The organism is Burkholderia sp. MSHR3999, from assembly GCF_000833595.1.
Lineage (GTDB): Bacteria > Pseudomonadota > Gammaproteobacteria > Burkholderiales > Burkholderiaceae > Burkholderia > Burkholderia ubonensis.
In genome coordinates this window covers 230,080-287,456 of sequence record NZ_JRFO01000006.1, presented here as the reverse complement: position 1 = coordinate 287,456, position 57,377 = coordinate 230,080, and the positions used below count along the sequence as shown (strand labels likewise).

At 68.7% G+C, this 57,377-nt stretch carries 47 protein-coding genes and 1 pseudogene (2 of these 48 only partly in view); 22 read left to right on the top strand and 26 right to left on the bottom strand.

Translation table 11 applies throughout. The features are described from left to right. The 4 genes from panD to KY49_RS18515 form a co-directional block, all read right to left on the bottom strand. On the bottom strand, nucleotides 1-332 hold the 5' portion of the coding sequence (gene panD / locus KY49_RS18530; protein ID WP_010091002.1) for an aspartate 1-decarboxylase. The gene continues 55 nt to the left of window position 1, outside the view; the window shows 332 of its 387 coding nt (coding positions 1-332); its start codon is at nucleotides 330-332; the stop codon falls past the left edge of the window. Nucleotides 333-376: 44 nt separating this feature from the next. Beyond that, on the bottom strand, nucleotides 377-1,216 hold the full coding sequence (gene panC, locus KY49_RS18525) for a pantoate--beta-alanine ligase (protein WP_042586076.1): 840 nt from the start codon (nucleotides 1,214-1,216) through the stop codon (nucleotides 377-379). Between the two features lie 235 nt (nucleotides 1,217-1,451). Then, nucleotides 1,452-2,369, bottom strand: coding sequence for a segregation and condensation protein A (locus KY49_RS18520; protein WP_042586075.1), 918 nt, complete (start codon nucleotides 2,367-2,369; stop codon nucleotides 1,452-1,454). Nucleotides 2,370-2,373: 4 nt separating this feature from the next. Further along, nucleotides 2,374-2,562 carry a DUF3460 family protein gene (locus KY49_RS18515; RefSeq protein ID WP_042586074.1) on the bottom strand — a complete coding sequence of 63 codons (189 nt, stop codon included), beginning with the start codon at nucleotides 2,560-2,562 and terminating at the stop codon, nucleotides 2,374-2,376. Nucleotides 2,563-2,784: 222 nt separating this feature from the next. Between KY49_RS18515 and KY49_RS18510 the strand changes: the two genes are divergently transcribed. Together KY49_RS18510 and KY49_RS18505 are read left to right on the top strand one after the other, a co-directional pair. After that, nucleotides 2,785-4,593 (top strand): autotransporter assembly complex protein TamA, encoded by a 1,809-nt coding sequence (locus tag KY49_RS18510; RefSeq protein WP_042586073.1) that lies wholly within the window; start codon nucleotides 2,785-2,787, stop codon nucleotides 4,591-4,593. 28 nt (nucleotides 4,594-4,621) lie between these two features. After that, entirely contained in the window at nucleotides 4,622-8,644 is a 4,023-nt protein-coding gene (locus KY49_RS18505) for a translocation/assembly module TamB domain-containing protein (RefSeq protein ID WP_042586072.1), read from the top strand. 22 nt (nucleotides 8,645-8,666) lie between these two features. Here KY49_RS18505 and KY49_RS18500 read toward each other — a convergent pair whose 3' ends face one another. From KY49_RS18500 to KY49_RS18485, 4 genes are all read right to left on the bottom strand, one after another. Next, nucleotides 8,667-9,815 (bottom strand): DNA methyltransferase, encoded by a 1,149-nt coding sequence (locus KY49_RS18500; protein WP_042586071.1) that lies wholly within the window; start codon nucleotides 9,813-9,815, stop codon nucleotides 8,667-8,669. Further along, the gene (locus tag KY49_RS18495; RefSeq protein ID WP_231636455.1) at nucleotides 9,799-10,953 is read right to left on the bottom strand and encodes a hypothetical protein; all 1,155 of its coding nucleotides are present in this window, start codon (nucleotides 10,951-10,953) and stop codon (nucleotides 9,799-9,801) included. Before KY49_RS18495 ends, KY49_RS18500 begins: the two co-directional genes overlap by 17 nt. A gap of 288 nt (nucleotides 10,954-11,241) precedes the next feature. After that, a complete protein-coding gene (gene metG / locus KY49_RS18490; RefSeq protein ID WP_042586069.1) occupies nucleotides 11,242-13,416 on the bottom strand; it encodes a methionine--tRNA ligase in 2,175 nt (724 codons plus the stop codon). Between the two features lie 374 nt (nucleotides 13,417-13,790). Next, a complete protein-coding gene (locus KY49_RS18485) occupies nucleotides 13,791-14,435 on the bottom strand; it encodes an OmpA family protein (protein ID WP_042586068.1) in 645 nt (214 codons plus the stop codon). A 351-nt stretch (nucleotides 14,436-14,786) separates the two neighbouring features. On the opposite strand from KY49_RS18485, the gene apbC reads away from it, so the two are divergent. From apbC to KY49_RS18460, 5 genes are all read left to right on the top strand, one after another. Then, a complete protein-coding gene (apbC, locus tag KY49_RS18480; RefSeq protein WP_010091016.1) occupies nucleotides 14,787-15,878 on the top strand; it encodes an iron-sulfur cluster carrier protein ApbC in 1,092 nt (363 codons plus the stop codon). 132 nt (nucleotides 15,879-16,010) lie between these two features. Beyond that, nucleotides 16,011-16,547 carry a superoxide dismutase family protein gene (locus KY49_RS18475; RefSeq protein ID WP_042586067.1) on the top strand — a complete coding sequence of 179 codons (537 nt, stop codon included), beginning with the start codon at nucleotides 16,011-16,013 and terminating at the stop codon, nucleotides 16,545-16,547. 198 nt (nucleotides 16,548-16,745) lie between these two features. Further along, nucleotides 16,746-17,315, top strand: a complete 570-nt coding sequence (gene dcd / locus KY49_RS18470) for a dCTP deaminase (protein ID WP_006398615.1) — start codon at nucleotides 16,746-16,748, stop codon at nucleotides 17,313-17,315. Nucleotides 17,316-17,403: 88 nt separating this feature from the next. Continuing rightward, the gene (locus KY49_RS18465; protein WP_042586066.1) at nucleotides 17,404-19,683 is read left to right on the top strand and encodes an arginine/lysine/ornithine decarboxylase; all 2,280 of its coding nucleotides are present in this window, start codon (nucleotides 17,404-17,406) and stop codon (nucleotides 19,681-19,683) included. A gap of 26 nt (nucleotides 19,684-19,709) precedes the next feature. Beyond that, on the top strand, nucleotides 19,710-20,486 hold the full coding sequence (locus KY49_RS18460; RefSeq protein ID WP_042586855.1) for a lysozyme inhibitor LprI family protein: 777 nt from the start codon (nucleotides 19,710-19,712) through the stop codon (nucleotides 20,484-20,486). A 75-nt stretch (nucleotides 20,487-20,561) separates the two neighbouring features. On the opposite strand, the gene KY49_RS18455 is transcribed toward KY49_RS18460, so the two are convergent. The 4 genes and pseudogenes from KY49_RS18455 to KY49_RS18440 form a co-directional block, all read right to left on the bottom strand. Continuing rightward, complete coding sequence (locus KY49_RS18455; RefSeq protein ID WP_367889621.1) at nucleotides 20,562-21,239, bottom strand: HAD family hydrolase; 678 nt, start codon at nucleotides 21,237-21,239, stop codon at nucleotides 20,562-20,564. A gap of 107 nt (nucleotides 21,240-21,346) precedes the next feature. After that, on the bottom strand, nucleotides 21,347-22,756 hold the full coding sequence (gene argH / locus KY49_RS18450; protein ID WP_042586064.1) for an argininosuccinate lyase: 1,410 nt from the start codon (nucleotides 22,754-22,756) through the stop codon (nucleotides 21,347-21,349). Between the two features lie 86 nt (nucleotides 22,757-22,842). Beyond that, nucleotides 22,843-22,938: pseudogene (locus tag KY49_RS18445) on the bottom strand (fimbrial assembly protein); the annotation flags it as partial. Nucleotides 22,939-23,032: 94 nt separating this feature from the next. Then, complete coding sequence (locus KY49_RS18440; RefSeq protein ID WP_042586063.1) at nucleotides 23,033-23,842, bottom strand: helix-turn-helix transcriptional regulator; 810 nt, start codon at nucleotides 23,840-23,842, stop codon at nucleotides 23,033-23,035. Nucleotides 23,843-23,977: 135 nt separating this feature from the next. Here KY49_RS18440 and KY49_RS18435 point away from each other — a divergent pair, with 135 nt between their 5' ends. Next, complete coding sequence (locus tag KY49_RS18435; RefSeq protein WP_042586062.1) at nucleotides 23,978-24,730, top strand: class I SAM-dependent methyltransferase; 753 nt, start codon at nucleotides 23,978-23,980, stop codon at nucleotides 24,728-24,730. 85 nt (nucleotides 24,731-24,815) lie between these two features. On the opposite strand, the gene ppc is transcribed toward KY49_RS18435, so the two are convergent. Then, complete coding sequence (ppc, locus tag KY49_RS18430; RefSeq protein ID WP_042586061.1) at nucleotides 24,816-27,839, bottom strand: phosphoenolpyruvate carboxylase; 3,024 nt, start codon at nucleotides 27,837-27,839, stop codon at nucleotides 24,816-24,818. Nucleotides 27,840-28,039: 200 nt separating this feature from the next. Here ppc and hemC point away from each other — a divergent pair, with 200 nt between their 5' ends. From hemC to KY49_RS18415, 3 genes are read left to right on the top strand one after another with little or no spacing between them, the layout of a single operon-like run. Continuing rightward, nucleotides 28,040-29,026 carry a hydroxymethylbilane synthase gene (hemC, locus tag KY49_RS18425; RefSeq protein WP_042586060.1) on the top strand — a complete coding sequence of 329 codons (987 nt, stop codon included), beginning with the start codon at nucleotides 28,040-28,042 and terminating at the stop codon, nucleotides 29,024-29,026. Then, nucleotides 29,026-31,002 carry a fused uroporphyrinogen-III synthase HemD/membrane protein HemX gene (gene hemDX, locus KY49_RS18420; RefSeq protein ID WP_042586059.1) on the top strand — a complete coding sequence of 659 codons (1,977 nt, stop codon included), beginning with the start codon at nucleotides 29,026-29,028 and terminating at the stop codon, nucleotides 31,000-31,002. Before hemC ends, hemDX begins: the two co-directional genes overlap by 1 nt. A 2-nt stretch (nucleotides 31,003-31,004) precedes the next feature. Next, nucleotides 31,005-32,192, top strand: coding sequence for a heme biosynthesis protein HemY (locus KY49_RS18415; protein ID WP_010091032.1), 1,188 nt, complete (start codon nucleotides 31,005-31,007; stop codon nucleotides 32,190-32,192). A gap of 72 nt (nucleotides 32,193-32,264) precedes the next feature. Here KY49_RS18415 and KY49_RS18410 read toward each other — a convergent pair whose 3' ends face one another. The 3 genes from KY49_RS18410 to KY49_RS18400 all read right to left on the bottom strand — a co-directional run bounded on the left by KY49_RS18410 (nucleotide 32,265) and on the right by KY49_RS18400 (nucleotide 35,905). Next, complete coding sequence (locus KY49_RS18410) at nucleotides 32,265-33,569, bottom strand: MFS transporter (protein WP_042586058.1); 1,305 nt, start codon at nucleotides 33,567-33,569, stop codon at nucleotides 32,265-32,267. A gap of 51 nt (nucleotides 33,570-33,620) precedes the next feature. After that, complete coding sequence (locus KY49_RS18405) at nucleotides 33,621-34,379, bottom strand: SDR family oxidoreductase (protein ID WP_042586057.1); 759 nt, start codon at nucleotides 34,377-34,379, stop codon at nucleotides 33,621-33,623. A gap of 86 nt (nucleotides 34,380-34,465) precedes the next feature. Further along, the gene (locus tag KY49_RS18400; RefSeq protein WP_042586056.1) at nucleotides 34,466-35,905 is read right to left on the bottom strand and encodes an aldehyde dehydrogenase family protein; all 1,440 of its coding nucleotides are present in this window, start codon (nucleotides 35,903-35,905) and stop codon (nucleotides 34,466-34,468) included. 194 nt (nucleotides 35,906-36,099) lie between these two features. On the opposite strand from KY49_RS18400, the gene ppa reads away from it, so the two are divergent. After that, nucleotides 36,100-36,627, top strand: a complete 528-nt coding sequence (gene ppa, locus KY49_RS18395; protein WP_010091037.1) for an inorganic diphosphatase — start codon at nucleotides 36,100-36,102, stop codon at nucleotides 36,625-36,627. A gap of 59 nt (nucleotides 36,628-36,686) precedes the next feature. On the opposite strand, the gene KY49_RS18390 is transcribed toward ppa, so the two are convergent. Beyond that, nucleotides 36,687-37,301: a GIY-YIG nuclease family protein gene (locus KY49_RS18390; protein WP_042586055.1), complete on the bottom strand. Its 615-nt coding sequence runs from the start codon at nucleotides 37,299-37,301 to the stop codon at nucleotides 36,687-36,689. A 60-nt stretch (nucleotides 37,302-37,361) separates the two neighbouring features. Continuing rightward, a complete protein-coding gene (locus tag KY49_RS18385; RefSeq protein ID WP_042586054.1) occupies nucleotides 37,362-38,540 on the bottom strand; it encodes a GNAT family N-acetyltransferase in 1,179 nt (392 codons plus the stop codon). Nucleotides 38,541-38,664: 124 nt separating this feature from the next. Between KY49_RS18385 and KY49_RS18380 the strand changes: the two genes are divergently transcribed. Next, complete coding sequence (locus KY49_RS18380) at nucleotides 38,665-40,350, top strand: NAD+ synthase (RefSeq protein WP_042586053.1); 1,686 nt, start codon at nucleotides 38,665-38,667, stop codon at nucleotides 40,348-40,350. A gap of 65 nt (nucleotides 40,351-40,415) precedes the next feature. Then, nucleotides 40,416-40,754, top strand: coding sequence for a P-II family nitrogen regulator (locus tag KY49_RS18375; protein WP_017333848.1), 339 nt, complete (start codon nucleotides 40,416-40,418; stop codon nucleotides 40,752-40,754). A gap of 128 nt (nucleotides 40,755-40,882) precedes the next feature. On the opposite strand, the gene KY49_RS18370 is transcribed toward KY49_RS18375, so the two are convergent. Next, nucleotides 40,883-41,974 carry a porin gene (locus KY49_RS18370; protein WP_042586052.1) on the bottom strand — a complete coding sequence of 364 codons (1,092 nt, stop codon included), beginning with the start codon at nucleotides 41,972-41,974 and terminating at the stop codon, nucleotides 40,883-40,885. A 492-nt stretch (nucleotides 41,975-42,466) separates the two neighbouring features. Continuing rightward, a complete protein-coding gene (locus KY49_RS18365) occupies nucleotides 42,467-43,408 on the bottom strand; it encodes a LysR family transcriptional regulator (protein ID WP_407060286.1) in 942 nt (313 codons plus the stop codon). Nucleotides 43,409-43,541: 133 nt separating this feature from the next. Here KY49_RS18365 and KY49_RS18360 point away from each other — a divergent pair, with 133 nt between their 5' ends. Further along, entirely contained in the window at nucleotides 43,542-44,054 is a 513-nt protein-coding gene (locus tag KY49_RS18360; RefSeq protein WP_042586051.1) for a GNAT family N-acetyltransferase, read from the top strand. A gap of 75 nt (nucleotides 44,055-44,129) precedes the next feature. Here the strand turns inward: KY49_RS18360 and KY49_RS18355 are convergent, their stop codons facing one another. The 4 genes from KY49_RS18355 to KY49_RS18340 all read right to left on the bottom strand — a co-directional run bounded on the left by KY49_RS18355 (nucleotide 44,130) and on the right by KY49_RS18340 (nucleotide 47,312). Then, nucleotides 44,130-44,909 (bottom strand): ABC transporter ATP-binding protein, encoded by a 780-nt coding sequence (locus KY49_RS18355; protein WP_042586050.1) that lies wholly within the window; start codon nucleotides 44,907-44,909, stop codon nucleotides 44,130-44,132. Between the two features lie 18 nt (nucleotides 44,910-44,927). Further along, the gene (locus KY49_RS18350) at nucleotides 44,928-45,641 is read right to left on the bottom strand and encodes an ABC transporter permease (protein WP_010091047.1); all 714 of its coding nucleotides are present in this window, start codon (nucleotides 45,639-45,641) and stop codon (nucleotides 44,928-44,930) included. Beyond that, a complete protein-coding gene (locus tag KY49_RS18345) occupies nucleotides 45,638-46,327 on the bottom strand; it encodes an ABC transporter permease (protein ID WP_042586049.1) in 690 nt (229 codons plus the stop codon). The genes KY49_RS18350 and KY49_RS18345 overlap by 4 nt, the downstream gene beginning before the upstream one ends. A 208-nt stretch (nucleotides 46,328-46,535) precedes the next feature. Continuing rightward, nucleotides 46,536-47,312 carry an ABC transporter substrate-binding protein gene (locus KY49_RS18340; protein WP_042586852.1) on the bottom strand — a complete coding sequence of 259 codons (777 nt, stop codon included), beginning with the start codon at nucleotides 47,310-47,312 and terminating at the stop codon, nucleotides 46,536-46,538. Nucleotides 47,313-47,694: 382 nt separating this feature from the next. Between KY49_RS18340 and KY49_RS18335 the strand changes: the two genes are divergently transcribed. Then, the gene (locus KY49_RS18335) at nucleotides 47,695-48,393 is read left to right on the top strand and encodes a pirin family protein (RefSeq protein ID WP_042586048.1); all 699 of its coding nucleotides are present in this window, start codon (nucleotides 47,695-47,697) and stop codon (nucleotides 48,391-48,393) included. 96 nt (nucleotides 48,394-48,489) lie between these two features. Here the strand turns inward: KY49_RS18335 and KY49_RS18330 are convergent, their stop codons facing one another. Then, nucleotides 48,490-49,041 (bottom strand): periplasmic heavy metal sensor, encoded by a 552-nt coding sequence (locus KY49_RS18330; protein WP_042586047.1) that lies wholly within the window; start codon nucleotides 49,039-49,041, stop codon nucleotides 48,490-48,492. Between the two features lie 223 nt (nucleotides 49,042-49,264). Between KY49_RS18330 and KY49_RS18325 the strand changes: the two genes are divergently transcribed. Further along, on the top strand, nucleotides 49,265-49,990 hold the full coding sequence (locus tag KY49_RS18325) for a response regulator (RefSeq protein WP_010091052.1): 726 nt from the start codon (nucleotides 49,265-49,267) through the stop codon (nucleotides 49,988-49,990). Further along, the gene (locus KY49_RS18320) at nucleotides 49,974-51,287 is read left to right on the top strand and encodes an ATP-binding protein (RefSeq protein WP_042586046.1); all 1,314 of its coding nucleotides are present in this window, start codon (nucleotides 49,974-49,976) and stop codon (nucleotides 51,285-51,287) included. Before KY49_RS18325 ends, KY49_RS18320 begins: the two co-directional genes overlap by 17 nt. Nucleotides 51,288-51,330: 43 nt before the next feature. Here KY49_RS18320 and KY49_RS18315 read toward each other — a convergent pair whose 3' ends face one another. Next, on the bottom strand, nucleotides 51,331-51,597 hold the full coding sequence (locus tag KY49_RS18315; protein WP_042586045.1) for a double-stranded DNA-specific endonuclease: 267 nt from the start codon (nucleotides 51,595-51,597) through the stop codon (nucleotides 51,331-51,333). A gap of 490 nt (nucleotides 51,598-52,087) precedes the next feature. Here KY49_RS18315 and KY49_RS18310 point away from each other — a divergent pair, with 490 nt between their 5' ends. From KY49_RS18310 to KY49_RS35855, 4 genes are all read left to right on the top strand, one after another. Then, nucleotides 52,088-53,842: an ABC transporter permease gene (locus KY49_RS18310; protein WP_042586044.1), complete on the top strand. Its 1,755-nt coding sequence runs from the start codon at nucleotides 52,088-52,090 to the stop codon at nucleotides 53,840-53,842. Between the two features lie 22 nt (nucleotides 53,843-53,864). Beyond that, complete coding sequence (locus KY49_RS18305) at nucleotides 53,865-55,205, top strand: ABC transporter ATP-binding protein (RefSeq protein ID WP_042586043.1); 1,341 nt, start codon at nucleotides 53,865-53,867, stop codon at nucleotides 55,203-55,205. A 153-nt stretch (nucleotides 55,206-55,358) separates the two neighbouring features. Continuing rightward, complete coding sequence (locus tag KY49_RS18300) at nucleotides 55,359-56,705, top strand: tyrosine-type recombinase/integrase (RefSeq protein WP_042586042.1); 1,347 nt, start codon at nucleotides 55,359-55,361, stop codon at nucleotides 56,703-56,705. 120 nt (nucleotides 56,706-56,825) lie between these two features. Next, nucleotides 56,826-57,377, top strand: partial view of a hypothetical protein gene (locus tag KY49_RS35855; RefSeq protein WP_059829634.1) — the 5' portion only. It continues 225 nt past the right edge of the window; only the first 552 of its 777 coding nucleotides appear in the window; the start codon lies at nucleotides 56,826-56,828; the stop codon falls past the right edge of the window.

The following is a 57,377-nucleotide window of genomic DNA, read 5'->3' as shown; positions in this document are numbered from 1 at the left end:
TCGTCGACGAACACGAGGTTCGGCTTCCAGCCGGCCTGCAGTTCGGCTTCGTCGACCATCGCGAACGCCGCGATGATCACGAGATCGCCGAGCTGCGCGCGCCGCGCGGCCGAGCCGTTCAGCGAGATCATCCCGCTGCCGCGTTCGCCCTTGATCGCGTAGGTCGAGAAGCGTTCGCCGTTGTTGATGTTCCAGATGTCGATCCGCTCGTTTTCCGCGATGTTCGCGGCCTCGAGCAGATCCTCGTCGATCGCGCACGAGCCTTCGTAGTGCAATTCGCAGTGCGTGACGGCCACGCGGTGGATCTTCGATTTGAGCATGTGGCGCTGCATGGGGCCTCCTTGATGCGTCGTGATGCGCTGGCGGACGAAAGCCGTCAGATTTCCAGGTTGTCGATGAGGCGCGTCGCGCCGAGCTTCGCGGCCGCGAGCACGACGAGCGGCTCGCCGGCCTCGAGCTCGGCGGCGCTCGGCGCGATCAGGTTCGCGCGCCGGCGGATCGAGATGTAGTCGGGCGCCCAGCCGCGGCCGGCGAGGTGCGCCTGCGCGTGCTGCTCGAGCTTGACGAGGTCGCGCTCGCCGCCGAGCACGCTTTCGCGCACGCGCTGCAGCGTCTTCGCGAGCTCCGGCGCCTCCTGGCGCTCGGCCGGCGCGAGATAGCGGTTGCGCGACGACAGCGCGAGGCCGTCGGTGTCGCGCACGGTCTCGGCCGCGATGATGTCGACCGGCAGCGCGAGCTGCTGGCACATGCGGCGCACGATCATCAGCTGCTGATAGTCCTTCTTGCCGAACACGGCGACGCGCGGCTGCACACAGGCCATCAGCTTCGCGACGACCGTGCACACGCCGGTGAAGAAGCCGGGCCGGAACTCGCCCTCGAGGATCCCGCCGAGGTCGTCCGGCGGCTGCACGCGGTATTCCTGCGGCTCCGGATACATGTCGCGCTCGGTCGGCGCGAACAGCACGTAGACGTTTTCCTTCTGCAGCTTCTCGATGTCGTCCTGCAGCGTGCGCGGATACTTGTCGAAATCCTCGTTCGGGCCGAACTGCAGGCGGTTGACGAAGATGCTCGCCACGACCGGGTCGCCGTGCTGGCGCGCGAGGCGCATCAGCGACAGGTGCCCTTCGTGCAGATTGCCCATCGTCGGCACGAAGGCGGTGCGGTTCTGGCCGCGCAACTGGTCGCGCAGTTCCTGGATCGAGCTGATGACTTTCATGATCGGGTAGCGGGTTCCTCGCGCTGGCGCGCGTTGACGCCTTGGTAGGCGGCGTCGGGGTCGAAGCGGCAAAAAGTAGTATCCGCGGCATCCGCGCGCGGGCGGCGCGTCGGGCGTCGGCGGATTGTAGAGGATTTGGTCGCCGGGCGCATCGATAAAAGGACGATCGTTCACTTTTATCGGGAATGCAGCCGCGCGGGCGGGCCGGGTCCGGCGCGCCGCCCGGCGGTGCGGTTCAGGCGGGCAGGTACGCGAGGCGCACGTAGATCGGCGCGAACGGTTCGGGCTGGGTGATCTCGACGAGCGATTCGCGCGCCAGCTCGAGCATCGCGATGAAGTTCACGACGACGACCGGCACGCCGCGCGACGTGTCGAACAGCTCGGCGAACTCCATGAAGCGCGCGTTCTGCAGCTTGCGCAGGATCAGGCTCATGTGCTCGCGCACCGACAGCTCCTCGCGGGAGATCTTGTGATGCTGGACGAGCTTCGCGCGCTTGAGCACGTCGGCCCACGCGGCGCGCAGGTCGTCGGAATTCACGTCGGGGAAGCGCGGCGTGATGCTCTGCTCGATGTACACCTCGGCGCGCAGGAAGTCGCGGCCGAGCTGCGGCAGCTGGTCGAGGCGCTGCGCGGCGAGCTTCATCTGCTCGTATTCGAGCAGGCGGCGCACCAGCTCGGCGCGCGGATCTTCCGCCTCCTCGCCGGTGTCGGCCTTCTTGACCGGCAGCAGCATCCGCGACTTGATCTCGATGAGCATCGCGGCCATCAGCAGGTACTCGGCCGCGAGCTCGAGGTTCGACGCGCGGATCTGGTCGACATAGCCCAGATACTGCGCGGTGACCTGCGCCATCGGGATGTCGAGCACGTTGAAGTTCTGCTTGCGGATCAGGTAGAGCAGCAGGTCGAGCGGGCCTTCGAACGTTTCGAGGAACACCTCGAGCGCGTCGGGCGGGATGTACAGGTCCTGCGGCAGCTTGAAGAGCGGCTCGCCGTACAGGCGAGCGAACGCCGCGACGCCGTCGACCGTGTCGGGCGTCGAATCGGCACCCGCGGGCGCGGCGACCGCGTCTTCAGGCCGGGCCACGTCAGGCTGGGCCGCATTAGGCCGGGCCGCGTCAGGCCGGGCGGCGCTGGCCTCGTCGGCGGCGCTCACGTCGTCAGAAGTTCTGGTAGTAGACGTAGGACGTCTGCTTCACGCGCGATTCCTGCTGCGCGGCGCGCTCGTCGAGGTCGATCGGCTGCTTGTCCCACAGCAGTGCGCGGCCCTTGCGCTGCTCTTCCTCGAGCGTCGGCTTCTGCTGCTTGAGCTGGTTCAGGAATTGCGTGACGTCGGACTGGTACGGCATGGCTTGGCTTTCCGTTTCAGGGCGGCGCGCAACGCGCCGGATTGTGCGATGGCGGGATTTTACCGCATCGCGGGGAACGGCCGGCGCGAAACGCGCGTCGAACGCGCGGGCGTCGCGCCGTTGCGCGCAAGCATCAAAGCGGCGCGCGGGCGGGGGCGGCGACGTCCGTGTGGTCAAATACGGGTTTTCGAACAATTCACATCATTGAGGGCGAGGTCATATTTGGCGGGGCAGGCACACCTTCAACGAAACACGGCGCATGACGCCGCGCGGGGCGCCCGACGCGGCGACGCCGGCGCGGCCCGGGCCGCGCGCATCCTCGCCGGCTGCCTGGCCGCGCTCGCCGCACTGCCCGCCTGGGCGAAATACGACGTCGAGATCGACGCGCCGCGCGCGGTCCGCAAGCTGCTCAAGTCGCACCTCGACATCGCGCGCTTCGGCAAGCGCGACGACGTCAGCGACGACCAGTTCGACTTCCTCGTCACCGCCACGCCGCAGCAGGTGCGCGACCTGACCGCGACCGAAGGCTATTTCTCGCCGGTCGTGCGCACCGACGTGCGCACGCGCGACGGCAAGCGCAGCGTGCAGATCGCGGTCGATCCGGGGCCGCAGACCGTCGTGTCGTCGGTGGACCTGACGTTCAACGGGCCGGTCGGCTCGGAAGACCCGAAGCAGGAGGCCGCGACGCGCTTCGCGTTCTCGCTGAAGACGGGCGAGCCGTTCACGCAGGCGGGCTGGGACGCCGCGAAGGGCGCCGCGCTCAGGCAGCTGCAGTCGCGCCGCTACCTCGGCGCGAAGATCACCGCGTCCGAGGCGCGCATCGATCCGCGCACGCAGCGCGCGACGCTCGCGGTCACGTTCGACAGCGGCCCGACGTTTACGATCGGCAAGGTCGACGTCGAAGGCGTGCGCCGCTATCCGGAGAAGATCGTCACCAACGTCAATCCGCTGTCCGAAGGCGAGATCTACGACGTGCAGCGGATCACCGAGCTGCAGCGGCAACTGCAGAACACGCCGTATTACGCGAGCGTCGCGATCGACGTCGGCAACGACACCGAGAAGCCGGACCAGACGCCCGTGCACGTGAAGGTCAGCGAGTACCCTTACAACAGCGTGCGCGGCGGAGTCGGCTACGCGACCGACACCGGCCCGCACATCCAGGGCGCGTACACGTACCTCGACACGTTCGGCGCGGCCTGGCCACTGACGGTGTCGGGCCGGCTCGACCAGATCCAGCAGTACGGCCAGGTGCAGCTGTCGATGCCGCCGGGGCCGCGCGCGTGGACCAACAGCGTGCTCGCGTCGTATACGAACACCGACGTGTCGGACACGCGCATCTACAGCGCACGGGTCGGCGTGCAGCGCACCCGCACCGGGCAGTACATCGACTACGCGTATTCGCTGATGTTCTATCAGGACCGGCTCAAGCAGAACGGCGCGGGACCGACCATGAGCCGCGCGCTCGTGCCGCAGTGGGCATGGACGCGCCGCAACGTCGACGATCCGCTGTTCCCGCGCTCGGGCAACCTGATTCATGCGGAGGCCGGCTTCGCGATCAAGAACGTGCTCACCGACCAGACCTTCATCCGCGGCTATGCGCGCGGCCAGCAGTATGTGCCGATCGGCAAGCGCGACCTGTTCGTGTTCCGCGCGGAGCTGGGCGGCGTGTTCACGAGCGGCAGCTCGACCGGCGTGCCGGCGTCGCTGCTGTTCCGCGCGGGCGGCTCGAACTCGGTGCGCGGCTACGGCTACCAGAGCATCGGCAACAGCGTCGCCGGCTCGGTGCTGCCGACCAAGTACCTGACGACCGGCACCGCCGAATACCAGCACTGGTTCAACCGCGACTGGGGCGCCGCGACGTTCTTCGACGTCGGCACCGCGACCGACGCGTGGGGCGAGAAGGTGTTCTACAAGGGCGTCGGCGTCGGCGCGCGCTGGCGCAGCCCGGTCGGCCCGATCAATGTCGACCTCGCCTACGGGCTGCGCAACCACAGCGTGCGCCCGTACCTGACGCTCGGCGTCGCATTCTGACCCAACCGATTCATCCATCACGCACCGCATGACGAAGGACGCCCACGACACGCCGCCGCCCCACGATCCGGACTCGCCCGAGCGCGCGCCCGAGGATGCGCCGCGCCGGTCGCGGCTCGTGCGCGGCGTCGCGTGGACGCTGGCCGGCGTCGTGCTGCTCGTCGTGCTGGTGGCGGGGCTCGCGCTCGCCGCGGTCACGACCGAGCGCGGCACCCGGCTCGCGTGGCAGACGGCGGTGCACGTGCTCGGCGGGCGGCTCGCGGGCACGCTCGAAGGCGGCGCGCTGGCCACCGGCGTGCGCCTGCGCGCGTTCGCGTGGACGAGCCCGGACGGCACGGGCACGGAGGTGCGGATCGACCGTCTCGACGGCCGTTGGGCGTTGACCCGCGCGCCGCTGCGCCTGACGATCGACGCGCTGCGCGCGGGCACGATCGACGTGCGGATCGTGCCGGGGCCGCCGACGCCGACCGTGATGCCGCAGGACCTGCGCCTGCCGCTGCAGCTGCGGATCGTCGACCTGCGCTTCGACCGTCTCGCGATCCACGAAGGCGGCTCGACGACGCAGCTCGACCATCTCGCGCTGAGCGGCCGCAGCGACGGCCGCCACCATGAGCTTGCGCTCGAGCGGCTCGATACGGAGTACGGCGCGCTGAGTGCGCGCGCGAAGCTCGACGGCGTGCGGCCGTTCGCGCTGACGGGCGACGCGACCTACGCGGGCAAGCTTGCGGACGAACCGGTCAACGCGAGCGCGAACGTATCGGGTTCGCTCGAAGCGCTCGTCGCCGACGTCACTGCGAGCGGGATGAAGCTCAACGGGCGCGCGCATGTCGAGGCCGCGCCGTTCGGCGCGGTGCCGCTCACGCGCGCGTCGCTCGCGTTCGATCACGTGAACCCGCAGGCGATCGCGCCGGGCGCGCCGGCCGCCGATCTCGCGGTGCGCGCGGAGCTGGCGCCCGTGACCGCGCCGGCGAAGGGGTTCGCGGTGACCGGCCCGGTGTCGATCGTCAACGCGAAGCCCGGCACGCTCGGCGAGTACCTGCTGCCCGTCGTCGACGCACATGCGACCGTCAATCTCGACGCGCACGCGCAGCGGATCGACGGCCTCGCGCTGAAGCTGGTCCGCGACGGCAGCGTGACGGGTGGTGGCGCGCTCGCGGGCGGCAAGGGCCGTTTCGACCTGAAGGTCGCGAATCTCGACCTCAATGCGTTCGTGGCTGAACTGCGCCCGATGCGGCTCGGCGGGCCGGTCGGCGTGACGCTCGCGCGCGGCGTGCAAACCGTCGAGTTCGACCTGAACGATCCGAAGCTCGCGCTCGGCGCGCGCGCGAAGGTCGCGCTGACGCCGCAGCAGACGGTGCTGACCGATGCGCGCGTGACGGCGGCCAAGGGGCGCATCGACCTGAGCGGCGTGTTCCGCCACGACGCGCATTCGAGCTACGACGCGAAGGCGACGCTCGCCGACTTCGATCCGCTGCTGCTCGCCGCGATGCGCGCGCCGCCGGCAGCCGCCGGCAAGGCGGCCGGGAATGTGCCCAAGGCTGCGCCCGCGAAGCGCGGCGAGACACGCGTGAACGGCACGCTGACCGCGTCGGGCGCGTTCGCGCCGCAAGTGTCGACGAAGGCGACCTTCAAGCTCGGCGACAGCCTGTACGACGGCTTGCCGCTGACCGGCGCGGGCATCGTGCAGCTCGCGGGCGCGCGGATCCTGCCGAGCAACGCGAACCTGTCGATCGCGGGCAACCGCGTCGACCTGCGCGGCAGCTTCGGCGCGCCCGGCGACCGGCTGCGCTTCGTCGTCGATGCGCCGCAGCTCGACCGGCTCGGCTTCGGCGTCGCGGGGCTCGTCGAGGCGCAGGGCGACCTGACCGGCAGCTTCGCGCACCCGAACGTGACCGCGACCTACAAGGCGCAGGGCGTCGTGTTCGGCGCGAACCGGATCGGCGCCGCGCAGGGCCGTGCCGACATTCGCGACGGCGCGCACGGCGCGCTGGTGTTCACGGCCGACGCGAGCAACGTGGCGCTCGGCTCGCTGCAGCTGAAGACGCTGCGCGCGAACCTCGACGGCACGCGCGCGAAGCACACGCTCGACGCGTCGGCGCTCGGGATGGCGGGCGGGCGCGTGATCGACCTGACGGTCGCGGCGAACGGCGGCGTCGTCGAAAGCCGCGACGGGATGCGCTGGGACGGCACCGTGACGCGCCTTGCGAACCGCGGCACGCCGGCCTTCGCGCTGCAGTCGCCGCTCGCCGTATCGGCGGGCGCCGGGCGCGTGACGCTCGGCGCGGCGAAGCTCACGCTCGAAGGCGCGGCGATCGACCTGAAGACCTTCGTGTTCGACCACGGCTTGCTGCGCTCGGTGGGCACGGTGAGCGGCGCGTCGGTCGCGCGCTTCCTCGAGGTCCGCCAGGAACTGACGGGCGAGCGAGCGCCGGTGCGGACCGACGTGGTGCTCGACGCCGACTGGGATTTCGCGCTCGGCGCGAGCGCGACCGGCCATCTGCAGGTCAGACGGCGCAGCGGCGACGTGACCGTCGAGACCGCGCGCGGGATCGCGTCGCTCGGGCTCACCGACCTGCAGGCGCGCGCCGTGTTCGGCGCGGGCAACCGGCTGAACGTGACCGTGCAGGGCAAGGCGAACCGGGTCGGCACGCTCGACGCGAGCGTCGCGGTGCCGTTCGCGCCGCGCGACGGCATGCTCGCGGTCGCCGACGACGGCCCGCTGTCGGGCCGCATCGAGGCCGACGTCCCGTCGCTGAGGGCGACCGGCAACCTGTTCGGGCCGAGCTACCTGCTCGGCGGGCGCGCGGCGCTGAAGCTGACGGTCGCCGGCACGCCGGCGAAGCCGAACGTGTCCGGGATGCTGACGGGCGACGACCTGTCCGCGACGCTCGTCGACCAGGGCGTGCAGCTGAAGGACGGCATCGTGCGCATCCGGCTGGCGGAGAACCTCGTCGAATTCCAGCAGGTCGAGTTCCACGGCGGCAACGGCACGCTGCGCGCGATCGGCCGCGTGCGGCTCGACAACGAGGCGCCCGACCTGACCGCGAGCATCGTCGCCGACAAGCTCGAGCTGTTCGCGGCGCCGGACCGCAAGCTGTCGCTGTCGGGCAAGGCGACGGTCGCGAACGAGGGGGCGCACGGCGGGCTCGCGATCGACGGCAAGTTCGTCGTCGACCATGCGCTGTTCGACCTGCCGGAACAGGCGGCGCCGCACCTGTCCGACGACGTGGTGATCGTGCGTCAGGACAGCACGGTGCGCGGCGAGACGCAGACCGGCACCGCGGTCGCGAAGCCGCAGCAGGCGACCGACAAGCCTGCGCCGTCGCTCGCGCCGCGCGCGAACATCGACATCGGCCTCGGCAACGACTTCCGCTTCAAGGGCCACGGCGCGGATCTCGGGCTGCGCGGCACGATCACCGTGATGAGCGCGCCCGGCGTGCCGCTGCGCGCGGTCGGCAACGTGCGCGTGACGGAAGGCTCGACGTACACGTCGTTCGGCCGCAAGCTCGCGGTCGAGAACGGCTTCTTCACGTTCAACGGCCCGGTGTCGAACCCGGGCATCAACATCCTCGCGATGCGGCGCAACCAGGAAGTCGAGGCGGGCGTGCAGGTGACGGGCACGATCCAGGCGCCGACGGTGAAGCTCGTGTCGGAGCCGAACGTGACCGACAACGAGAAGCTGTCGTGGCTGCTGTTCGGCCACGGCACCGACCAGGGCAACAACGTCGGCCAGCAGAACGCGATGACCGCCGCGCTCGCGCTGCTCGGCAGCGCGACCGGCAAGCGCGTCGCGCAGAGCATCGGCCTCGATGAATTCTCGATCGGCCGCAGCGACGTCGGCCTGACCGATCCGCAGGTCGTGCAGATCTCGAAGGCGATCAACGAGCGCTTCGTGCTCGGCTACGAGCAGGGGCTGCAATCGGCGGCCAACGCGTTCAAGGCGACGATCAACCTGACGCGCTTCTGGTCGGTGTCCGCGTACGGCGGCACGTTCCAGGGCGTCGACCTGAACTACACGCGGCGCTTCGACCGGTGGTTCGGCCAGCGGTGACGGCGGCGCGCGCGCAACCGGCTCAACGGTCGTTCGCGCCTGCCGCCGCGCACGCGGCGTATCCTTCCTGCGAGTCGGCGACCGTGACGTCGACCTGCAACAGCCGACCGCGCGCATCGATCCGCCGCGCGCGGAAGTAGTGACGGTAGCGCAGCGCGGCGGCCGCGACAGGCGGCGTGATCCGCGCATTCCACGATTCCAGCGAAAAGCCGTCGGCTTCCAGCCATTGCAGCAGCCGCGACACGCCCGCGTCGTCGGGCGGCACCACGAGGTCGACGTCGTTCAGCGGCGTATCGGTGTCGTCGTCGGCGTCGCCATCGCCATGGCCCGCTTCGGCCGCGAGCCGGCGCGCGAAGCCGCCGATCACGGCGAACGCGAAGCCGTCGCGCGTCAGCGCGGCGACGAGCGCACGGGCGGCGTCGGCGTCGCTCGCAAGCGGCGCCTTGCGGCACACGAGCGCGTACTCGTGCGTGCGATCGGTCGCGCCGTCGCCGTGCGGCGCGGGGCCGCCCGCGCGTTCGTAGATCAGCACGCGTTCCTCGTGCAGCACGAAGCGTTCGCCGAGCAGCCGCGCGACATCCCACGCGAGCGGCACGAACCGGCCGCCGAGGCGCAGGTTCTGCGCCATCGCGATGCACCAGCCACCCGGTTCGAGCAGCGCGTGCACGCCCGCGAATACGTTGCGCATCCGTTCCAGATACGGCGCGTAGTGCGCGACGCCGTACAGCTGCCCGTCGGCCGCCTTGCCGGGCAGCTCGTCGCAGCCGAAATACGGCACGCTCGTCAGGCACAGCGTGAACGGGCCGCCGGCGTCGCGCGCGGCGGCTTGCGTCGCGGCGGTCGACAGGTCGCCCGCGAGCACCGGATGGCGGCCGGCCGCGGCGCCCGCCCGCGCGAGCCGTTCGCGCGCGAACGCCGCGCGCTCCGGATCGACCTCGACGCCGAGCGCCGGCGCGCCGCATTGCGCGGCGGCGACGAGCGTCGTGCCGAAGCCGCAGAACGGATCGACGATCCAGCCGCCCGGCGTCGCGTGGCTGCCGATGAACGGCACCATCTGCTCGACCCAGCCGCAATCACGCGCGGCGAATGAATCCCGCGCGCGCAGGTCGGCGGGCAGGGTGGTGTCGGCGGCCTCTTCGGTCAGGCGCAGCCAGCTAGTCACGGTGGTCATCGTCGCTCCACAGGATGTCGCGCGTCGGTTGCCAGCCCGCGCACAGGTTGCCGTTCGGATGAAATACGAGCTTGTACACGGCGTCGCGCAGTTCATGCTCGCGCATCGCGCCGTAGTCGGACGCCTCGAACACGACCTCGAACCCGTCGCGGTGCGCCCAGCGCGCGTTCCAGAAGTAGTAGCCGCCCGTCAGCGCGATCGGCTCGCACCGGGACGCGAACGCGGGGTCGGCGACGCACGCGAGCAGCAGCGCGTCGATCGCGATCCGCGCGTGGTCGACGTAGCGCCGCGTCGCGTTGTGCCGGTACGTGTCGGGCAGCGCGGAGAACTCGCGGAAGATCACGGCGCTCGCGCCGAGCACGCGTGCGCGGTCCAGATAACGGAGCACGTCGGCCGGCGTCTCGACGCCGCCGCGCTGCACGATGCAGACGAGCTTGACCGGGAAGCGCTCGCGCGCGGCGGCGAACGCCGTCTCGAACGCGGCGTCGCGCATCACGGGCTGGCCGGGGCGAAAGCGCATGATCGACTGGTTCACGTCGTCGCGATCGTGATGGCGCGACCATTCGAGCCACGACAGCCCGAAGCTCGCGAGCGCGGGCAGCAGCGCGCCGCCGTGCTCGACGAGGCCCGCGCCGTTCGTGTACAGCACGCTGCCGCCGACGTCGGGGCCGTCGTCGCCGGCCGCGCCGAGGGTCGCGACGAGCGACAGCAGCCAGCCCGGATCGTCGGTGTTCTCTAGTCCGGACAGCGAATACGACAGCGGCACGCCGCGCAGCGCCCGCAGCGCGCGGCCGAGCCGGTCGAAATAGTTCGCGCCCGGGCGCAGGCTCGCGGCCATCGGGCCGGACGCAGTCTCGTCGACGAGCGTTTCCGAGCAGAACCGGCAGCGCGCGGAGCAGGGCTGCGCGGCGGCGTAGGGCGTGAACGTCAGCGGCTGCGCGAAGCGGATCGCGCGTTTGCCGAGCATGTGCGTGTGCCAGCGGGCATTGTCGTCGGCGGGCGGCTCGCGCAGCGCGAGCCACGCGAAGCGTTCGGCGAGCGCGCCGAACGCACGGCTGTGCGCGACGAGCGGCGCGACGCCGTTCGCGTCGGCGACCGGCACGAGCGGGATCGTCATCGGGGAACGGGTGCGGCTCATGCGGGACGACGCGCGCGTCCGGCCGGCCGGGAAGGTGTCGGGTGCGTTTTCATTTCGTTGTTCTGTGGGCGGAGCCCGCCGCCACGGCCCGTGGCCGACCGCTCGCGGCGGTCTTCGGAATCCGGCGGGTTCCGGTGCTGCATATTGCGTCAGCATGCGCGAGCGGCTGCCGCGCAAGCCGACATGGTAGCGGAATCCGTCCGCGGTACGCACCGCGCGGCTCAAACATAAAAAAAGCCCCGCACGCTTCGTGCGGGGCTGTCGCGCAAAAGCGGCGGCGCGCGCCGCTTACTTCACGCGCATGCCGGGCTTCGCGCCGCTGTGCGGCTCGAGGATGTAGAGGCCCGGCTCGGCCTTCTCGTCGGTTGCCGACGCCGCGAGCACCATCCCTTCGGACAGGCCGAACTTCATCTTGCGCGGCGCGAGGTTCGCGACCATCACGGTCAGCTTGCCGACGAGCTGCTCCGGCTGGTACGCGGACTTGATCCCGGAGAACACGTTGCGGGTCTTCTCCTCGCCGACGTCGAGCGTGAGCTGCAGCAGCTTGTCCGAGCCTTCGACCGCCTGGCACGCGACGATCTTCGCGATGCGCAGGTCGATCTTCGCGAAATCGTCGATCGAGATGGGCGCGTCGGTGCCGTCCGCGCCGTTCGCGGCCGCTGCGGGCTTCGCGTTCGCCTTCGCGGCCTTGGCGTCGGCCGTCGCGGCTTTCGCAGCCTTCGCACTGCCGGCCGCATCCGTCGAGGCGCCCGCGCCGGCCAGCGAATCGCGATTCGCGGCGAGCAGCGCGTCGATCTGCTTCGCGTCGACGCGGGTCATCAGGTGCTGGTACGCCTTGATCGGCTGTTCCGACGACAGCGGCTTCGCGGCGTCGGCCCATGCGAGCGGCGCGATGCCGAAGAACGCCTCGACCGCAACCGCCACGCGCGGCATCACCGGCTTCAGCGCGAGCGACAGCAGGCGGAACGCCTCGAGGCTGACGCTGCAGGTCTCGTGCAGCGCGACGGCGTTGGCCGGATCCTTCGCGAGCTCCCACGGCTTCGCGCCGTCGACGTAGGCGTTGACTTCGTCGGCGAGCTCCATCGTGTGGCGCAGCGCGCGGCCGTATTCGCGGGCCTCGTAGTGCGCGGCGATGCCGGGAATCGCGTCGCGCAGCTTCGCGACGAGCGGGTGGTTCATCGCGCTGTCCTGCACGCGGCCGTCGAAGCGCTTGAGCAGGAAGCCCGCCGCGCGGCTCGCGATGTTCACGTACTTGCCGACGAGGTCGCTGTTCACGCGCGCCTGGAAGTCGTCGAGGTTCAGGTCGAGGTCTTCCATCGTCGCGTTCAGCTTCGCGGCGAAGTAGTAGCGCAGCCACTCGGGGTTCAGGCCCGTGTCGATGTAGCTTTGCGCGGTGATGAACGTGCCGCGCGACTTCGACATCTTCGCGCCGTCGACCGTCAGGAAGCCGTGCGCGAACACGTTGGTCGGCGTGCGGTGGCCGGAGAACTCGAGCATCGCGGGCCAGAACAGCGTGTGGAAGTACAGAATGTCCTTGCCGATGAAGTGGTACTGCTCGGCGGTCGAGCCCTTGCGGATCCACGCGTCGAAATCGATCCCGCGCTGGTCGCACAGGTTCTTGAAGCTCGCGTAGTAGCCGACCGGCGCGTCGAGCCACACGTAGAAATACTTGCCGGGCGCGCCCGGGATCTCGAAGCCGAAGTAGGGCGCGTCGCGCGAGATGTCCCAGTCGGCGAGCTTCGCTTCGCCGGCGTCGCCGAGCCATTCGCGCATCTTGTTGGTTGCTTCCGGCTGCGCGAGGCCGCTCACCCAGTCGCGCAGGAACGCTTCGCAGCGCGGATCGGACAGGCGGAAGAAGTAGTGCTTCGACGTCTTGCGCACCGGCGTCGCGCCCGACACCACCGAATACGGGTTCAGCAGCTCGGTCGGCAGGTAGGTCGAGCCGCACACTTCGCAGCTGTCGCCGTACTGGTCCTTCGCATGGCACTTCGGGCACTCGCCCTTGATGAAGCGGTCCGGCAGGAACATTTCCTTGACGGGATCGTACGCCTGCTCGATCTCGCGCTCGGCGATCAGGCCGTTTTCCTTCAGCGCGACGTAGATCTGCTCGCTCAGCACGCGGTTCTCGTCCGAATCGGTCGAGTAGAAGTTGTCGAACGACACGCCGAAGCTGTCGAAGTCGCGCTTGTGCTCGGTCCACACGCGGTCGATCAGCTGCTTCGGCGTCAGCCCTTCCTTCTCGGCGCGCAGCATGACCGGCGTGCCGTGCGTATCGTCGGCGCCGATGTAGTAGACCTCATGGCCGTGCATTCGCAGCGTCCGCACCCAGATGTCGGTCTGGATGTACTCGACCAGGTGGCCGATGTGGATCTGGCCGTTGGCATACGGCAGAGCGGACGTGACGAGAATCTGGCGGCGGCCTTGCGGCGCGGCCTGCACGAAAGTGAGGTCGGATGCGGACATAGGGTCTGTAGAGGAACGGCGGGAAACCACTGGAAACAGCGATTCTAGCAGGGGCGCGGGCCGGACAGGCGGGTGGCCGGCGCAGGCCGCGCGGGCGGGACGCAGCGGGCCGCAAGCGGCGTGCCCGGGTGTCGGATGTTGCGATGCAGCACAAATTGTGCAGGCAAAAAAAACCGGGGCGGATACGGCCCCGGAGCAACAACGACAAGAGGAGAATGGTGACGCGCCGGCAACACCAGCCACGTACCGTAAAGAAAGACCACGGAACGCGACAGAAGTTCGAAATTTTTTTCGATTTGTTACATGCCCCGCCGGAAGCCTTGTCCGGCGGGGCAGTGCGGGCGACGCGAGCCGTGCATTCCCCGCCTGCGCGCTTAGTGCTGCGCAGCGCGCAGGTAGATCTCGACGCGGCGGTTCTGCGCGCGGCCGGCTTCGGTCGCGTTGTCGGCGATCGGGTTCGACGCGCCCATGCCTTGCGCCGACAGGCGGCCGCCGGCGACGCCGCGCTGCGTCAGCGCGTTGACGACGCTCTGCGCGCGGTTCTGCGACAGCGTCTGGTTCAACCCCGCCGAGCCGGTGCTGTCGGTGTAGCCGACGACCGACGCGGTGACCTGCGGGTTCTGGTTCAGCGTCGTCGCGAGGTCGTTCAGCAGCGGCGTGAACGCCGGCGTGATCGCGTACTGGTTCGTCGCGAACGTCACCGAGCTCGGCACGTTCAGCTTCAGCGAGCCGTCCGGCTGCTCGGTCACCTGCGTGCCGGTCTGGGCCGCCGACGGCGCGAGCTTGTTCTTGATCGCCTGCCAGTTGTAACCCGTCACGCCGCCGACCAGCGCGCCGACGCCTGCGCCGATCGCCGCGCCCTTGCCGCCGCCCGCCAGCGCGCCGATGCCGGCGCCCAGTGCGGCGCCCGCGCCGGTGCCGACGGCCGTGTTGGTGCCTTGCGGCGACGTCGCGCAGCCGGCGAGAACCGCACCGGCCAATACGAAGACCGACAGGCGAGTCGCGATTTTCATGTTCATGTTGGATTCCTCTCTTGGTTGAACGAGTCGACAACGACAACAACAGGTACGGCTTCCCGGGCAGGCCCGCCCGGAAAAAGAGGGGGCGATCCTGCACGCGCGGCGGCCGCCGCGGCGACCGCATGCCCTGCCCGGCAGCGTGGCTGTTCGGGCAGCGCGACGCGTCAGCCTCTACAATATAGGCAGTACGGGGTCGATTTGGCCCCATGGCGTGCCGCACGCGAAGATTGCGCCGGCCGGCGCGTTCGCGCAATGGCATGCAACAGATTCTTTCACTTTTCCCGATTTTCGCCGCGTTATTTGATAATTCTTGACGTTTGACGGCGGAAAGAACGTTTTCACGGAGTTTCGATGAGCATTGACCGGGCACTCGTCGACGCCGCGCTCGCGGCTGTCGTTGATCCCAACACCGGCCGCCCGTATGCGGCCAGCAAGGGCGTGCGCAACGTCGCGATCGACGGCGACGTCGTGAGCGTCGACGTCGTGCTCGGCTATCCGGCGAAGAGCCTTCACGACGACGTGCGCGCGCGCGTGAGCGCTGCGCTCGAGGCCGTGCCGGGCGTGCGCGACGCGCGCGTCGCCGTTTCGCAGGACATCGTCGCGCATACCGTGCAGCGCGGCGTCAAACTATTGCCGAACGTGAAGAACATCGTCGCGGTCGCGTCCGGCAAGGGCGGCGTCGGCAAGAGCACGACGGCCGTCAACCTCGCGCTCGCGCTGGCCGCGGAAGGCGCGTCGGTCGGCATCCTCGATGCCGACATCTACGGCCCGTCGCTGCCGACGATGCTCGGCATCCATGGCCAGCGGCCCGAGTCGCCGGACAACCAGTCGATGAACCCGCTCGTCGGCCACGGGCTGCAGGCCAACTCGATCGGCTTCCTGATCGAGGAGGACAACCCGATGGTGTGGCGCGGCCCGATGGCGACGTCGGCGCTGGAGCAGCTGCTGCGCCAGACCAACTGGCGCGAGCTCGACTACCTGATCGTCGACATGCCGCCGGGCACCGGCGACATCCAGCTGACGCTCGCGCAGCGCGTGCCGGTGACGGGCGCGGTGATCGTCACGACCCCGCAGGACATCGCGCTGCTCGACGCGAAGAAGGGCCTGAAGATGTTCGAGAAGGTCGGCATCCCGATCCTCGGCATCGTCGAGAACATGAGCATCCATGTGTGCTCGAACTGCGGCCACGAGGAGCACATTTTCGGCGCCGGCGGTGCGCAGCGGATGTCGCAGGACTACGGCGTGAACGTGCTCGGCAGCCTGCCGCTCGACATCGCGATCCGCGAGCAGGCCGACGGCGGCGCGCCGACGGTCGCGGCGGATCCGGACGGCAAGCTTGCGCAGCGTTACCGGGAAATTGCGCGCGGCGTGGCGCTCGCGATTGCCGAGCGCGCGCGCGACATGACGTCGAAGTTTCCGAGCATCGTTGTTCAAAATACGTAAAACCCTTGCGGGGCGGGGCCGGACGCTGTTTACGCCGCCGCGATGCGCGGTATCATGGCGACTTTTCCAGGGTCCCTTTACCCGTCCGGCGGGCGCCGCGTCACACGCGGCGCCCGCCGGCATGAGGAACGCATGAACGAACGACATCACGGCGTGCGCGCCGGCAGCGTGCGGCACGCGCTGCTGGCCGCCGCCGCGCTGGGCCTGTTGGCCGGCTGTACCTCTTTTTCATCGACGCACGAAAAGCGCGCCGATGCGCAACTGCAACCGACGGTCGGGTCGCAGGCGCGCGGCATGGTGACGCTCGTCGAGCGCCCCGACGGCGTGCAGGTCACCTACAACCTGGTGGGCCTGCCGCCGAACAGCGACCACGCGCTGCAGGTGCACGAACGCGGCGACTGCAATGCGGGCGACGGCTCGAGCGCCGGCCAGGTGTTCGCGCCGGCCGCCGACCGGCTGCGCGCGGGCGCGCGCGTCGCTGGCGACCTCGGCAATATCCACGCGGACGCGAACGGCGTCGCGGCGGGTTTCATCGTCGCGCCCGACCTGGCGCTCGACGGCGTGCGCTCGGCGTTCGGCCGCTCGGCGCTCGTGCATCGCGACCCGAGCGATCCGGCGTTCCCGCAGCACGGCGCGGGGCCCGCGCTCGCGTGCGGCGTGATCCGTTGATGACGAGGGCCGCATGCGCGCCGTCGCGATCGCGTAAAATGTGCGCCTTTCCCGGCCGCCGTCCCGTGCGGTCGGCCCTCCCTGACAGTCACGCAGCGTTTTCTGGCGCCCAGATATGAAACGACCCACACGCTCACTTCGTTCGCTGCCCCCCGAGGGGGCGGTCAGCCTCCTTGGGGCGGCCCGGCGGAGGCTGACATGAGCATCAAGTCCGACAAGTGGATCCGGCGCATGGCCGAAGAGCACAAGATGATCGAGCCGTTCGTGCCCGATCAGGTCCGTGCGTCCGAGGACGGCCGCAGGATCGTCAGCTACGGCACGTCGAGCTACGGCTACGACATCCGCTGCGCCGACGAATTCAAGATCTTCACGAACATCAACTCGACGATCGTCGATCCGAAGAACTTCGACGAAGGTTCGTTTGTCGATTTCAAGGGCGACGTGTGCATCATCCCGCCGAACTCGTTCGCGCTGGCCCGCACCGTCGAATATTTCCGCATTCCACGCACCGTGCTGACGGTCTGCCTCGGCAAGTCGACCTACGCGCGCTGCGGGATCATCGTCAACGTGACGCCGTTCGAGCCCGAATGGGAAGGCTACGTCACGCTGGAATTCTCGAACACCACGCCGTTGCCCGCGAAGATCTACGCGAACGAAGGCGTCGCCCAGGTGCTCTTCTTCGAGAGCGACGAGGTGTGCGACGTGTCGTACGCGGATCGCGGCGGCAAGTATCAAGGGCAACGGGGTGTCACGCTGCCGAAAACCTGATCTGGTTGCATATCAGCCATACACCGACCGGTTATCAGGTGACCGCTGCGCGTGAAGCGCCGCGGTCGTTCTTTTTGGAGATTCGCCCATGAAGTTTCGTTTCCCCGTCGTGATCATCGACGAAGATTTCCGCTCCGAGAACATCTCGGGCTCCGGCATCCGGGCACTGGCCGAAGCGATCGAGAAGGAGGGCGTCGAAGTCCTCGGTCTCACGAGCTACGGCGATCTGACGTCGTTCGCGCAGCAGTCGAGCCGCGCGTCGTGCTTCATCCTGTCGATCGACGACGACGAACTCATGCTCGGCGAAACCGGCCCGGACGGCGAGCTGCCCGAACTGGCCACCGCGATCATCGAGCTGCGCGCGTTCGTCAGCGAAGTGCGCCGCCGCAACGCGGACATCCCGATCTTCCTGTACGGCGAGACGCGCACGTCGCGCCACCTGCCGAACGACATCCTGCGCGAGCTGCACGGCTTCATCCACATGTTCGAGGACACGCCGGAGTTCGTCGCGCGCCACATCATCCGCGAGGCGAAGGTCTATCTCGACTCGCTCGCGCCGCCGTTCTTCAAGGAACTGGTCAAGTACGCGGACGAGGGCTCGTACTCGTGGCACTGCCCGGGCCACTCGGGCGGCGTCGCGTTCCTGAAGAACCCGCTCGGCCAGATGTTCCACCAGTTCTTCGGCGAGAACATGCTGCGCGCGGACGTCTGCAACGCGGTCGACGAGCTCGGCCAGCTGCTCGACCACACGGGCCCGGTGGCCGCGTCCGAGCGCAACGCGGCGCGCATCTTCAGCGCCGATCACCTGTTCTTCGTGACCAACGGCACGTCGACGTCGAACAAGATCGTCTGGCACGCGACGGTCGCGCCCGGCGACATCGTGCTCGTCGACCGCAACTGCCACAAGTCGATCCTGCACGCGATCACGATGACGGGCGCGATTCCGGTGTTCCTCACGCCGACGCGCAACCACTTCGGCATCATCGGCCCGATCCCGCGCGACGAGTTCAAGCCGGAGAACATCCGCAAGAAGATCGAGGCGAACCCGTTCGCGCGCGAGGCGATGCGCCAGAATCCGGACATGAAGCCGCGCATCCTGACGATCACGCAGAGCACGTACGACGGCGTCGTCTACAACGTCGAGATGATCAAGGACCTGCTCGGCGACCTGCTCGACACGCTGCACTTCGACGAAGCGTGGCTGCCGCACGCGACGTTCCACGAGTTCTACCGCGACATGCACGCGATCGGCGACGGCCGGCCGCGCACCGGCGCGCTCGTGTTCGCGACGCACTCGACCCACAAGCTGCTCGCCGGCATCTCGCAGGCGTCGCAGATCGTCGTGCAGGATTCGGAGAACCGCACGTTCGACAAGCACCGCTTCAACGAGGCGTACCTGATGCACACGTCGACGAGCCCGCAGTACGCGATCATCGCGTCGTGCGACGTCGCGGCCGCGATGATGGAGCCGCCGGGCGGCACCGCGCTCGTCGAGGAGTCGATCGCCGAGGCGATCGACTTCCGCCGCGCGATGCGCAAGGTCGACGCCGAGTACGGCGACGACTGGTTCTTCAGCGTGTGGGGCCCGGAAGACCTCGCGCAGGAAGGCATCGGCTCGCGCGAGGACTGGATGCTGAAGCCGAACGACCGCTGGCACGGCTTCGGCCCGCTCGCGGAAGGCTTCAACATGCTCGACCCGATCAAGGCGACGATCATCACGCCGGGGCTCGACGTGGACGGCGAATTCGGCGAGACCGGCATCCCGGCCGCGATCGTCACGAAGTACCTCGCCGAGCACGGGATCATCGTCGAGAAGACGGGCCTGTACTCGTTCTTCATCATGTTCACGATCGGCATCACGAAGGGCCGCTGGAACTCGATGGTGACCGAGCTGCAGCAGTTCAAGGACGACTACGACAACAACCAGCCGCTGTGGCGCGTGCTGCCGGAATTCGTCGCGCAGCATCCGCGCTACGAGCGCGTCGGCCTGCGTGACCTGTGCACGCAGATCCACGACGTGTACCGCGCGAACGACATCGCGCGCCTGACGACCGAGATGTACCTGTCGGACATGGAGCCCGCGATGAAGCCGTCGGACGCGTTCGCGAAGCTCGCGCACCGCAAGATCGACCGCGTGCCGCTCGACGAGCTCGAAGGCCGCGTGACGAGCATCCTGCTGACGCCGTACCCGCCGGGCATTCCGCTGCTGATCCCGGGCGAGCGCTTCAACAAGACGATCGTCAACTACCTGCGGTTCGCGCGCGACTTCAACGAGCGCTTCCCGGGCTTCCACACCGACATCCACGGCCTCGTCGCGGAAGAGGTGAACGGGCGCGTCGAGTACTTCGTCGACTGCGTGCGCGATTGACGATGGAACGGAATCGAATCGGGACGATGCGCGCGGCCGTGGCCGCACTCGTCGCCTGGTCGGCCTGGTCGGCGGGATTGGGCGCGGCGCATGCGGAAGTCGCGGCGGCCGATCCGGTCGACGTCGCGATGCGGCAGTGCCTCGCGCAGCGCGACCGCTCGTCGACGGCCGGGCAGATCCAGTGCATGGGCGAAGCGCAGCAGCAGTGGCAGACGGTGATGGACGCCGCGTACAAGCGCCTGCTGAACGACGCGCCCGCCGACGCGAAGCGCGGCTGGCAGGAGAGCCAGCGGCGCTGGCTGATGTGGCGCAAGGACGAGGCGCACCTGCTGAAGGCCGTGTATGACACGACGCGCGGCACGATGTATGCGATGGCGAGCGCCGACATGCAGCTGCAGCCGGTGCGCGAGCGCGCGCTCGCGCTGCGGGCGGCGGCCGATCGTTATGCGGCGCCGGCCGGCGGGGCGGCGCAGAAGGCGGCGGACAACGGCGCGGCGAATGCGGCGGCGGGCGGCCCGGCGAACGCGCCCAGGAACGACGCGCGCGATCCGTTGCGCCGCATCCGGCCGTGCGAGCAGGACGCCGCGTGCGAGCACGCGCTGTTCGACCTGAACCGCTATTACCAGAAGCTGCGGCGCAAGATGCCCGCGCATTCGGCCGCGACGCTCGTGCATGCGCAGCGCGCGTGGGTCGCGTACCGCGACGCGACCGCGCCGCTCGTCGGCGAGGACGGGCGCATCGACATCATCGGCGCGCGCATCGCGACGATGAAGCGCCTGTCGGAGACGGCCGGCAACAATTGACGGCTAGGCGACGCTTTGCGGCAACCAAAGGCGGGCACCGGAAGGTGCCCGTCTGCATTTGGGGAGGCGGGTTGCCTACGCGCGCGGCGCGCCGTGCAGCCCGAACCACGCCGGCACGAGGGCGAGCGCGTCGTCGAGCGACGCGAGCACGTGCAGGCTCAGCGTGACGATCTCCGGCGTGGGCGCCTTCAGGTCCGGCACGGTGACGACCGACGCGCCCGATCCGGCCGCGGCCTGCGCGCCGAAATCGCTGTCCTCGAACGCGATGCACGCATGGGCCGGCACGCCGAGCCGTTCGGCGGCGAGCCGGTAGACGGCCGGGTCGGGCTTGCCGCGCGCGACTTCGTCGCCGCCCGCGAGCGCGTGGAAGAACGGCAGTGCGCCGACCGCGTCGAGCCGCGCGCGGATCACGTCGCGCGCGGACGACGACGCGACCGCGCACGGGATGCCGGCCTGCGCGAGCGCGCTCAGGAGCGCGTGCGCGCCGGGCTTCAGCGGGAATTTCGGATGGGGTTCGGGTGCGGCGAGCTGTTCGCGCACGCGCGTGCGTACCGCGTCGAACGTGCCGGCGTCGCCGATGATGCGCGAGAGAATCGTCTGGCCTTCCGCGAACGAGCGGCCGACGATCTGCAGGTAGTCGGCGACGGACAGCCCGACGCCGTGCGCGCGGGCGACGTCGATCCACGTGTTCATGATCGTCCGCTCGGAATCGATGAGCAGGCCGTCCATGTCGAAGATCGCGGCGGAAAACATCATTGCTGAGGTCCGGAAGTCGAGGGAGAGGGCGGGCGGCGCACGCAACGGGCGCGGCCCGCGCCAACAAGAAACGGACGCCGCGGGGCGTCCGTTCGCGGCGACGCTTACTTGCCGAGCGCCGCGCGCGCGGCCTTCACGGCGGCGCGCACCTGGTCCGGCGCGGTGCCGCCCGGGTGGTTGCGGCTCGCAACCGAGCCTTCGAGCGTCAGGTAGCCGAACACGTCGTCGCCGATCAGGTGCGCGACGTTCGGCAGCTCCTGCTTCATCTCGTCGAGCGTCAGGTCGGCGAGGTCGATGCCGCGATCGTCGCAGATCCGCACCGCGTGCGCGACCGCCTCGTGCGCGTCGCGGAACGGCAGCCCGCGTTTCACGAGGTAGTCGGCGAGGTCGGTCGCGGTCGAGAAGCCCTGCAGCGCGGCCGCGCGCATCGCGTCCGGCTTCACGGTGATGCCCGCGACCATCTCGGCGAAGATCCGCAGCGTGTCGGCGACGGTGTCGACCGTGTCGAACAGCGGCTCCTTGTCTTCCTGGTTGTCCTTGTTGTATGCGAGCGGCTGGCCCTTCATCAGCGTGAGGAGCGCCATCAGGTGGCCGTTCACGCGGCCGGTCTTGCCGCGCGCGAGCTCGGGCACGTCCGGGTTCTTCTTCTGCGGCATGATCGAGCTGCCGGTGCAGAAGCGGTCGGCGATGTCGATGAAGCCGACGCGCGGGCTCATCCACAGCACGAGCTCTTCCGAGAAGCGCGACACGTGCGTCATCACGAGCGCGGCCGCGGCCGTGAATTCGATCGCGAAGTCGCGATCCGACACCGCGTCGAGCGAGTTCGCGCAGATGCCGTCGAAGCCGAGCGTGTTCGCGACCGCGTGACGGTCGATCGGGTAGCTCGTGCCCGCGAGCGCGGCCGCGCCGAGCGGCAGGCGGTTCACGCGGGCGCGGCAGTCGCGCATGCGCTCGGCGTCGCGCGTGAACATCTCGACGTACGCGAGCAGGTGGTGGCCGAACGTGACCGGTTGCGCGACCTGCAGGTGCGTGAAGCCGGGCATGATCGTGTCGGCGTTTTGTTCCGCGAGGTCGATCAGCGCGCCGCGCAGGTCGCCCAGCAGGCCGCCGATGCGGTCGATCTCGCCGCGCAGCCACAGGCGGATGTCGGTCGCGACCTGGTCGTTGCGCGAGCGGCCCGTGTGCAGACGCTTGCCGGCGTCGCCGATCAGCGCGGTCAGGCGCGCCTCGATGTTCAGGTGGACGTCCTCGAGGTCGAGTTGCCATTCGAATTCGCCGCGCTCGATCTCGCCCTGGATCTGCGCCATCCCGCGTTCGATCGCGGCCAGGTCGTCGGCGCTGATGATCTTCTGCGCGGCGAGCATCTTCGCGTGCGCGAGCGAGCCGGCGATGTCGACGAGCGCGAGGCGCTTGTCGAAAAACACCGACGACGTGTAGCGCTTGACCAGCTCGGACATCGGTTCCGAGAAGCGGGCCGACCAGGCCTCGCCCTTTTTGTGCAGTTGGGACGTCATGGCGAATCTTCGAAGGGTGTTGGGCGGCGTGCGCCGCGAGGGAATCGGAGGATTTTAGCATTCGCCGCCGCGCGACCGGGCGGGCGTCAGCGCAGCGCGCAGGTCAGCGGGCCGATGCGCGGCAGCGTGCCGTCGTCCGGGCGCTGGTACGCGAACTCGACGCTGCAGCGGCGTCCGTCGCCGCGCGCACGATGCAGCGCCAGGGCGGCTGGGGACGGTCGACTATCCACTCTGCCAGGATGCCGGCTTCACGACGTCGTGGGGCGGGCACTGCCGTCACTCGCGCACCAGCACGACGAGCTTCAGGTCCTCGCGATGCGCGGGCTTCAGCGTGATCTGCTGGTAGACGAGCCGCCCGTCGGCCGGGTGGTCGAATTCGCGCTCGCCGCCTTCGCGCTCGAACACGTCCTGCGACGCCCAGTACTGCGCGAACGCGTCGCTGCCGGCCGTCAGCGCGTCGATCAGCGCGCGCGTCGGCGCATCGTTCAGGTGGCGGATCGAGTCGGCGCGGAATTCGGCGGCGAGCCGGCGCGCACGCGTCTCCCAGTCGACGATCAGCGCGCGCGCCGCCGGCGACATGAACGTGAAGCGCAGCAGGTTGCGGTCGTGATCGCCGTCGAGCCAGCCAGTGAACAGCGCGGCGGCGGGCGGGTTCCACGCGAGCGCGTTCCATTGGCGGTCGAGCACGTACGCGGGCGTCGCGATCGCCGCGACGGTCGCGGCGAGCGTCGGCGGCAGGTCGCCAGCGGCGACGTCCGGCTCGGCCGGGTCGCGCTGCGCGGCCAGCTCGAACAGGTACGCGCGCTCGGCGCGCGACAGCTGCAGCGCGACCGCGATCCGCGCGAGCGCGTCGGCCGATGCGGACACCGGGCGGCCCTGTTCGATCCACGTGTACCAGGTCGGGCTGACGCCGCACAGCTGCGCGACCTCCTCGCGCCGCAGCCCCGGCGTGCGGCGGCGCGGGCCGGGCGGCAGGCCGACCGCCTGCGGCGACAGGCGCTCGCGGTGCGCGCGGATGAAGTCGCCGAGCGCGCGGGCGGGCGTCGCGTCGAGCGGCGGGGTGGGGGCGGCGGGCGGAAGGTTCATGCGAAATCGTCAGGCGGGTGGATCGAATACCAGAATAACTGCTTAACTTGTACTGGTACATGGGCGGGCCTATTGTAGCGGCTCACGCGTCTGCCCGCATCGGCGCGGACGGTCCCCACCAAGGAGAAGAATGCGATGAAACATCACGACCAGGTTGCCGACGCGTTCGGCTCGACTGCCGCCGCCTATCTCACGAGCACGGTCCATGCGACCGGCGCCGACCTGCAGGCGCTCGCCGATGCGGTGCGCGCGACGCCGGACGCCACGGTGCTCGACCTGGGCTGCGGCGCGGGCCACGCGAGCTTCGCGGTCGCGCCGCACGCGCGCGAAGTGGTCGCGTACGACCTCGCGCCGCAGATGCTCGCGACCGTCGACGCGGCGGCGCGCGAGCGCGGCTTCGCGAACATCCGCACCTGCCACGGGCCGGCCGAGCGGCTGCCGTTCGACGCGGCGACGTTCGACTGGGTCGTGAGCCGGATGAGCGCGCATCACTGGCACGACGTGCCCGCGGCGCTCGCTGAGGCGCGCCGGGTGCTGAAGCCGGGCGGCCGCGTGCTGATGATCGACATCGCCGGCCCCGACCATCCGCTGCTCGACACCTATCTGCAGGCGCTGGAAGTGCTGCGCGACGCGTCGCACGTGCGCAACTACCGGGCCGACGAATGGCTCGCGATGTTCCGCGGCGCGGGCTTCGACGCGCAGGTGGCGAGCCGCTGGCGCCTGCCGATCGAGTTCGATTCGTGGGTCGCGCGGATGCGCACGCCGGCCGGCAGCGTGACCGGAATCCGCGCGCTGTGGGCGCACGCGCCGGACGAGGTGCGCAGCCATTACGCGGTGCAGCCGGACGGCTCGTTCGAGCACGATGCGCTGCTGATCGACGCGCGCTGAAACGAAACGGCCGCGACGCCCGGCAAGGCGCGTCGCGGCCGCTGTGCGGGTTGCGTAGCGCGCGCGTCGCACGCGCTCGCGCGGATCAGCCCGTGTTGCGCAGGCCCGCCGCGATCCCGTTGATGGTCAGGTGAATCCCGCGCCGCAGCCGCGCGTTGGTGTCGCCCGCGCGGTGCCGCTTGATCAGCTCGACCTGCAGGTGGTTGAGCGGATCGAGATACGGGAAGCGGTTCTTGATCGAACGCGCGAGCAGCGGGTTCGTCGCGAGCCGCGTGTCCTGGCCGGTGATCTCGGCCAGCGCCTGCGACGTGCGCTCCCATTCGGCGACGATCCGTTCGAACACGTGCTTGCGCAGCTTCTTGTCGGCGACGAGCTGCGCGTAGCGCGACGCGACCGCGAGATCGGTCTTCGCGAGCACCATGTCCATGTTCGACAGCAGGTTCGAGAAGAACGGCCAGGTCTTGTTCATCTTCTTCAGCAGCGCGAGCCGCTTGCTGCGCTCGGCCGCGTCCTTCGTGCCGTCGAGATACGCGGCGACCGCGCTGCCGAAGCCGTACCAGCCGGTCAGCAGCAGCCGGCACTGGCCCCACGAGAAGCCCCACGGAATCGCGCGCAGGTCCTCGATGCGGCGGTGCTTCGGGTCCTGCAGCTTGCGCGACGCGGGACGGCTGCCGATGTTCAGCTCGGCGATCTCGGTGATCGGCGTCGACGAGAAGAAGTAGTCGGTGAAGCCGGGCGTCTCGTAGACGAGCGCGCGGTACGCGGCCATCGCGGTGTCGGACAGCGTCTGCATCGCCGTCTCGAACGCGGGAAGCTGCGCGGGCGCGTTCGACTGCGGCAGCAGCGACGCCTCGAGCGTCGCGGCGACGACCGTCTCCAGGTTGCGGCGGCCGATTTCCGGGTTCGCGAACTTGCTGGCGATCACCTCGCCCTGCTCGGTCAGGCGGATCTGGCCGTTCACGGTGCCGGGCGGCTGCGACAGGATCGCCTGGTAGGTCGGGCCGCCGCCGCGGCCGACCGTGCCGCCGCGGCCGTGGAACAGGCGCAGCGTGATGCCGCGCTCGTGGAACAGGTCGACGAGCGCGAGCTCCGCGCGGTACAGCTCCCAGTTCGACGTGAGGAAGCCGCCGTCCTTGTTGCTGTCCGAGTAGCCGAGCATCACTTCCTGCTCGCCGCCCTGGTGCGCGACCAGCGCGTCGACGCCCGGCAGCGCGAAGTACTCGCGCATGATCCGCGACGCGTCGCGCAGGTCGGGGATCGTCTCGAACAGCGGGATCACCATCAGGCCGTTCTTCGCGCCGCCGTGCTTCGCACCGAACGCGCCGTCGAGCAGGCCGGTTTCCTTCTGCAGCAGCAGCACCTCGACGAGGTCGCTGACCGTCTCGGTATGCGAAATGATGTAGTTGCGCACCGCGCGCGGGCCGAACTGCGCGCGCACCGCGCGCGCCTTCTCGAACACGCCGAGCTCGCTTTGCGCGAGCGCCGAGTATTCGAAGTACGGCGAGCGCAGCGGGCGGGGATCGGCGAGCGCGGCGAGCAGCACGCGCAGCTTGTCTTCCTCGGCGAGCGCCGCGTAGTCGGCCTCGACGCCCGCGCGTGCGAGCAGCTCGGCCACGACCGCCTCGTGGATGTCGGAGCTCTGCCGCAGGTCGATGCTCGCGAGGTGAAAGCCGAACACCTCGGCCGCGCGCGCGAGCGGCGCGAGGCGCGGCGCGGCGAGCGACGCGCCGTGATGCTCGTCGAGCGATTCCATCAGCACCTTCAGGTCGCGCACGAATTCCTCGGAATCGGCGTACGGCGTCGCGCGCACGGGCGCGGCGCCCCGCCCGGCGCTGCGCACCGGCACCGTGCCTTCGCCGAGGCGCACGCGCGCGCTCGCCGCGAGCCGCGTGTAGATGCCGATCAGCGCGCGGCGGTACGGCTCGTCGACGCGGTGCGGCGACTGGTCGGGCGATGCGGCGGCGAGCGCCTTCACCGCGTCGCTCGCGCCGACCAGCAGGTTCGACACCGACAGCTCGGCGCCGAGCTTGTGCACCTGTTCCAGGTAGTGCTCGAGGATCACCGCGGACTGGCGGTGGATCGCCTCGTCGAGCGTCGTCGCGGTCACGTTCGGGTTGCCGTCGCGGTCGCCGCCGATCCAGCTGCCCATCTGGAAGAACGCCGGCACGCGGGCGGGCAGGCCGTGCTCGGCGAGCGCGGCCTCGATGTCGCCGTACAGCGCGGGCAGCTCGTCGAGGAACGTCGCGCGGTAGTACGACAGCGCGTTCTCGATCTCGTCGCCGACGGTCAGGCGCGCATCGCGCAGCATCCGCGTCTGCCACAGCGCGGTCACGCGCGCGCGCAGCATCGCCTCGTTGTGCTGGCGCTCGCGCGCGGTCAGCTCCTGGTCGCGCTCGGCGAGCAGCCGCGCGATGTCGTGCTGCGCGTCGAGGATGCTCTTGCGCTGCACCTCGGTCGGGTGCGCGGTGAGCACGGGCACGATCAGCGCGTCGTCGAAGAAGCGCTGCAGCACGCCCTTCGACGCGCCGCCCGCCTGCTTCAGCTGGTCGAGCGCGAACGCGACGGTGCCCGGCTGCGGCGCGGAGCCGGCGAGCGCGTGGATGCGGCGACGGCGGTTGTGGTGGCGGTCCTCGGCGATGTTCGCGAGGTGCGAGAAATAGCTGAACGCGCGCACGACGCTCACCGTCTGCTCGGGCGTCAGCTTGCGCAGTTTCTTCTCGAGCGTCTGCGCGGCCTCGCGGTCGTCCTCGCGGCGGAATTTCACCGCGGTCTGGCGGATCGTCTCGACGACGTCGAACACCGCGTCGCCTTCCTGCTCGCGCACGACGTCGCCGAGCAGGCGGCCGAGGAAGCGGATGTCCTCGAACAGCGGGCGGTCCTTGTCCTCGCGGGTGCGGGCGCCCGGCTTCGCGGCGACGGCGGCCGCGCCGTTCGCGACGGCCTTGGCCGCGCGTTTCGTCTGTCGTATCGGGTCTTTCGGTTTCGTTGCCGGCTGGGTTGCCGATTTCGCACGACCGTTCGCGGCGGCGGCGATGGAGCCCGTCTGGGCGTCGGAGGAGGGCAAGGCAGCATTGCGGCGCGCCGCGCGCGCCGATCCGGAAGACTTCACGATGGGTTTCCTTGGGAAAGCTCGAGTGAAAAGGGACTGCGGGGACTGCGGTCCAGCAACCTGCGACTTCTGCGGCACTTCCGCGCATCCGCGCCGCGGCCCGCGCCAGGCGGCGCCGGGGCCGGCTCCGCGCCCGGGTGGGCGCGGGCGTGCGTGCTACCATTATTCGATCTTCAATCCCGTCCTTCGATGTTCCTGCAATGAATTCCGAGACTCTGTCGGCACAGCCGCCGGCGACGCTGACGATTGCTTCGCGCGAGAGCCGCCTGGCGATGTGGCAAGCCGAACATGTGCGTGATGCGCTGCGCAAATTATATCCAGCTTGTGACGTGAAAATCCTCGGGATGACGACCCGCGGCGATCAAATTCTCGATCGCACGCTGTCGAAGGTCGGCGGCAAGGGCCTGTTCGTCAAGGAGCTCGAAAACGCGCTCGCCGACGGCCGCGCCGACCTCGCCGTGCATTCGCTGAAGGACGTGCCGATGGCGCTGCCCGACGGCTTCTCGCTTGCCGCGATCCTGAACCGCGAAGACCCGCGCGACGCGTTCGTGTCGAACGACTACGCGTCGCTCGACGCGCTGCCGGCCGGCGCCGTGGTCGGCACGTCGAGCCTGCGCCGCGAGGCGATGCTGCGCGCGCGCTACCCGCACCTGCAGGTGCAGCCGCTGCGCGGCAACCTCGACACGCGCCTGGCGAAGCTCGACCGCGGCGACTACGCGGCGATCATCCTCGCGGCGGCTGGGCTCAAGCGCCTCGGCCTCGACGCGCGGATCCGCGCGCTGATCGGCGTCGACGACAGCCCGCCCGCGGCGGGCCAGGGCGCGCTCGGCATCGAGATCGCGTCGCACCGGGCGGACGTCGCCGCGTGGCTCGCGCCGCTGCACGACCAGGCGACCGCGCTGGCGGTCGAGGCCGAGCGGATGGTGTCGCGCGCGCTCGGCGGCAGTTGCGAGGTGCCGCTCGCCGCGCATGCGGTGTGGCGCGCGGGCGAGCTGTACCTGACTGGCCGCGTGTCGACGACCGACGGCAAGCGCGTGCTGACGTCCGAGGAATGCGCTTCGGTGATGACCGTCGCCGACGCGCTCGCGCTCGGCCGCGCGGTCGCCGACGCGCTCGAGGCACAGGGCGCGCTCGACATCGTCCATGCGCTGCTCGCCGGCTCGCAGGCCGGCAAGGGCGACGCCTGATGGCGGGCGGCGCGCGCACGTTCACCGCCGTCCTGACGCGCCCGGACGGCCAGTCCGCCGGGCTCGCGGCGCAACTGGCCGACGCCGGTTGCGACGTCCTCGATTTCCCGCTGATCGACATCGCGCCGCTCGACGATCCGGCGCCGCTGGCCGCCGCGTTCGCGGCGCTGGCCGATTACGCGCTCGTGATCTTCGTGTCGCCGAACGCGATCGACCGCGCGCTCGCGCAGTACGGCGCGATCTGGCCGAACGCGCTGCCGGTCGGCGTGGTCGGGCCCGGCAGCGTCGCCGCGCTCGAGCGTCACGGCATCGCCGCGCCCGCGCACCGGGTGATCGCGCCTCAGGCGCCCGCCGACGGCGGCGCGCCGCATTACGATTCCGAAAGCCTGTTCGCGTGCATCGAAGCCGCGTTCGGCGGCGCGGCCGCGCTCGCCGGCCGGCGCGTGCTGATCGTGCGCGGCGACGGCGGCCGCGAATGGCTCGCCGACCGGCTGCGCGACGCCGGCGCGGACGTTCACCTCGTCGCCGCATACCGGCGCGTCGTGCCGGAGCCGCGCATCGGCGCGTGGGAGCGCGTGCACGCGCTGCTCGGCGGCGAGCCGCACGCGTGGCTCGTCACGAGCTCGGAAGGCGTGCGCAACCTGCACGAGCTCGCGCAGGCGCATCTCACCGAGGCCGAGATCGACGCGCTGAAGCACGCGCCGCTCGTGACGCCGCACCCGCGGATCGAGCAGACCGCGCGGGCATTGGGTTTTGATAGGATTACGCTGACCGGCGCGGGCGATGAGCGCATCGTCCGCGCGTTTCGATCGATGGCCGACGAGGCCGTCCAACCGGCGACAGCCGCACCGGTGACTAAACGCATGACAGATACCAACGATTCCAAAAGCGTCGCTTCCCAGCCGGCCGCTGCATCCGCCGCGCAGTCCAGTCCGCCTTACGTGTCGCCCGCGCCGCCCGCGCGGCGGGGCGGCAGCGCGTTCCTGTGGCTCGTGGTCGTCGTGCTCGGCTGCGCGGCGGGCGTCGGCGGCTATGCGCTGAACCGCAAGGTCGACCGGCTCGACACCACGCTGGCGGCGCGCCAGAAGACGCTCGACGCGCAGGCCGCCGAGACGCGCACGAAGACCGAGCAGGCGCTCGCGAGCGCGCACCAGGTCGATACGCAGCTCGCGCAGCTCGACGGCAAGCTCGCCGATGCGCAGAACGCGCAGCAGGCGCTGCAGCAGCAATACCAGGATCTCGCGCGCAATCGCGACGCGTGGATGTTCGAGGAAGTCGACCAGATGCTGTCGAGCGCGAGCCAGCAACTGCAGCTGACGGGCAACACGCAGCTCGCGCTGATCGCGCTGCAGAACGCCGACGCGCGCCTCGCGAGCTCGCAGAGCGCGCAGGCCGTCACGGTGCGCAAGGCGCTCGCGCAGGACATCGAGAAGCTGAAGGCCGCGCCGTCGGCGGATCTCACGGGCCTCGCGATCAAGCTCGACGACGCGATCGCGAAGATCGACGCGCTGCCGCTCGCCGGCGAGGCGATCGTGCCGCATGCGGCGCCGAAGGCGAATACGGCGGCCGACGTCGCGAAGACGGCCGCCGCGACCGGCGAGCCGCGCTGGAAGGTCTGGTGGCACGGCTTCTCGGCCGGCATCGGCGAGCAGCTCAAGGGCCTCGTGCAGGTGCGCCGGATCGACAATGCCGACGCGATGCTCGCGTCGCCCGACCAGGGCTACTTCGTGCGCGAGAACGTGAAGCTGCGCCTGCTGACTGCCCGGCTGTCGCTGCTCGCGCGCAACGACGCGGCGATGAAGGCGGACCTGCACGCGGCGCAGGCGTCGCTCGCGAAGTACTTCGACCAGGCGGCGAAGGACACGCAGACCGTCGAGGATCTGCTCAAGCAGGTCGACGGCGCGTCGCTGGCGGTCGCGGTGCCGAACCTGAACACGAGCCTGAACGCCGTTCAGCAGTTCAAGAGCCGGGGGTAACGATGACGCTTCGAGGAATCGTTTGGCTCGCGGTCCTGTTCGCGATCGCCGCGGCGCTCGCCACCGTCGGCCGCTTCGATACCGGCCAGGTGCTGCTCGTCTATCCGCCGTACCGGGTCGACCTGTCGCTGAACCTGTTCGTGGTCGGCATCGTCGTGCTGTTCATCGTCGTCTACGCGCTGATGCGCATCGTGCGCAATATCTGGCGCATGCCGCAGCGGGTCGCCGCGTATCGCGCCCGTGCGCGCAACGAGAAGGCGCAGGCGTCGCTGCGCGACGCGATCGCGAACCTGTATGCGGGCCGCTTCTCGCGCGCCGAGAAGGCCGCGCGCGACGCGCTGTCGATCGACGCGAACCAGGGCGCGGCGAGCCTCGTCGCGGCCACCGCCGCGCACCGGATGCATGAATACGCGCGCCGCGACGACTGGCTGTCGAAGGTCGGCGCGCCGGAGTGGCAGGACGCGCGCCTGCTCGCCGCGGCCGACATGCGTGCCGACGCGCGCGACGCCGACGGCGCGCTCGCCGCGCTCGCCGAGATGCAGGCGGGCGGCAAGCGCATCCACGCGCAGCAGGTCGCGCTGCGCGCGCAGCAGCAGTTGAAGAACTGGGCCGAGGTGCTGAAGCTCGCGAAGGCGCTGGAGAAGCGCGAGGCACTGCATCCGGCCGCGGCGGTGCGGCTGCGCCAGCAGGCGGCCGAGAACCTTCTGCGCGAGCGCCGTCACGATCCCGATGCGCTGCTCGAGGTGTGGCAGTCGCTGTCGACGGCGGAGCGGCAGTCGCCGCGTCTCGCCGATCTCGCGGCGGACCTGCTCGTGTCGCTCGAACGCCGGCCGGAGGCGCGCCGCATCGTCGAGGACGCGCTCGCGCACAACTGGGATGCGCGCCTGCTGCGCCGCTACCCGGATACCGCCGGCGCGGACGCGCTGCCGCTGATCCAGAAGGCGGAAGGGTGGAAGAAGGATCACCCGGACGACGCGGACCTGCTGTTCGCGCTCGGCCGCCTTTGCCAGCAGCAGCAGCTGTGGGGCAAGGCGCAGTCGTTCCTCGAATCGGCGCTCAAGCTCGCCGACAACGAGGCGCTCAGGGTGCGTGCGCATCGCGCGCTCGCGCGCCTGTTCGAGCATCTCGGCGAAACCGACAAGGCGGCGAAGCACTACCGCGAAAGCGCGCTCGCGATCACCGTGGTCTGACGCGGCGGCGCGCCGCGCGCACGAAAAACCCCGAACACCGGCCGGCGTTCGGGGGTTTTTCATGGGGGCGCGTCACTTGTCGACCAGCCGCTTCGGCACCAACAGCGCGAGCAGGCCGCCGAGCACGAGGAAGCCGGCGAGCATGTACATGCCCGAGTCGTTCGCGCCCGTCGCCTGCTTGAGCCAGCCCATCAGGTAAGGGCTCAGGAAGCCCGCGAGGTTGCCGATCGAGTTGATCATCGCGATGCCCGCCGCGGCCGCCGTGCCGCCGAGGAACGCGGTCGGCAGGCTCCAGAACAGCGGCAGCGTGGTCAGGATGCCCATCGTCGCGAGCGTGAGGCCGAGCATCGCGAGCGCGGTCTCGTGCGCCCAGACCACCGACAGCACGAGCCCGAGCGCGCCGAGCGCGGCGGGGATCGCGAGGTGCCAGCGGCGCTCGCGGTGCTTGTCCGCGCTGCGCGCGATCAGGATCATCGCGACCACCGCGGCCGCATACGGCACCGCCGACAGCAGGCCGATCGCGAACGAATCGGCGACGCCGGTCGCCTTGATGATCGTCGGCAGCCAGAAGCCGACGCCGTACAGCCCCATCACGAACGAGAAGTAGATCAGCGCCATCAGCCACACGCGCGGGCTCGACATCACGGCGCCGAGCGACGGGTCTTCCTTGCGCGCCTCCTCCGCGTCGATGTTGCGGGCGAGCAGCGCCTTTTCCTCGTCGGTCAGCCAGTTCGCCTTCGCGATCCGGTCGTCGAGCGCGAAGAACACCAGCACGCCGACCAGCACCGACGGCGTGCCTTCGAGCAGGAACAGCCACTGCCAGCCGTGCCAGCCGCTCAGCCCGTCGAACGTCTTCAGGATGAAGCCCGAGATCGGCCCGCCGATCACGCCGGACAACGCGACCGCCGTCATGAAGAACGTCGTCATCCGGCCGCGCCGGTGCGCGGGATACCAGTAGGTCAGGTACAGGATCACGCCGGGAAAGAAGCCCGCTTCGGCAACGCCGAGCAAAAAGCGCATCACGTAGAACATCGTGGGCGTCGTGACGAACATCGTCAGGATCGAGATCACGCCCCACGTCGCCATGATGCGCGCGATCCACAGACGCGCGCCGACCTTGTGCAGGATGAGGTTGCTCGGCACTTCGAACAGGAAATAGCCGAAGAAGAAGATCCCGGCGCCGAAGCCGTAGACGGTGTCGCTGAGGTTCAGGTCGCTCGCCATCTGCAGCTTCGCGAAGCCGACGTTGACGCGGTCGAGGTATGCGACCACGTAGCACAGCAGCAGGAGCGGCGTGAGCCGCCACGAGACCTTGCGGTAGGTCGCTTCCTCGAACGCGCCGGACGCGCCCGGCAGCGAATGCGTCGGTGATGCCATGGTGTCTCCTGTCGTTGTTTGTATGATGCCGGGCTCGTGGGCCCCGTGCGGCTAGATGCAGCGCCCGCCGTCCACCTCGAGGCAAACGCCGGTGATGAACTCCGCCTCGTCCGACGCGAGATAGAGCGCCGCGTTCGCGACGTCCTGCGGCGTCGAGAAGCGGCCGAGCGGAATCGTCGCGAGAAAGCGCTGGCGGTTTTCCGGGGTGTCCTCGCAGCCCATGAACTCGGTCATCAGGCCGGTCTCGCCGAGCACCGGGTTGATGCAGTTCACGCGGATGCGGTCCGCGCCGAGCTCGGCGGCGAGCGACTTGCTCGCGGTGATCATCGCGCCCTTCGTGCTGTTGTACCAGACGAGGCCGGGGCGCGGCCGCACGCCGGCCGTCGACGCGACGTTCACGAACACGCCGCCGCCTTGCTCGCGGAAATACGGCACGAAGGTCTGCACGCACCAGTAGAGGCTCTTCATGTTGACCGCGTAGACGCGGTCGAACTCCGCTTCGGTCACGTCGAGCACCGGCTTGTTGCGGTGCGTGGTGCCCGCGTTGTTGACGACGATCTGCACCGCGTGGAAGTCGTCGAGCGCGGCGACGAGCAGCGCCTGCCAGTCGTCGCGGCGCGACACGTCGCCCGCGACCGCGATCGCCTTGCCGCCCGCGAGCGCGATCTCGCTCGCGACGCGCTCGGCCGCCGCGCCGTTCAGGTCATTGACGACGACGTTCGCGCCTTCGCGCGCGTACGTCTTCGCGATGCCTTCGCCGAAGCCCGAGCCGCCGCCCGTGACGATTGCCGTCTTGCCGCTCAGCCGCATGGTGTGTCTCCTGATTGGATGTGTGTGTGATGTGCTGCCGGGTTGCCGTTCACCGCATCGTCGTGCGCCGTCCCGGCGCCGAACCTTCAGCCGTGCCGGATCGCGATCGTCTTCAGTACGGTAAAGCCGTACAGCGCCTCGAAGCCCTTCTCGCGGCCGTGGCCCGAATGGCCGACGCCGCCGAACGGCAGCTCGACGCCGCCGCCCGCGCCGTAGTTGTTGACGAACACCTGGCCCGCGCGGATGCGCCGCGCGACGCGCAGCTGGCGCGCGCCGTCGCGCGTCCAGACGCCCGCGACGAGGCCGTACGGCGTGCCGTTCGCGAGCGCGACCGCTTCGTCCTCGTCGGCAAAGCGCATCGCCGCGAGCACCGGGCCGAACACTTCCTCCTGCGCGAGCCGGTGCGTGGACGGCACGTCGCGCAGCAGCGCGGGCGCCTGGTAGAAGCCGCTTTCGGGCGCGTCCGGCACCACCTGGCCGTGCGCGGCCATCGGAATGCCGTCGTGCTGCGCGTCGGACAGGAAATCCCATACGCGCTGCTGCTGCTTCGCGTTGATCAGCGGGCCGCAGTCGAGATCCGCGCGGCTCGGGCCGACCCTGAGCCCGTTAAACGCGGTCGCGAGCCGCTCGACGAGCGGCTCGTAGACGGCTCGATCGATCAGCACGCGGCTGCCTGCCGAGCAGGTCTGGCCGCCGTTCTGCACGATCGCGTTGACGAGCACCGGCAGCGCCGCGTCGAGGTCGGCGTCCGCGAACACGAGCTGCGGCGACTTGCCGCCGAGTTCGAGCGTGACGGGCACGTGATTTTCCGCGGCCATCTGCGCGACGAGCTTGCCGGTCGCGGGCGAGCCGGTAAACGAGATGTGGTCGATGCCCGGATGGCGGGCGAGCGCCGCGCCGGCCTCGTGGCCGTAGCCGGTGACGACGTTCAGCGCGCCGGCCGGCAGCCCGGCTTCGGCGGCCAGCTCGGCGACGCGCAGCACCGACAGGCACGCGTCCTCGGCCGGCTTGACGACGCATGCGTTGCCGGCCGCGAGCGCCGCGCCGACGCTGCGCCCGAAGATCTGCATCGGGTAGTTCCACGGCACGATGTGGCCGGTGACGCCGTGCGGCTCGCGCACGGTGAGCACCATGTAGCCGGCCTGGTAGGGGAGGGTCTCGCCGTGCAGCTTGTCGGCGGCGCCCGCGTAGAACTCGAAGTAGCGCGCGAGCGCGGCCGCGTCGGCGTGCGCCTGCCTGAGCGGCTTGCCGGTGTCGCGCGCCTCGAGCGCGGCGAGCTCGTCGTGATGGGCGGCGACGAGCATCGACAGCCGGAACAGCACGCGGCCGCGTTCGGCGGCGCTGGCCGCGCCCCACGCGCCCGCGAACGCGTCGCGGGCCGCCGCGACCGCGCGGTCGACGTCGGCGGCGGTGCCGCGTGCGATCGACGCGAACGGCTGGCCGTCGGACGGATCGAGGACGGGAATCGATTCCGGTTGCGCGGGCGATGTCCATTCGCCCGCGATGAAGTGCCTTGCCTCTTCCATGCTTGCTCCAATTCCATGCAGCGCTGCATATTGTTCGACGGCCGGACGATCAGCGCGATTATCGCGCCGTTCGTCATCCGGACGCCACCGGTCGATTGGCTATAATGGCGCATTCTTTCCGGACATGCCGGCGGCGCGTGCCTCGACCGCGGCGTGCCCTGTCCCGAATTCCCTTCGACCAACAGAGAACGCACATGAGCTTCAACCATGTTCCGGCCGGCAAGGACCTGCCGCAAGATTTCAACGTCATCATCGAGATTCCCGCGCAAAGCGATCCGGTGAAGTACGAAGCGGACAAGGAGCTCGGCCTCCTCGTCGTCGACCGCTTCATCGGCACGGGCATGCGCTACCCGGTGAACTACGGCTACATCCCGCAGACGCTGTCGGGCGACGGCGATCCGGTCGACGTGCTGGTGATCACGCCGTTCCCGCTGCTGGCCGGCTCGATCGTGCGTTCGCGCGCGCTCGGCATGCTGCAGATGACCGACGAGTCGGGCGTCGACGCGAAGCTCGTCGCGGTCCCGCACGACAAGGTCTGCCCGATGACGGCGAACCTGAAGTCGATCGACGACGTGCCCGAGTACCTGAAGGACCAGATCAAGCACTTCTTCGAGCAGTACAAGGCGCTCGAGAAGGGCAAGTGGGTGAAGGTCGAAGGCTGGGCGGGCATCGACGCCGCGCACAAGGAAATCACCGACGGCGCCGCGAACTACAAGAAGTAAGCGGCGCGCCGGCCGCGACGGCCGGCATCGTTCGATGCAAAAAAACCGCGCGAGCCTCGTTACGAGGCCGCGCGGTTTTGTTTTGCGCGGGCGGTTTTCTTCGGCGCGGGCGTGGGCGCGGGCGCGGGCGCGGGGGGAGGGCCGCTCGCGGGCCGGGGCTTCGCGGCAGGGCGCGTGCGAGCCTTCGGCGTAGCTGCCCTTGCGGCCGGGCCCGTGCGGGTTGGCGATTGCTTGGCCGCGGCGCGACCACGTTTCGGCGCGTCGCCGTTCGGGGCGGCCGTATCGGCTGCGACGGCGGCGTCCGCTGCCGTCACGTCGCCCTTCGGTGCGCGCTTGCGCGATGCGCGGGCCGGTGCGGCCTTTTCTTCGCCATCGCCGTCGGCGTCATCTGCGACTGCTGCCACCACCGGCAGCACCGATTCGAGCGTCCTCATCCCCGCAGCCAGCTCGCGTTTTTGCTTCGGACTCAGCCGCTTGACCCAGTACTCCGCGCGCAACGCGCTCGACCGGTCGGCGAGCGGGAACGACGCGAGCACCGCGCGCGGCTTGCGCGAGCGCGTATAGCGCGCGCCCTTGCCGGCCGCATGCTCGTCGAAGCGCGCCGCGACGTCGGTCGTGATGCCGGTGTAGACGCTGCCGTCGGCGCATTCGATCAGATACAGGAACCAGGACATGACAGGGCGGCAGGAGGCGGCGAAATTCGGCGAAGCCGCCAGTGTCTCAGAAAAGGCGCGCTAATCCGCGCCGCGCTTGAACGGGTTGTGGTCGTGCAATTCGTCGACGTACGCGTGGATGTGGTTCGTCTCGCGTTCCAGGAAGCGCGACACCGCGTCCGAGAACGCCGGATGCGCGAGCCAGTGCGCGGAATGCGTGACGGTCGGCAGGAAGCCGCGCGCGAGCTTGTGCTCGCCCTGCGCGCCGCCTTCGAACGTATCGAGCCCGGCCTCGATGCAGAACTCGAGCAGCTGGTAGTACGCAGTCTCGAAATGCAGGCAGGGCACGTGCTCGACCGCGCCCCAGTAGCGGCCGTACAGCGTGCCGCCGCCGCCGGGGTCGCGCTGGTAGACGGCGAGCGCGCTCGCGATCGGCTTGCCGTCGGCTTCGGCGATCACGAGCAGCAGGTTGTCCGGCATCGTCTGGCCGATCGTGCGGAAGAACTCGAGGTTCAGGTACGGGCTCGAATAGTGGTCGCGATAGGTCTGCCGGTAGCAGCGCGAGAAGAAGCGCCAGTCGGCGTCGCGGATCGCGTCGCCCGTCAGGCGCCGGAACGTCACGCCCGCGTCGTGCACCTTGCGCCGCTCGGCGCGGATGTTCTTGCGCTTCTTCTGCTCGAGCGTGCCGAGGAAATCGTCGAAGTGGCGATAGCCGTCGTTGATCCAGTGGAACTGCACGCCCTGGCGCAGCATCATCCCCATCGAGTCGAACAGCTGCGCTTCGGCTTCGGTCGGGAACAGCACGTGCAACGACGACACGTCGCTCTGCTCGGCGAGCGCGAGCAGCGTGGCCGCGAGGCGGCGGCGCGCGTCGTCGTCGGCCGCGAGCACGCGCGTGCCCTGCACGGGCGTGAACGGCACCGCGCACAGCAGCTTCGGGTAATACGGCACGCCGTTGCGCTGGTACGCGTCCGCCCACGCCCAGTCGAACACGTATTCGCCGTACGAATGGGTCTTCAGGTAGACGGGCGCGGCGGCCGCGAGCCGGCCGGTGCGCTCGTCGGTCAGCGTCACGAAGCGCGGCGACCAGCCGGTCGCGTCCACCGCGCAGCGCGCGACGTGCAGCGCGTCGAGGAATTCGTGGCGCAGGAACGGCGTCGGGCGCGCGTCGCGGGCGACGAGCGCGTTCCATTCGGCGGCCGGCACTTCGGCCGGGGACGACAGGATGCCCGTGCGATAATCGATGCGTTCGTGTTTCAACCGTGTCAACCGTTTGAATGCGTACCGTTGGATGTCTCCGGGGGCGCGCCGCCTGCCGCGGCACGCCCCCGGGACGATTTCGTCAGCCGTTCATGGCGCGCCGCCGGGCAGCGCCGATCCCGTCATGAAGACCCGTATCGCTCTCGCTCAAATCAACGTCACCGTCGGCGATTTCGCCGGCAACGTCGCGCGGATCGTCGCGGCCGCGCGCGCCGCGCACAACGATGGTGCGCAACTGATGATCGCGCCCGAACTCGCGCTGTCCGGCTATCCGCCAGAAGACCTGCTGCTGCGGCCCGCGTACTACGCGGCGTCGGCGGCGGCGCTCGACGCGCTCGCGGCCGAGCTGAAGGCGTTCGACGGGCTCGCGGTGCTGGTCGGCCATCCGCTGCGGGTGCCAGGCGTCGATGGTAATGCAAACCGCCCGATCGAGCGCGGCGTGCCGCCGTCGGACACCTACAACGCGGCGTCGCTGATCGTCGGCGGCGAGATCGTCGGCACCTATCGCAAGCAGGACCTGCCGAACGCCGAGGTGTTCGACGAGAAGCGCTACTTCGCGACCGACGCCGAGCCGCTCGTGTTCGACCTGAACGGCGTGAAGTTCGGCGTGATCATCTGCGAGGACGCGTGGCACGCGTCGGCCGCGCAGATCGCGAAGGCGGCCGGCGCGCAGGTGCTGCTGATCCCGAATGGCTCCCCGTATCACATGAACAAGGAAGCGGTGCGCATGGACATCCTGCGCGCGCGGATCCGCGAGACCGGGCTGCCGATGGTGTACGTGAACCTCGTCGGCGCGCAGGACGAGCTGGTGTTCGACGGCGGCTCGTTCGTGCTCGACGCGGCCGGCGCGCTGGTCGCGAAGATGCCGCAGTTCGACGAAGGGCATGCGATCGTCGAATTCGACGGCGCGCGGCCGCTGCCCGGCGCGATCGCGCCGGAGCTGTCGCTGGAGGCGCAGGTGTACCGCGCGCTCGTGCTGGGCGTGCGCGACTACATCGGCAAGAACGGCTTCCCGGGCGCGATCATCGGCCTGTCGGGCGGCGTCGATTCCGCGCTGGTGCTCGCGATCGCATGCGACGCGCTCGGGCCCGAGCGCGTGCGCGCGGTGATGATGCCGTCGCGCTACACCGCCGACATTTCGACGACCGACGCGGCCGACATGGCGCGGCGCGTCGGCGTGCGCTACGACGAGATCGCGATCGCGCCGATGTTCGATGCGTTCCGCGCGTCGCTCGCGGGCGAATTCGCGGGCCGCGCGGAGGACGCGACCGAGGAGAACATCCAGGCGCGCATCCGCGGCACGCTGCTGATGGCGCTGTCGAACAAGTTCGGCTCGATCGTGCTGACGACCGGCAACAAGAGCGAGATGGCGGTCGGCTACTGCACGCTGTACGGCGACATGGCGGGCGGCTTCGCGGTGATCAAGGACATCGCGAAGACGCTCGTCTACCGGCTCTGCCATTACCGCAACGCGGCGGCTGAATACGCGACGCGCGACATCATTCCGGAGCGGATCCTGACACGCGCGCCGTCCGCGGAGCTGCGCGAGAACCAGACCGACCAGGACAGCCTGCCGCCGTACGACGTGCTCGACGCGATCATGCGGATGTACATGGAGGAAGACCGCCCGCTCGCCGAGATCGTCGCGGCGGGCTACGCCGAGGCGGACGTGCAGCGCGTCACGCGGCTCATCAAGATCAACGAATACAAGCGGCGCCAGGCGCCGATCGGCATCCGCGTCACGCATCGCGCGTTCGGCCGCGACTGGCGCTACCCGATCACGTCGCGCTTCGCCGAGCGCCTCGATTGAGCCGCGCGCGGCGTAGAATCGGGCTCACGTCTTTTCATCCAAACGAGCATTGAGGGACAACCATCATGAAACGCATCACCGCCATCATCAAGCCGTTCAAGCTGGACGAAGTCCGCGAGGCGCTCGCCGAGGTCGGCCTGACGGGCCTGACCGTGACCGAGGTGAAGGGCTTCGGCCGCCAGAAGGGGCACACCGAGCTGTACCGCGGCGCCGAGTACGTGGTCGACTTCCTGCCGAAGATGAAGATCGAGGTGGTCGTCGCGGAAGGGCAGGTCGACCAGGTGATCGACGCGGTGATCGGCGCCGCGCGCACCGGCAAGATCGGCGACGGCAAGATCTTCGTGTCGGACGTCGAGCGCGTGATCCGCATCCGCACCGGCGAGGAGAACGAAGCGGCCGTCTGACGCCGCCGGCGTCAATCGCCCGCGCCAATAAAAAACGGTGCGATACCCTGTCGGGTACCGCACCGATACGCGCCTCTCGCAGCAGCGTGGAAAACGTCGTCGAATCGATTCCTTGAGTCGTGCCCTGATCAGAACAGGTGCTGGATGCCGGCGTAGAAGCCGGTCTGGCTGCCGCCCAGTTTCGGGTTGCCGGTCTTCACGTCGGTGCCCGCGTCGTTGGCGTTCAGGCCGAAGTTCGCGGTCTTGCTGTTGCGGACCGTCGCGACCTGGAAGTCGAGCAGCGTGCGCTTCGACAGGTTGTACGTGCCGCCGAGCGTGTAGATGTTCGCGTTGCCGCCGCCGTGGTTCGCGTTCACGTGATACACGGCAGCGATCAGCGCAGCAGCCGGCGTGGCTTGCCACGTCACGCCGCCCCAGACCTGATCGGTGGCCGTCACGCCGGCATTGCGCAGGGGCGTGCCCGCGCTGCCGGCGCGCGACGCCTGATAGGCCGCCTGCACCTTGAACGGGCCGAGGAACACGTTCGCACCGAAGAAGTATTCGCGCGAATTTCTGTAAACGTCGGAGAATCCGCCGTTCCCGTCGCGCACTTCATCATAGATACCGCGCAACTGGAACAGCGCGTTCGTATAGGTGATCTGTGCGCCTGCGGCACGACCGTCCTTCGGATTGTCCGGCGTCGAGGCGGTGTTGCCGTTGAAGCTCGTCGAATTCGAGAACGAGAATTGGCCGTAGAAATCGAAGCCGTTGTACTTCGGCGACTGATACGACACGTTGTTGCTGGTCTTGCCCCAGTTGCGGCCGCGCACCAGTGACGCCGTCGACCAGGCTGACTGGCCGAACGGGTCGAAGTCCCACACGCCGTTTGCAATCGCGAGTTCGCGGCCGAACAGCAGCGTACCGTACGTATTGTTCGCGATACCGATGGTTGCCCAGCGATTCCACAGGCCGTTGTCGCCCGGGCCCGCGCCGCTCATCGTGTCGAAGCTGCCTTCCAGTTGGAAGACCACCTTGTTGCCGCCGCCGATGTCCTCGGCACCCTTGATGCCCCACAGGCTCGTGCCCCAGTCGCCGCTTTCCGCGCGCCAGCGGGAGCCGTTCTGCATCCCGTTCAAGTACTCGATGCCGGCATCCAGACGGCCGTACAGCGTGACGCTGCTTTGTGCGTGAGCTGCGACTCCAGCAGCCATCAGCGCTGCGGCGACCAAAGCTTTCTTCATATCTCCTCCATACCCTGTCAAAAAGTCAACCCAGAACTGCACGAGATGCGCGACGCCGCGAGCGCCGGGCAAAAGCGGGCAACTACGGAGACCTCGTGCGAAGCCGGGCGGGCGCAGCACGCGGGCGAACAGACGGGCGGCCGTTGAGCGGGCCCGCATGGCCGGGTCGGCCTGGCGGGGTCTCCTTGTCGTCATGAAGCTAAACTACATTTCATGAACTTCGTTTTGCTACTTTGGTTACTAATTTAGCAAAAATACACTTTTGTGGCGACGGAAATCGTTGTTTGACTAACACGTGTGTCGAAATTGCCATGCAACACGGCACGCGACACCGTGGCGCGCGCCGGCGAATCGCCGGCAACGCCTTGTGTGGCAAGGGAGACACGGTTTTCGGGAAGTTGCGTCAAGGATTGCCACTATTGACGCAGGAGAAACGGAGACGTAAGCGCGCGATGCACCAAATTGGTAAGTATTTCGTAATGATCGGCGCGCTTATCCGATGCCTGCGACGCCCGCGCTGTCCGGCCGCGCGTCGAGCAGCCGGGCGCGAATCCAGCGGTGCGCGTCGGTGCGCGCATGCTTCGCGTGCGAGTAGACCTTCAGCGTGTAGCGCGGAATCTCGAACGGCGCCGGAAAGATCCGGATCGGCGCCGCATGCCGCAGCGCCTGCGCGGCGCGGTTCGGCACGGTCATCAGGAGCCCTGATTCCGCGATGATGAACGGCGCGGCGAGCACGCTCGGCAACTGCACCGCGACCTGCCGCGCGAGGCCGAGCCGGTCGAGCACGTGGTCGACGACGCCGCGCGTCTCGTTCCACGGCGTGACGACGACGTGCCGCGCCGCGAGGTACTGCTCGAGCGTGAGGCGGCGCCGGACTTGCGGATGGCGCTCGCTCGCGATCACGACGTAGTCGTCGGAGAACCAGTCGAATTCCTCGATCCCCGGCGCGTCGGCCGCTGCTTCCTCGTGGTAGCCGAGCGCGAAGTCGATGCGGCCCGCCGCGAGCTCGTCAGTCGAGATCTTGCGGTCCGAGTGGACGACCCGGAAGCGCAATTGCGGCGCGACGTGCTGGATCCGCGCGATGAACGCGGGCAGCACGGCGAACGCGGTGTAGTCGGTTGCCGCGAACACGAAGGTGCGCTCGCTCTGCGCCGGGTCGAAGCGGCGGGCGCGCGCGAGCCCCTTCGACATCGCGTCGAGCGCGTCGCCGGCCCAGGTCGCGATGTCGTCGGCGCGCACGGTCGGCTGCATCTCGTTGCCGAGCCGCACGAACAGCGCGTCGCCGATCGCCGTGCGCAGCCGCGCGAGCGCGTGGCTCAGCGCGGACGGGCTCATCGCCAGCTCGTTCGCCGCCGCGGCGACCGACCGGTGGCGGTACAGCGCGTCGAACACGAGCAGCAGGTTCAGGTCGAGGCGGCGCAGATCGGGATGCATGATGTTCAGGTGTGGATGAAGAAACTGCACTTCCTGCAGTGGCTCGACGAACGTAGCATGACGTCTTCATCGGCGCCAGCGCGCGTGCGCGGCGCCGCCGTTTGCTGCATGCCGGCCGGGGAGGGCCTTTACCGTGCAAATCGACATCCGTTCCGCCACCGTTGCCGACGCGCCGCTGATCCTGCGCTTCATCACCGAGCTGGCGATCTACGAGAAAGCCGAGGACCAGGTGGTCGCGACCGTCGCGTCGCTCGAGCGCAGCCTGTTCGGCGACGCGTCGCCGGCGCGCGCGCTGATCTGCGAGGTCGACGGCGAGCCGGCGGGCTTCGCCGTGTATTTCCTTTCGTATTCGACGTGGCTCGGCCGGCAGGGGCTGTATCTCGAGGACCTGTACGTGTCGCCGCGCTTTCGCGGCGCGGGGGCCGGCCTGCGCCTGCTGAAGGCGCTCGCGCGGATCGCGGTCGATGCCGGCTGCGGGCGTTTCGAGTGGAGCGTGCTCGACTGGAACGAACCGGCGATCCGCTTCTACGAGAGCGTCGGCGCCGAGCCGCAGAGCGAATGGGTGCGCTACCGGCTCGCGGGCGATGCGCTGCGCACATTCGCCGATGCGGCGCCCGTGGACGCCGCGCCGTCGGGCCGCGCATAAACGCAAGTAAGCGTACGTAAACGCAGCCGGGCGCCGCGGGGCGCCCGGCGTCGGGGCATCGAAGCGGATTCGGGCTTACTTGAGGCTGCCCGACAGGAACCCGCGCAGGCGCTCGCTCTTCGGATTCGCGAACACTTCGGCGGGCACGCCTTCTTCCTCGACGCGCCCCTGGTGCAGGAACATCACGTGGTTCGACACGTTGCGCGCGAAGCCCATCTCGTGCGTGACGACGACCATCGTCCGGCCTTCCTCGGCCAGCTTCTGCATCACCTTCAGCACTTCGCCGACGAGTTCGGGATCGAGCGCGGAGGTCGGCTCGTCGAACAGCATCACGTCCGGATGCATCGCCAGCGCCCGCGCGATCGCGACGCGCTGCTGCTGGCCGCCCGACAGGTGCGACGGATACTGCTTCTCGACCCGCGGCGCCAGCCCGACCTTCTCCAGGTACTCGCGCGCGCGCTCCTCGGCTTCGCGCTTGCCGAGCTTCAGCACGTTGACCGGCGCTTCGATCACGTTCTCGAGCACGTTCATGTGCGACCACAGGTTGAAGTGCTGGAACACCATCGCGAGCTTGGTGCGCACGCGCTGCAGCTGCTTCGGCTCGGCGGCGCGCAGCGCGCCCGTCTTGTCGAGCGCGGTGCGCACTTCCTCGCCGTCGACGAAGATGCGGCCCGCGTTCGGCTGCTCGAGGAAGTTGATGCAGCGGAGCATCGTGCTCTTGCCGGAGCCGGACGAGCCGATCACGCTGATCACGTCGCCCGCGTTCGCCTTCAGCGACACGCCCTTGAGCACTTCGTTGCTGCCGTACCGCTTGTGGAGATCGTCGACGAAAAGCTTCTGAGTCTGGGAGTTCATCAATAGTCCTGCGGAAACTTACTTGCCCTGCGGGCGCAGATACGCGAGCCAGCGGCGCTCGGCCTGGCGGAACAGCCAGACGAGCGTGAACGAGATCACGAGATAGAGCAGCGCGGCGATGCCGAACGCGTGGAACGACATGTAGGTCGCCGAGTTGACGTCGCGGGCGATCTTCAGGATGTCCGGCACCGTCGCCGTGAACGCGACCGTCGTCGCGTGCAGCATCAGGATCACCTCGTTGCTGTACAGCGGCAGCGCGCGGCGCAGCGCCGACGGCAGGATCACGCGGCGGTACATCGTGAAGGTCGACATCCCGTACGCGCGCGCGGCCTCGATCTCGCCGTAGGAGGTCGCCTTGATCGCGCCCGCGAAGATCTCGGTCGTGTACGCGCAGGTGTTCAGCGTGAACGCGAGCAGCGTGCAGTTCATCCCTTCGCGGAAGAACGCGTCGAGCATCGGCGTGCCGCGCACGGCCTGCAGGCTGTAGAGGCCCGTGTAGCAGAGCAGCAATTGCACGTAGAGCGGCGTGCCGCGGAACACGTACGTGTAGAGCCACACCGCGCCCGACAGCCATTTCTTCTTCGACACCCGCGCGACCGCGAGCGGCACCGACAGGCAGAAGCCGAGCCCGATCGACACGACGAGCAGCCACAGCGTGATCGCGACGCCGGTGAGGCGGTAGCCGTCGGTGTAGAGATAGTTGCGCCAGTATTCTTGGATGAGGTCGATCATAGGTCTGCCTTGCGGACGCCGGTCGAATAGCGCTTTTCAAGCCACATCAGCACGAAGTTCGAAATCGTCGTGATGGCCAGGTAGATCGCTCCCGCGATCAGCGTGAAGAAGAAGAACCGCAGCGTGCCCTTGCCGGCGTCCTGCGACGCCTTCACGACGTCGGCGAGGCCGATGATCGACACGAGCGCGGTCGATTTCACGAGCACCTGCCAGTTGTTGCCGATGCCCGGCAGCGCGAAGCGCATCATCTGCGGGAACATGATGCGCGAGAACACCTGCCAGCTCGTCATCCCGTACGCGCTGCCGGCCTCGAGCTGCCCGCGCGGCACCGACAGGAACGCGCCGCGGAACGTCTCGGTGAAGTACGCGCCGTAGATGAAGCCGAGCACGAGCACGCCGGCGAGGAACGGATCGATGTCGATCTGGTCCCAGCCCGCGAGGTCGGTCAGCTGGTTCAGCCAGATCTGCAGGCTGTAGAACAGCAGCAGCATCAGCACGAGGTCGGGCACGCCGCGGATCAGCGTCGTGTAGACGGTGCCGATGCCGTTCGTGACGCGGTTGCGGGACAGCTTCGCGGCCGCGCCGAGGAGCCCCAGCAGGAACGACAGCGCGAGCGAGAGCACCGCCAGTTTGACGGTTTGCCAGGTGCCTGCGAAGATCAGCGGGCCGTAACCTTGAAGAAACATATGTGGTCCTTGACGGCGCACCGGGTGCGCCGCGAAAGACGCGCTCCGCATGTTGCGCGGAACGCCCCGTGCGTATCATGACCGCCCGCCCGGCGAGGGCGCCGGACCTGCCTGCCGCGGTGGGCGGCGGGCGAGGGGGCGGGCGGCGCGTGGTTTGACTGCCTGTACTGCGCGAATGCGGGGCGCGCCCCGCATTCGCACCCGGCGCTCAACGGGCCGAGTAGACGCTGAACGCGAAGTACTTGTGCGACAGGCGGTCGTACGTGCCGTCCTTGTGCATGTCGGCCAGCGCCTGGTTGATCTTCAGCTTCAGGTCGGCGTCCTCCTTGCGCAGGCCGATCGCGGTGCCGTCGCCGATCGTCTTCGGATCCTTCACTTCCGGCCCCGCGAACGCGAAGCCCTTGCCGCGCGGCGTGCGCAGGAAGCCGTAGTCGGCCTGCAGCTCGTCCTGCAGCGTCGCGTCGAGGCGGCCCGAGCCGAGGTCGGCGTAGACCTGGTCCTGGTTCTGGTACGGAATGACGGTCACGCCCTGCGGCTCCCAGTACGCCTTCGCATAGGTCTCCTGGGTCGAACCCTGCTCGACGCCGACACGCTTGCCCTTCAGCGACGCGACCGTCGGCAAGAGCGGCGAGCCGGTCTTCGCGATCATCCGCGCCGGCGCGTCGTACACCTTGTCGGAGAAGTCGATCTGTTCGCGGCGCTTGTCCGTCACGGTCAGCGACGACACGATCACGTCGTATTTCTTCGCCTTCAGCGCCGGGATGATCCCGTCGAGATCCTGCGCCACCCACACGCATTTGACGTTGATCCGCTTGCAGATTTCCTTGGTGAGATCGACGTCGAAACCGACGATCTCGCCGCTCGGCGCGGTCGACTCGAACGGCGGGTAGCTGGCGTCGACGCCGATCCGCACGGTCTTCCACTCCTTCGCGAAGGCGCTGCCCGCCACGAGGGCGAGGGCGGCGCACAGGGCGGCCTTCTTCATTTCCATCCTTTAATACTGAGATTCCGTGGCGGCGCGCCGGGCCTGTCGGGCCGTGCGCCGCGCCGTATTCTAGATAGCCAAAATTCGTGTTCGGCGGCCTGGCGGCGGCAACCGCCGCACGGGCGGGCGCCAAAAGCGCGGTATTTTACCCGAACGCGCTACCCGGGCAGCGCACAAGCACGCTTCCGGCGGGATCCGTTGGCGGCGAGCGACGCCGGCGGCCCCGATCGGCGCCGCTGTTGCGGCATTCGATGCAGTCTCATCGAACATTGCATGAATTGCGTTCGTGCATGCAACGATCCGGTGCGCGCGCATGGATTGTTGCGGGCTCGGCGAGTCCCTACATTGGCGGCATCCCGACACACCGCCCCACGGACCGCTCATGTTCCAGATCCTCCGCGCCGCCGACCGAGGCCATGCCAACCACGGCTGGCTCGTGTCTCGTCACAGCTTCCCGATCGATGGCGCTGGCGACGACGCACATCCGCCGTTCGGCGCGCTGTGCGTGCTGAACGACGACCGGATCGCGCCGACGCGCGGCTTCGGCATGCATCCGCACCGCGACATGGAGATCGTCACCTACGTGCTGGAGGGCGCGCTCGCGCACCGCGACAGCATGGGCAACGGGTCGATCATCCGGCCCGGGGACGTGCAGCGGATGAGCGCCGGCACGGGGATCGTGCACAGCGAGTACAACGCGTCGCGCGACCGGCCGCTGCATCTGCTGCAGATCTGGTTGCTGCCGACGGAGCGGGGCGGCCGGCCGGGCTACGAGGAGCGGCGCTTCGGCGAGGACGAGAAGCGCGGCCGGCTGCGGCTCGTCGCGTCGCCGGACGGGCGCGACGGCTCGGTGTCGATGCGCGCGGATGCGAGCATCCATGCGGGGCTGTTCGATGGCGGCGAAGCGGCGGTGTTCGACGTGCCGGCCGGGCGACGCGTATACGTGCACGTCGCGCGCGGTGCGCTGGAGGTCAATGGCGAGCCGCTGGAGAGCGGCGACGGGGTGCGGATCGGCGGGGTGGCGTCGGTCACGCTGGCGAGCGGCCGGGATGCCGAGGTGCTGCTGTTCGATCTCGCCTGAACGGGCAGGACGAGGTGGAGACGGTGGCGCGGGCCGGGCGCCCGCGTCCCCGTCTCCACCGCGCCGGGGAGGGCGGTGCGGCCGGCTCAGGCCGGCTTACTGCGCCGGCGCCGATGCGGCCTTGCCCGCCTGGCGGTGCTGTTCCCAGCGTTCCTTCATCTTCTCGCGGCGCTGCTCCATCCGCGCGTACTGCTGCTTGATCGCCGTGCTGACCGTCGTCTTCTGCTGGTCGTTCAGCCCGTTGTAGAACGCGAGCCATGCGGCCGACGTCTGCTCGCGCAGCTGCGCGTTCTGCTGCTCGGCCTGCTGGCGCGCGGCGTGCATCGCGTTCAGGTCGAGGATCGGCTGGTTCTGCTGCGCGTTGAATTGCTCGCGCATCTGCTCGTGGCTCTTGCGCATCGCGTCGCGGTTCTGCTTCATCGTATTGACCGCGGTCTGCCACTGCTGCTCCTGCGCGGCGGTGAGCTTCAGCTGGTCGTGCAGGCGCAGGATCGCGCCGAACGGGCCGCCCTCGTGGCCGTGCATCTGGTGCATGCCCGGGCCGCCCGGCGGCGGCGCGTCGGCCGGCGGCGCGGCATGCGCGGCGCCGAAGGCGAGAGCGAGCATGGTGGCGGCCGCAATGGCCACCCGGGACGTCTTCTTATACATTTCAGAAACTCCTGTTCGAAAGGTCCGGCGACGCGGCGGCGGGCGAAACCGCGGGGCCGCATCCGGTAAGACGCAGGTTAGCGGCGCGTGCGGCGGCCGGTGTTACGGCGTCCGGCGGCCGGGTTACCGCGCATTACAGTTCGCTTGCGCGGTAATCCGCAGTAACCCTTTCGTCCCTTTGTATCGTTCTTTGCGGCCGCCCTCGCGCGGTAAACTTCGAGCCATGACTACCCAGATCCTCATCGTCGACGACGACCAAGAACTGCGCGACCTGCTGCGCGACTACCTCGTACGCCAGGGCATGGAAGTGTCCGTGCTGCACGACGCGGCGACGCTCGAGAAGCGCCTCGAGCGCGAGCGCCCCGACCTGATCGTGCTGGACCTGATGATGCCGGGCGTGGACGGCCTCACCGCGCTGCGGCAGCTGCGTGCGGCCGGCGACGACATCCCCGTGATCATGCTGACCGCGCGCGCCGACGACGTCGACCGCATCGTCGGGCTCGAGCTCGGCGCGGACGACTACCTCGGCAAGCCGTTCAACCCGCGCGAGCTGCTCGCGCGCGTGCAGGCGGTGCTGCGGCGGCGCCGCGCGACGCCGTCGGCCGCGGCGCCCGAACAGCGCGAGCCTTACGCGTTCGGCCGCTTTCTGCTCGATTTCCAGGCCCGCACGCTGTCGGTCGACGGCAAGCCGGCCGCGCTGTCGAGCAGCGAATTCGCGCTGCTGAAGATCTTCGTCAACCACGCGCTGCGCACGCTCACGCGCGAACGGCTGCTCGAGCTGCTGCACGGGCCGGAATACGACGGCACCGACCGCGGCATCGACGTCCAGGTGTGGCGCCTGCGCCGCATTCTCGAGTCGGATCCGTCGTCGCCGCGCTTCATCCAGACGGTGCGGGGGCGCGGCTACGTGTTCGTGCCCGACGGCGAGGCCCATGCGCAAGCCCATTGATTCGCTGTTCGGCCGGCTGGCGCTGCTCGTCATCGGCGTGCTGCTGCTGTCGCACTTCGCGTGGTATTTCGCGATGCGGCTCGAGCGCAACCAGATGCAGACGCGCTATGCGGTCGAGGAAGCGTCGTTTCTCGTCGATGCGGTGCGCCAGCACGTCGCCCGCACGCCGGACCAGCCGCTGCCGTCGCGCGTGCGGCTCGTCCCACCCGACAGCCCCGACGTGCCGCAGGGGCACGCGGGCCTGCCGCCGGCGCTCAGGCGTTTCCGCGACGACGTGAGCGAGCGCATGCCGGCCGGCACGCGCGTCGAGATCGGCACGCCCGGCCATCCGCCCGTGCTGTGGGTCAAGGAGCCGGCCGACCGCAACTGGATCGTCGTGCCGGTGCAGCCGCTGCGGCCGCCGCGCTCGCTGGACCGGATGCTGATCTGGCTCGGGACGATCTTTTCCGCCGGCGTGGTCGCCGCACTGTTCGCGGCCTGGCAGCTGCAGCAGCCGCTGCGCTCGCTCGCGCGCGCGGTCGCCCGCTTCGGGCGCGGCCAGCCGGTGCCGCCGCTGCGCGAGCGCGGCCCGCGCGAGCTGCGCCAGCTCACGCACGGCTTCAACCAGATGGTGGAACAGGTGTCGCGCGCGGAGAACGACCGCGCGGTGATGCTGGCGGGCGTCGCGCACGACCTGCGCACGCCGCTCGCGCGAATGCGCCTGCGCGCCGAGATGATGGACGACGCGCGCCTGCGCGACGGCGTCGTGCGCGACGTGGACTCGATGTCGCACATCGTCGACCAGTTCCTCGTGTTCGCGCACGGCGGCAACGACCGCAGCGAGCCGGTGGCGGTCGACCAGGCCTGCGAGCGGATCGCGCGCACCTACCGCGCGGTCGCGCCCAACGCGCCGACGGTCCAGACCCGCCTCGCCGCTGATCCGGGCTTCCGCCTGCCGACCGCGACGCTCGACCGGATCCTGTCGAACCTGCTCGACAATGCGCATGCGTACGGCGCGCCGCCCGTCGTCGTCGAAACCGAGCGCACCGCGACCGGCTACCTGCTGGCGGTGAGCGACCACGGCGGCGGCATCGCGCCGCGCGATCTCGCGGCCGCGACGCGGCCGTTCGTCCGGCTCGACCCGGCGCGCGGCGGCAACGGGCACAGCGGCCTCGGGCTCGCGATCGTCGAGCGGCTGGTGCTGCGGCTGGGCGGGACGTGCGAGATCGGCAACCGGCCGGAAGGCGGCCTGCGTGTCGCGATGCAGTTCCCGTTCGACGCGGTGCCGAAGCCCGAACCGCACGCGCAGGCCGCGTGAGCGCAGCGCGCGGCGCCGGCCTGGCCGGACGCCGCGCGCTGCGTCATTCGCCGAACAGCGAACCGAGCGTCTCGGCGGCGTTGCTGTCGATCGTGTTGTACGTCACGCTGGTGGCCTCGAAGATGTACACGGTCGTGTACCGGCCGAGGCGCTCGAGAATCTCGTCCTGCAGCGATTCCGGCACGATGTTCATGTTCAGGTACCAGGCCGTCGACGACAGCCGCGTCTGGAACGAACCGTACTCCTGCATCAGCTCGTAGAACGCATCGGCATCCTGATCGCGGCAGACGATCACCAAGTTTCCTGCCATTCCTTTCCTCCCGCTCGTCGATCGATCCCCGTGGGGGCCAGCCCCGATCATACCTGCTTCGCCGTGTCCGGCTCCTGACGGGACGCACGGTTTTGCCCGCCGTACGCGGCGGGCGGGTTCACGGGCGGGCCGGATCACGGCATAATTCGGGCCTGCATGCCGGCCGGCGCGTTGCGCGCCGCTGCGTCCCGCGCCGATCCGTCAGCCGTCGGCCCGTTCCGGGCCCGATTCGCCCGCGCTGCGGCGGATTCCACCGTCTCGATCCGGAAGGTTGTGCCTGAAATACAGGTTGTAGTAGTGTCGTGCCGTTTGCGGAACGACTCGACCGGGACCCGCGCGCGGTGATGCTGTCGGCACGGATGCGGCGCATTGCGCCTGCCTTGCATCGTGAGTCAAAACGAATTACCGCGCCCGCGCGCTTTGCCATGAATCAACATCGTCTGCCGGTCATATCCTTCGATCCGATCGGCCTTACCGGGGAGAGCGCCTGATGGAGATCGGATTCGATCCGAACCGGATCGCCAATGCATCGGCATGGCGCGTCCTGCCGAACCGCTGGGATTTCATTGCCTTTCCGCTGATCATCTGCCTGATCGCGATGGCGGTGGTCGGGTTCCATGAAACGATGGCGCCGATCACGACCCTCAATACGCAGAAGATCTCGCTGGATCCGTCGAACCTGCCCGAATATGCGCTGCGCACGACGCTGCGGATGCTCGCGGCGATGGTCGCGTCGCTCGCGTTCACGCTCGTGTACGGCACGCTCGCCGCGAAGAGCCGCCGCGCCGGCATGGTGCTCGTGCCGATCCTCGACATCCTGCAGTCGGTGCCGGTGCTCGGCTACATCTCGTTTACGGTGACGTTCTTCCTCGCGCTGTTCCCGAGCCGCGTGCTCGGCGCCGAGCTGGCCGCGATCTTCGCGATCTTCACGAGCCAGGCGTGGAACATGACGTTCAGCTTCTACCAGTCGCTGCGCACCGTGCCGCGCGATCTGGACGAAGTGTCGCGCGGCTTCCACCTGACGTCGTGGCAGCGCTTCTGGAAGCTCGAGGTGCCGTTCTCGATGCCGGGCCTGATCTGGAACATGATGATGTCGATGTCGGGCGGCTGGTTCTTCGTCGTCGCGTCGGAGGCGATCACGGTCGGCAATCACTCGATCACGCTGCCGGGCATCGGCGCGTATCTCGCGCAGGCGATCAGCGACAAGAACCTCGGCGCGATCGGCTGGGTGATCCTCGCGATGACCGTCGTGATCCTCGCGTACGACCAGCTGCTGTTCCGCCCGCTCGTCGCGTGGGCCGACAAGTTCCGGATGGAAACCACGAGTTCCGGCAACGCGCCCGAATCGTGGCTGCTCGACCTCGTGCGCCGCACGCGCCTGATCCACCAGCTGCTGGTGCCGGCCGGCTGGCTCTTCGCTAAGGCCGCGCGGATCCCGCTGCGCCTGCCGCTGTCGGGCGCGGTGCGCTTTACGCTGCCGCGCGTCGAGAAGAAGGCGTCGTTCGCCGCCGACATCGCGTGGGCGCTCCTCGTGCTGGCCGGCACGGCCTACGTCGTCTGGCGCGTCGTCAGCTTCGTGGCGACCGGCGTGACGATGGCCGAAGTCGGCCACGTCATCACGCTGGGGCTCGTCACGCTGCTGCGCGTGATCGTGCTGATCGCGATCGCGTCGGTGATCTGGGTGCCGATCGGCGTGTGGATCGGGCTGCGCCCGGCGCTCGCCGAAAAGATGCAGCCGCTCGCGCAGTTCCTGGCCGCGTTCCCGGCGAACCTGCTGTTCCCGGCGTTCGTGATCGTGATCGCGCACTTCCACCTGAACCCCGACATCTGGCTGTCGCCGCTGATCGTGCTCGGCACCCAGTGGTATATCCTGTTCAACGTGATTGCCGGCGCGACGTCCTATCCGAACGACTACCGCGAGGCGGCGACGAACTTCCGCATCCGCGGCTGGCAGTGGTGGCGCCAGGCGATCCTGCCGGGCATCTTCCCGTATTACGTGACGGGCGCGATCACCGCGTCGGGCGGCGCATGGAACGCGAGCATCGTGTCGGAAGCGGTGCAGTGGGGCAATACCAAGATCGAGGCGCACGGCCTCGGCGCGTATATCGCCCAGACGACGGCCGCCGGCGATTTCCCGAAGATCATCCTGGGCATCACGGTGATGTCCCTGTTCGTGACCCTGTTCAACCGCCTGCTGTGGCGTCCGCTGTATGCCTATGCCGAATCGAAGCTGCGACTTGACTGAAACTGATTGAGAGCGAAACGCGATGCACAATCCGAATGCTGTAAACGCCCCCGTTCAGACGCAGCCGGCGCCGCCGAAGCTCGGTGACGAGATCCTGCGCGTCGCCGACGTCAGCCGCGGCTTCAACAAGACCCAGGGCGAGCTGCTCGTGCTCGACGGCGCGAACCTGTCGCTGCGCGAAGGCGAGATCGTCGGGCTGCTCGGCCGCTCCGGCTCGGGCAAGTCGACGCTGCTGCGCATCATCGCCGGCCTGATCGAGCCGACGGGCGGCGAGGTCAGCTACCTCGGCAAGCCGCTGCTCGGCCCGGCCGAAGGCGTCGCGATGGTGTTCCAGACCTTCGCGCTGTTCCCATGGCTCACCGTGCTGCAGAACGTGGAAGCGGGCCTCGAGGCGCTCGGCGTCGGCGCGCGCGAGCGGCGCGAGCGCGCGCTCGCGGCGATCGACCTGATCGGTCTCGACGGCTTCGAGAACGCGTATCCGCGCGAGCTGTCGGGCGGCATGCGCCAGCGCGTCGGCTTCGCGCGCGCGCTCGTCGTCGATCCGACGATCCTGCTGATGGACGAGCCGTTCTCGGCGCTCGACGTGCTGACCGCCGAGACGCTGCGTACCGACCTGCTCGACCTGTGGACGCAGGGCCGCATGCCGATCAAGTCGGTGCTGATCGTCACGCACAACATCGAGGAAGCGGTGTTCATGTGCGACCGGATCCTCGTGCTGTCGTCGAACCCGGGCCGCGTGATCGCCGAGATCAAGGTGCCGTTCAAGCATCCGCGCAACCGCCTCGACCCGGCGTTCCGCCGGCTGGTCGACGACATCTACGCGAAGATGACGGCCCGCCAGATCGGCGAGGCGACGAAGAAGGGGCTCGAGCTCGGCAGCTGGCTGCCGCAGGTGTCGACCAACCTGATGGCCGGCCTGATCGAGACGCTCGCCGCGCCGCCGTACCACGGCCGCGCGGACATGCCGGAAATCGCGCGCACGCTGCATCTGGAGGTCGACGACCTGTTCCCGATCGCCGAAGTGCTGCAGTACCTCGGCTTCGCCGACGTGCGGGAAGGGGACGTGTTCCTGACGCCGCCGGGGCGCGTGTTCGCCGAGTTCGGCACGCAGGAGCGCAAGCTGATGTTCGCGGATCATCTGCTGAAGCACGTGCCGCTCGCCGCGCGGATCAAGAAAGTGCTCAACGAGCGGCCGGGCCATCGCGCGCCGCGGGTGCGCTTCGAGCAGGAGCTGGAGGATTTCCTGTCCGACGGCGCCGCGGAGGAGACGCTCGACGCGGTGATCGACTGGGGCCGTTACGGCGAGATCTTCTCGTATAACGACCAGACCGAGATTTTCAGTCTCGAGGACGTCGAGTCCTGAAGTCTAGAGATGGATGCGTCTGGATCGACATCCATCAAGATGCATAAATCTATAAAAAACAATGGCTTGAGGGTTGGTTCGTCAACTTTCATGTTGACTTAGATACCTTTGTGTTCGCACAATTTGCCTACATGGTGCCTACTAGGGGCAAAGATGGCAAAGCAAAGTTTTACTGCGGCACGGGTTGAAGGTTTCGTGTGTGAGCCAGGCAAGCAGCAGACTATTCATTGGGACGCGAAGACCCCGGGCTTGGGGTTGCGCGTGACTGCGGCTGGCACGCGAGCCTATGTCTTTGAGTCAAGGTTGTTTGGCAAAACCGTCAGGGTGACGATCGGTGATGCCCGAGTTTGGGACCTTGGCAAGGCTCGTATTGAAGCCAGCAAGTTGAAAACGCTGGTTGATGAGGGCAAAGACCCGAGAGAAGTGAAGGCCGATCAGCGGGCAGCTCACGAAGCCCGGCGAGCTGAGGCTCGGCGGAAGGATGTGACTTTTGGTGAGGCATGGGACGATTACGTCGAGACGCGTAAGTCGTTTTGGGGCGAGTTGCATTATCGCGATCATCTCCAACACGGTAGCGTCGGTGGTCAACCTCGCAAGAGTGGTCCGGGTACGAGGAAGGCTGGACCGCTGGCGTCATTGCGCCCAGTTAAGCTTTCTGACATTACGGGAAAGTGCGTTAGCGAGTGGCTGCGCCTGCAGTCATCGGAACGTCCGACCGTATCCGCACTCTCTTTTCGCTTGCTGCGAGGGTTTATCAGGTGGGCGGCTGACACACCGGCTTACGCTGGAATCATTCCAGCAGATGCCTATTCGTCGCGAGCGGTGAAGGAAGTCGTGCCGCGCGTCAAAGCTAAGGAGGGCGATTCTCTCCAGCGCGAACAACTCATGGCTTGGTTCCGTGCGGTAAGGAACGTCGAGAATCCGGTCATCAGTGCGTATCTTCAAGGCCTTTTGGTAACTGGTGCGCGGCGTGAGGAGTGGGCGTCACTTCGCTGGGAAGATGTCGATTTTCAGTGGCGGAGTCTTGTTCTTGACGACAAGATGGAGGGTTCTGGGGGGAGAACAATACCCCTGACTCCGTATCTGGCGAGTTTGCTGTTGAACCTGAAAAGATGGAATGAGACACCGCCAAGTAGTCAGAAAATCGCCCGGATGGCGGCTAAAGGCCAGCAGTGGAGTCCGTCAACGTGGGTTTTCCCAAGTGCCAAGGCGGCCGACGGCAAGATTGCAGACCCCGGTGATGCACACCGAAAGGCTTTGGTTTCCGCGGGCCTGCCCCATGTGACGCTGCACGGGCTTCGTCGGTCGTTTGGCACGTTATCGGAGTGGGTCGAAGTGCCAGTTGGCGTTGTCGCGCAGATTCAGGGGCATAAACCGTCCGCGATCGCCGAGAAACACTATCGACGCCGGCCCCTCGACTTGCTGCGCATGTGGCACGACAAGATTGAGTCATGGATGCTCGATCAAGCTGGAATTCGATTTCAGGTCGACGCGGCTTAATCATTCGGATGAATGGCAGGTGTCTTCGAGCTGGAGCATCTATCGGCAACCGGTCGTAGGCTAGAATTGGTCGACGGCGACGATGATCGCCGTCGACCATTCGAACGAAACGATCAGGCCATGAGCGAAGGAAAATCACCCCAAGAACGTGTTGCTGCCGCGAGGCAGCTTTATGCCGTATTGAAGGACTATCTCGATCGGCCAACCTGGACGCCGATCGAAGGGGCGCTCATTCTGTCGGGTGTGCACGCACCGACTGGATGCACGGAATTCCCTCGTGAGGGGACGGGCCTCGATGGCAGGCCGTTCAAGGGGGGCGTCATTGACCGTTGGATCAAAGCCCGCGAAATCATGAGGCTATGGGAATGGCGCTGCCAGGACGACGAGGAAAATGGCATCGTTACGCCCACTCAGCTCGCGCCGCACGAATTTATCTCATGGTGTCAGGATCTGGATGTTGAGACGGACTGGATGCGCCTCATTTTTGATGTCATTAGCGGCGGCAAGGTGCAGACGGATCAACTGGATTTCATTCCCGTTGCTGTTGCTGAATACGCCGCCCAGTCGGCGGAGACGATCAGCGCAATCCATTCCCTTTCAGGGCAGTTGTCCAGCGATTCATCAGTGAGCACTCCGGTACCGAAAAAGGTGGAAAAAAGTGCCCCTCGTGTT

Coding starts and splice junctions, on each gene's coding strand:
- metG (WP_042586069.1), bottom strand. CDS start 13,416: ATGTCCGCATCCGACCTCACTTTCGTGCAGGCCGCGCCGCAAGGCCGC.
- KY49_RS18300 (WP_042586042.1), top strand. CDS start 55,359: ATGGCAAAGCAAAGTTTTACTGCGGCACGGGTTGAAGGTTTCGTGTGT.
- KY49_RS18310 (WP_042586044.1), top strand. CDS start 52,088: ATGGAGATCGGATTCGATCCGAACCGGATCGCCAATGCATCGGCATGG.
- KY49_RS18375 (WP_017333848.1), top strand. CDS start 40,416: ATGAAACGCATCACCGCCATCATCAAGCCGTTCAAGCTGGACGAAGTC.
- KY49_RS18465 (WP_042586066.1), top strand. CDS start 17,404: ATGAAGTTTCGTTTCCCCGTCGTGATCATCGACGAAGATTTCCGCTCC.
- KY49_RS18515 (WP_042586074.1), bottom strand. CDS start 2,562: ATGCCGTACCAGTCCGACGTCACGCAATTCCTGAACCAGCTCAAGCAG.
- panC (WP_042586076.1), bottom strand. CDS start 1,216: ATGAAAGTCATCAGCTCGATCCAGGAACTGCGCGACCAGTTGCGCGGC.
- apbC (WP_010091016.1), top strand. CDS start 14,787: ATGAGCATTGACCGGGCACTCGTCGACGCCGCGCTCGCGGCTGTCGTT.
- KY49_RS18500 (WP_042586071.1), bottom strand. CDS start 9,815: ATGACCACCGTGACTAGCTGGCTGCGCCTGACCGAAGAGGCCGCCGAC.
- KY49_RS18485 (WP_042586068.1), bottom strand. CDS start 14,435: ATGAACATGAAAATCGCGACTCGCCTGTCGGTCTTCGTATTGGCCGGT.
- KY49_RS18350 (WP_010091047.1), bottom strand. CDS start 45,641: ATGATCGACCTCATCCAAGAATACTGGCGCAACTATCTCTACACCGAC.
- argH (WP_042586064.1), bottom strand. CDS start 22,756: ATGACGTCCCAACTGCACAAAAAGGGCGAGGCCTGGTCGGCCCGCTTC.
- KY49_RS18305 (WP_042586043.1), top strand. CDS start 53,865: ATGCACAATCCGAATGCTGTAAACGCCCCCGTTCAGACGCAGCCGGCG.
- KY49_RS18390 (WP_042586055.1), bottom strand. CDS start 37,301: ATGTCCTGGTTCCTGTATCTGATCGAATGCGCCGACGGCAGCGTCTAC.
- hemC (WP_042586060.1), top strand. CDS start 28,040: ATGAATTCCGAGACTCTGTCGGCACAGCCGCCGGCGACGCTGACGATT.
- KY49_RS18440 (WP_042586063.1), bottom strand. CDS start 23,842: ATGAACCTTCCGCCCGCCGCCCCCACCCCGCCGCTCGACGCGACGCCC.
- KY49_RS18370 (WP_042586052.1), bottom strand. CDS start 41,974: ATGAAGAAAGCTTTGGTCGCCGCAGCGCTGATGGCTGCTGGAGTCGCA.
- KY49_RS18415 (WP_010091032.1), top strand. CDS start 31,005: ATGACGCTTCGAGGAATCGTTTGGCTCGCGGTCCTGTTCGCGATCGCC.
- KY49_RS18365 (WP_407060286.1), bottom strand. CDS start 43,408: ATGCATCCCGATCTGCGCCGCCTCGACCTGAACCTGCTGCTCGTGTTC.
- KY49_RS18330 (WP_042586047.1), bottom strand. CDS start 49,041: ATGTATAAGAAGACGTCCCGGGTGGCCATTGCGGCCGCCACCATGCTC.
- ppa (WP_010091037.1), top strand. CDS start 36,100: ATGAGCTTCAACCATGTTCCGGCCGGCAAGGACCTGCCGCAAGATTTC.
- KY49_RS18460 (WP_042586855.1), top strand. CDS start 19,710: ATGCGCGCGGCCGTGGCCGCACTCGTCGCCTGGTCGGCCTGGTCGGCG.
- KY49_RS18320 (WP_042586046.1), top strand. CDS start 49,974: ATGCGCAAGCCCATTGATTCGCTGTTCGGCCGGCTGGCGCTGCTCGTC.
- KY49_RS18345 (WP_042586049.1), bottom strand. CDS start 46,327: ATGTTTCTTCAAGGTTACGGCCCGCTGATCTTCGCAGGCACCTGGCAA.
- KY49_RS18455 (WP_367889621.1), bottom strand. CDS start 21,239: ATGTTTTCCGCCGCGATCTTCGACATGGACGGCCTGCTCATCGATTCC.
- KY49_RS18380 (WP_042586053.1), top strand. CDS start 38,665: ATGAAGACCCGTATCGCTCTCGCTCAAATCAACGTCACCGTCGGCGAT.
- KY49_RS18355 (WP_042586050.1), bottom strand. CDS start 44,909: ATGAACTCCCAGACTCAGAAGCTTTTCGTCGACGATCTCCACAAGCGG.
- KY49_RS18405 (WP_042586057.1), bottom strand. CDS start 34,379: ATGCGGCTGAGCGGCAAGACGGCAATCGTCACGGGCGGCGGCTCGGGC.
- KY49_RS18335 (WP_042586048.1), top strand. CDS start 47,695: ATGTTCCAGATCCTCCGCGCCGCCGACCGAGGCCATGCCAACCACGGC.
- KY49_RS18340 (WP_042586852.1), bottom strand. CDS start 47,312: ATGAAGAAGGCCGCCCTGTGCGCCGCCCTCGCCCTCGTGGCGGGCAGC.
- KY49_RS18325 (WP_010091052.1), top strand. CDS start 49,265: ATGACTACCCAGATCCTCATCGTCGACGACGACCAAGAACTGCGCGAC.
- KY49_RS18410 (WP_042586058.1), bottom strand. CDS start 33,569: ATGGCATCACCGACGCATTCGCTGCCGGGCGCGTCCGGCGCGTTCGAG.
- hemDX (WP_042586059.1), top strand. CDS start 29,026: ATGGCGGGCGGCGCGCGCACGTTCACCGCCGTCCTGACGCGCCCGGAC.
- KY49_RS18435 (WP_042586062.1), top strand. CDS start 23,978: ATGAAACATCACGACCAGGTTGCCGACGCGTTCGGCTCGACTGCCGCC.
- KY49_RS18495 (WP_231636455.1), bottom strand. CDS start 10,953: ATGAGCCGCACCCGTTCCCCGATGACGATCCCGCTCGTGCCGGTCGCC.
- KY49_RS18315 (WP_042586045.1), bottom strand. CDS start 51,597: ATGGCAGGAAACTTGGTGATCGTCTGCCGCGATCAGGATGCCGATGCG.
- KY49_RS18505 (WP_042586072.1), top strand. CDS start 4,622: ATGACGAAGGACGCCCACGACACGCCGCCGCCCCACGATCCGGACTCG.
- KY49_RS18475 (WP_042586067.1), top strand. CDS start 16,011: ATGAACGAACGACATCACGGCGTGCGCGCCGGCAGCGTGCGGCACGCG.
- dcd (WP_006398615.1), top strand. CDS start 16,746: ATGAGCATCAAGTCCGACAAGTGGATCCGGCGCATGGCCGAAGAGCAC.
- KY49_RS18400 (WP_042586056.1), bottom strand. CDS start 35,905: ATGGAAGAGGCAAGGCACTTCATCGCGGGCGAATGGACATCGCCCGCG.